The following is a 53,639-nucleotide window of genomic DNA, read 5'->3' as shown; positions in this document are numbered from 1 at the left end:
GGTCAGGCCGATGCGGCGCTCGGGCGGCGGCAGGCCCAGCCGGGCGCGCATGGGCCGTGACAGGAACGGGTCGATCGGCGCGCCGCGCGGCCAGATTCCTTCCTCGAGGCCGGCCAGGATCAGCCGGTCGGCCCGCACCATCCGCGCCTCGATGGCCCCGAAGATCCGCAGGCGTGGGTGGGTGGCGCCGCCGGTGCGCAGGGTCTCCTCGTTGACCAGCCGGTCCAGCAGGTCGGCGAAGCCCTGGGCCGAGGCCGGCGGCAGGGCGACCCCGTCGGTGATCAGCGACGATAAGAGGCCCGCCAGGCTCTCGCCGGCCGAGCCGGCCCACAGGTCGGCCGGATCGGCCAGGGCCTCCAGCGCCTCGACCAGGGCGCGAGCGGCGGCGGCCGGCTGGCCCGCCCTGGGGTCGGCGACATAGGGCGCGGCCACGCGATGGGCGGCGGCCAGCACGCGCTCGACCAGCGTCTTGGCGTCGGGATGGTCCGCGAGCCGCTCCAGCAACTGGGCGGCGTCGCGCGGAGCCGGGCCGCGCAGGCCCTTCAGCTCCAGGTCGCGCGCGGCCTGGGCGTCGGCCCGCAGCAGCGGATGCTTGGCCACGGCCAGCAGGCGCACGGGGGCCAGCGGATCCACGGCCAGGCCGGCCACGTGCTGGGCCAGGATCGCCGCGGCGCTGGCGGCCAGGGGCGCGCCGGCCGAGCTGTCGGGGACCACGCCCCAGCGCATGAGGCGGGCGCCGACCCGCCGGGCCAGCTCCTGGTCGGGCGTGACCAGGGCGGCGGTCAGGCCGGGGGTCTCCAGGGCCTCGCGCAGCAGCAGGGCGCAGGCCACGGCGGCCTCCTCCTCGGTGCGGGCGCTGACCAGGGACAGGCCCTTCAGCCCCTCCTCGATCGGGTCCAGGCCCGGCGCCTCGGCGCGCAGCCGGTCGATCTGGGCCAGCCAGTCGGCGGTGGCCTCGGCCGGGCGCAGGGCCTCGTTGATCAGGCGACGGCGCCAGCGGCCCCGGCTGTCGGCCTCGGGCCACCAGGGCCGGACGTCGGCGCGGGTCGCCCCGGCCCCGACCAGCAGGCGCTTCATCGCTCCCTGCGGATGCTGCTCGCCCGGCAGGCCCTCGATCTTGTCCCAGGCGTCGTCGGCCAGGCCGTCGTCCAGGCCGGGCAGCACCACCGCGCCCCGCGGCAGGCCGGCGATCACCCGCAGCAGGCGGGCCGTGGCCGGCGCCGTGCCGGTCGAGCCGGCGGCGACCAGCACCCCTTGGGGCGGGCTTTGCTCCCATTGGTCCGAAAGCGCGTTCAGCAGCCGCACCCGCCGATCGCTGACGTCGATCAGCCCCATCTCGTCCAGGCGCTTCGGCCAGGCCGTCAGCACCGCCTTCAGGAACCGCGCCGAGACCTGCCAGTGCTGGGCGAGGTCGCCCTCGGCCAGGCCGTCCAGCCGACCGTCGTCGGCGACGACCTCCTCGATCTGGCAGCTGTCGAGGAACTCGGCCAGGGCCTTGGCCATCTCCAAGGCCTGGCCCGCTTGCGGCTGGAACGACAGCAGATGGGCGTGCTCGGCCACCAGCCGGGCCAGCTCGAACCGGCGGCGGCGCGAGGAGACGGCGGGGGGCAGGTCCAGGCTCAGGTCGCCGGGCTCGAACGGCGGCTCGCCCTCGTCCAGGTCGCCCAGCGGGCGGATCTGCGGCAGCAGCAGGGCCTTGCCGCCGCCCGCCGCCACAAAGGCGTCGGCCAGGGCGCGGGCCCCGCGCCGGGTGGGGGTCAGGACGGTGGCGGCGGCCAGGGCCTCAGGGCCTAGCGGCGAGAGGGCGTCCAGCAGCCCGCGCGCCAGGTCCTCGACGAAGGGCCGGTGGGCGGGGATCGAGAACCAGCGCGGCCCCGGGCTGTCGAAGGGGCCGGCCATGGTCAGGGGCGTCCCGCCAGCCGGGCCTCGGCGATGTCCCGCGCTGCGGGATCGCCGACGTGCATCCACACTCCGGACGGCGCGACGCCGTGCACCCGGCCCTCCGCGGCCAGGGCCTTCCAGATCGGCGTCAGCGAGAACGGGCCCTCGGGACCGTCGGCCACCACCTGGGGCTTGCAGATGTGGACGCCGACATAGACCAGGGGCGCGATCTCGCCGGGGGCCTTGAAGCGCACCACGCCGTCGTCGCCGAGGAACACGTCGCCGGAGTCATGGAAGCCCAGGGATCCGGTGGTCGAGGCCAGCATCAGGCAGACATCCATCCGCTCCGGATCCCAGGCCCGGGCCACCGCCTCGATGGCCGAGGCGTCCTCGATCCACACGGAGTCGATATTGGCCACCCAGATCGGGTCGTCGCCTAGCAGCGGCAGGGCGTGCTTGACGCCGCCGCCGGTCTCCAGGGCCTGGGGCCGCTCGTCGGAAATCACGATGCGGGGCAGCGGATGGGTCTCGGCGCGGCGGACCAGATGGGCCTCCAGCCGGTCGGCGAAATAGTGGACATTGACCACGGCGGTCTCGACCCCGGCGGCGGCCAGGCGGTCCAGCATGTGGTCGATCAGGGCCCGGCCGCCCACCTCGACCAGGGCCTTGGGCCGGTCGTCGGTCAGGGGGCGCATGCGGGTGCCCAGGCCCGCGGCGAGGACCATGGCGACTTTGGGAGCTTGTCGGGGCGCGGCGCTCATCGGCGTGTCTCCACCGGCACGTGGGCGTCGAACCAGGCTTTCAGCCCGGCCAGGGCTGGATTGGCGAAGCAGACGTCGAGATAGGTCCAGAGCCGGGGGATGAAGTCGGCGTAGCGGGGCTTGCCGTCGCGGGTGACCAGGCGGGCGAAGATGCCCAGGATGCGCACGATATTGAGCGCGCCCAGGGCATGGTAATCGGCCAGGAAGGCGGTGCGGTCGAGGTCCGCCCGGCCGGCGAGATAACGTTCCAGGCTGGCGGCCTCGCGCTCGGGCGAGACGGTGCGGCGGGCGTCGTGCAGCAGCATCGACAGGTCCCAGGCCGGATGGGCCACCACCGCGTCCTGAAAGTCCAGCAGCCCGACCCGGGCCGCGCCGTCGCGGTCGGGCAGCCAGATCAGGTTCTCGGCATGATAGTCGCGATGACAGAAGACGGTGGCCCCGGCCTCGCCCCGGGCACGGATCGGCGCCCACAGGACTTCCCATTCGGCCAGGGCGGCGGCGTCGAAGGTCAAGGCGCGGAACTTCGGCTGCCATTCGACGAAGATGTCGTGAGACGTCTTCAGCGCCAGGTCGTCATAGGTCAGCAGCGGCCAGGTCGAGCCGTCGAAATCGAGGACGCCCGGCGTCGGCGCGGCATGGATCGCCAGCAGGCCGTCGATGGCGGCGTCGTACAGCGGGGTCTCGTCGGTCCCGCTCTCGATCAGCCGGGCATAGAGGTCATCGCCCAGGTCTTCCAGCACCGCCAGGCCCGCGCCCGGATCCGCGGCCAGCACCTTGGGCGCCGACAGGCCTTGGGCCCTCAGCCAGCCGGCGCAGGCCACGAAGGCGTCGACCCGGCCGGCGGCCAGGCGGGCCAGGGCGTTGTAGCCCAGGGCGACGCGCTCCTCCGGCGTCGCATCCGGCGGACAGGGCGCGGTCTCCGCCGATGGCGGCTGATCCATGAAGATGAAGCTTGAGTCGCCCCGGTGCAGGCGCTCGTAGGCGCGGGTCGAGGCGTCGCCGCCCAGCGGTTCGCGGCGGGCGTCGCCGAAACCGGTCCGGGCCAGGAAGGCCGCCTTGAGGGTTTCGCGATCAGAGCTCAAGCGTTCGTCCTTCGAAGGTTCCGTGCGGCGTGAGGACGGCGCGGCGCGCCGATCCGTCTTCGCCCACGGGGGTGATGTCTATAGCGAGTCGGTCGGCCGGCAGGCGGCCTTGCAGGCGCTGGGGCCACTCGATCAGCACCGCGCCGTCCTCCAGCGCCTCCTCCAGCCCGATCTCGTAGGCCTCGTCCGGGTCGGTCAGGCGGTAGAGGTCGAAATGGGCGACCGGGAAGTCGGGGCCGTCATAGAACTGCACCAGGGTGAAGGTCGGGCTGGGCACCTCCTCGTCGGGCGAGGTCAGGGCGCGGACCAGGGCCCGGGCCAGGGTCGACTTGCCCGCCCCCAGGGGACCGGTCAGGCAGACGGCGTCGCCGGGCCGCAGGGCCAAGGCCAGCTTTTCGCCCAGGCGCTGCGTGGCGGCCTCGTCGGACAGGAAAATTTCGGTCATCGCAACACCGCGTCGGGATGGGTGGGCAGAACGCGTTCGACGAAGTGCTTCAGCGCGCCGGCGGCCATGGCCGCGTCGGGGTCCAGCGCCCGGGCGGGGATCGGCTTGCCGACGATCAGCGAGAATCGCCGCCCGCGCTTGTTGAGCATCTCGTGGAACAGGGTGATGTCGCGCAGCTCCTGGAACCGGCCGTCGAACAGGTGGAACAGGGTGGACCAGGGGCCGGTCAGGTGCATGGGCACGATCGGGGCGCCGCTCCAGCGGGCGATCGACACGGCCGAGGCCTGCCAGGGCTTGTCCGTGAGCCGGCCCCGGACCTTGGTCGCCAAACGCCCGGCGGGAAAGATCACCAGGGCCTGCCCGGCCTTGAGCGCCGCGCGGGTGCGCTCCAGCACGCCGCGCGTCTGGGCCAGGGTGCGCTTGGCTTCGACCCACTCGACCGGGATCAGCGCCTCGCCCAGGCGCGGGCAGACCCGCAGGGCGTCGGCGTTGGCATAGAAGGTGATGTCGGGCCGCCGCGCCTTCAGGGCGTCGTAGACCGCCACCCCGTCGGCGATGCCGGTGGGGTGGTTGCAGACGGCCAGGGCCGCGCCCCTGGCCGGCAGGTTGTCCAGGCCCTGGACGTCGACGGACAGGCCGAGCAGGCCGGACACGTAGTCCAGCGCCTCGCGGCCGCCCATCGGGGCGACGGCCTCGGCCAGGGCGCGGGCCTTGCCGTAGCTGAGCAGGGCGTGCAGCGGCCCGCGCGCCAGCGGCCAGGCCGGCGAGCCGCACAGCTTCGGCGCCCGCTCGGCGATCAGGGTGTCGATGATGTGGGGGCCGGCCGGGATCGCGGCCTGCGGCGTGGTCATCCGCCGAGTCTAGAGAAGCCGCCGCGCGGTTCCAAGGGAGGGCGGACATTTGACGGATCGGCCGCTACATCGGAGGTTGGGCCGGAAGAGGGGAGTTTCCTGGCATGAAGCGTTTTGGTCGCTGGCTCGTCGCCATCGTCGTGATCGCCGCCGTCGCGGCGGGAGCGTGGACCTACTGGAACGTCGAGCTGCGCTGGCGGCCCAAGACCATCACCAGGAACCAGGCCGAGATCGCCAGGATCCTGGAGACCGCCGGCTGGGTGTCGCCAGGGCTGAAGGGAAAGAAGCTCTACATGGTCAGCTTCCGCACCTGCCCCGACTGCGTGCGGTTCAAGCATGAGGAGTATCCGGGCCTGCACAAGGCGGGGGTCGACACCCGGCTGATCGAGATCGCCCGCGCCGACCGCAACGGCGTGCCCAAGTCCACCCCGGCCGAGCGGGCGACCGTGGCCGAGCTGTGGGTCAACCGCAGCTGGGCCCTGTCGGAGACGTGGGACGCCACCCCGGTCGAGGCCTGGACGGCCAAGGGGATCGCCCCCGCCGACGGCGACGTCGCCCGCACCGCCGTGATCGAGGCCGGCCGCAAGACCGTCGAGGACCTGCGGCCGCTGCTCAAGGCCAATGGCGTCGACTTCGCCTATCCGCTGCTGGTCTGGTGGACCCCGGACGGCAAGATGAAGGCCTGCGCCTGCGAGCGGCGCGAGACGTACCGGTTCGTGCGGAAGGACCTGGGAGTCTAGAGGTTCGACTCAAAGTTGTCATCCCGGAAGCCTCGCAGAGGCTGTCCGGGACCCAGGGGACTGGGTAAAGGCCTTGCGGTTCACCTGGGTCCCGGACAAGCGCTGCGCGCTTTCCGGGATGACAACGCGAACAGGTATCGAAAGAGGGTGAACCCTAGACCGGCCGGTTGCTGATCTCGGCCTTGCGGGCCTGGCGGGTCTTGGTTCCGTGCTGGTGGTCGAGGTCGCCGTCGCGGGGCGCGGCGCCGGTGTCGAGCTCCAGGTTGTCGTCGGCGTCGTACAGCGCCGCCGTCGCGCCTTCGGGCGCGAGGTCCGAGGGAATCGCGCGGTCTTCGGGCTGGGCCATGTCGGTCTCCTTCTGACGTGTCAGGGAAGCTAACGGCCTCGCCCCCGGCCACGTTTCATGACCGGTTCGTGACCTTCGCGCGCCTGTTGGGCCTTTCCCCGCCGCCGCCGCCGCGCTAACCGGATCGGCGATGCCCACGTCCGTCCGCACCGCCTACCGAGAACGCCTGGCCCAGGGCGAGATCAAGCCCGACGTCGCCCAGGCCGCCGCGGTCGACGCCCTGTCGCGGCTGGAGGCCGACCTCGACAACGCCGGCGAGCCCGGCTTCTCGCTGTTCGGCCGCAAGCCCAAGGGCCAGAAGGGCGTCTATCTGTGGGGGCCGGTCGGGCGCGGCAAGTCCATGCTGATGGACCTGTTCTTCGACAGCGCCCCGGTGACCAGAAAGCGCCGGGTGCACTTCCACGTGTTCATGGCGCAGGTGCACGAGCACATCAACGCCTGGCGCAAGGGCGACGCGGGCGAGCGCAAGGCGCGCTTCGGCCAGCACAAGGGCGACGATCCGATCGCCCCGACCGCCGACCTGATCGCCGCCGACGCCCGCCTGCTGTGCTTCGACGAGCTGCAGGTCACCGATATCGCGGACGCGATGATCCTGGGCCGGCTGTTCGAGGCCCTGTTCGCCCAGGGCGTGACCCTGGTGGCCACCTCCAACCGCCCGCCCGACGACCTCTACAAGGACGGCCTCAACCGCCAGCTCTTCACGCCGTTCATCGAGATGCTGAAGGAGAGGCTGGAGGTCGTGGCGGTGCGCGGGCCGGTGGACTTCCGGCTGGACCGCCTGCGCGCCGCCCGCACCTGGCTGGCGCCCGACGACAAGGCCAACGCCGTCGCGTTCGACGCTCTGTGGACCGACATGCTGGACGGGGCCGAGGAGACCGGCGCCAAGCTGGAGGTGCTGGGCCGCAAGATGCACTTCCCCCGGGCCGCCGGCGGCCTGCTGCGCGCCTCGTTCGCCAGCCTGTGCCAGCAGGCCCTGGGGCCGCAGGACTATCTGGCGATCGCCGAGCGCTTCCACACCCTGTTCCTCGAGGACGTGCCGTTGCTGACCCCCGAGCGGCGCGACGCGGCCAAGCGGTTCAACACCCTGGTCGACGCCCTCTACGAGGCCGACGCCAAGCTGGTGGCCCTGGCCCGCGGCGAGCCGGAGGCGCTGTATCCGGCCGGCGACGGGGCGTTCGAGTTCGAGCGGACGGTGTCGCGCCTGCAGGAGATGCGCTCGGCCGACTATGTGGCCCGGGTGCGGGACTAGGAGAGGCCAATGAGCGTCAAGGATCGCGTCCGCGTCCACGAGACCCGGCTGCTGTCGGACAACTGGTACGTCCTGAAGACGACCACCTTCGACTGGAAGCGCCGCGACGGGACCTGGCAGACCCAGTCCCGGGAGGTCTACGACCGCGGCAACGGGGCGGTGCTGCTGCCCTACGACCTGGCCCGTCGCACCGTGCTGCTGGTCAAGCAGTTCCGCTATCCGGCCTTCGTCAACGGCCACGACGACCTGCTGATCGAGGCCGCCGCCGGCCTGCTGGACGACGCCGAGCCGGAGGTGCGCATCCGCGCCGAGGTCGAGGAGGAGCTGGGCTATCGCCTCGGCGCGGTGACGCCGGTGTTCCAGGCCTTCATGAGCCCGGGCTCGGTGACCGAGATCCTGCACTTCTTCGTCGCCCCGTACGACGCGACGATGCGCATCGGCGACGGCGGCGGCCATCCGGACGAGGGGGAGGACATCGAGGTGCTGGAGCTGGATATCGACGAGGCCCTGGCCATGATCGCCGACGGCCGCATCCGCGACGCCAAGACCATCATGCTGCTGCAGCACGTGGCGCTGAATCTGTTTCGGCCCTAGGTCCGGAGTCCGTAATCGTCCAAAGGCGGTTGTCCGGGATGACAATGTCAAAGAGAGCGTGGATTTTCTCGAGGGCCATGGACCGTCGGACAACGCCCTGCCGATGAAGCGCTGAGAACGTTTCTCAACAAGGGCGGCCGCGTTGACACCCCCGGCGTCGCGCTTAAAAGCATCCCGCAACGCACAAAGCCAAAGGTTGGACGCAACCATGACCGACACCCGCGGGGGACTTCCCGACCGCCCCCTGTCGCCACACCTGCAAGTCTGGCGCTGGCACATCACCATGGCCTGCTCGATCCTGCACCGGGCCTGCGTGTTCGCGCTGTATGTCGGCGTCCTGCTGCTGGCCGGCTGGGCCGTCGCCCTGGCCTCGGGTCCCGAGGCCTACGCCTGTTACGCCGGGGCCCTGGGCTCGCCGCTCGGCAAGCTGGTGCTGTTCGGCCTGACCGTCGCCCTGCTCTACAACGTCGCCTACACCGTTCGGCAGTCCTTCTGGGACATGGGCAAGGGCTTCACGCCGAAGACCGCCGACATGACCGGCGCCGGCGCCATCGCCTTCGCGGTGGTCGGCGCGATCGTCGTCTGGGTCATCGCCGCCCAAACCGGAGCGCTCTGATCATGGCTGGTCCTTCTTCTTCCGCTCGCTTCCGCACGCCGATGTCCCGGGCCCGCGGCCTGGGCGCCTCGCACCACGGCGTCGGCCATTTCGTCACCGAGCGCGTGTCCGGCCTCGCCCTGATCCCGCTGGCCCTGTGGGGCCTGTTCGCCGGCCTCCGCCTGGCGGGCCTGGGCTTCGACGGCGCCGCCGAATGGGTGGCCATCCCGCACAACACCGTCCTGCTCAGCCTGCTGATCGTCGTCGCCCTGATCCACCTGAAGGGCGCGGTGCAGGTGGTGATCGAGGACTACATCCCGGACTTCACGACCAAGACCGTCCTGGTCCTCGCCAATCTTTTCGTCTGCGTCCTCGGCGGCGCTCTTGGGGTCGTGGCGATCCTCAAGGTCGCCTTCACCGGAGCCTTCTGATGTCGGCCTACAAGTTCATCGACCACAAGTTCGACGTCGTCGTCGTCGGCGCCGGCGGCTCGGGCCTGCGCGCCGCGCTGGGCTGCGCCCAGGCCGGGCTGAAGACCGCCTGCGTGACCAAGGTGTTCCCGACCCGCAGCCACACGGTCGCCGCCCAGGGCGGGATCTCGGCCTCGCTGGGCAACATGGGCCAGGACGACTGGCGCTGGCACATGTTCGACACCGTCAAGGGCTCGGACTGGCTGGGCGACCAGGACGCCATCGAGTACCTGACCCGCAACGCCCCGGCCGCGGTCTACGAGCTGGAGCACTGGGGCGTGCCGTTCTCGCGCACCGTGGACGGCAAGATCTATCAGCGCGCCTTCGGCGGCATGACCAAGAACTTCGGCGAAGGCCCGATCCAGCGCACCTGCGCGGCGGCCGACCGCACCGGTCACGCCATGCTGCACACGATGTACGGCCAGTCCCTGGCCCACGACACTGAGTTCTTCATCGAGTACTTCGCCCTCGACCTGATCATGGAAGACGGCGTCTGCCGGGGCGTCACCGCCTGGAAGCTGGACGACGGCACCCTGCACCGGTTCCAGGCCCAGATGGTCATCCTGGCCACCGGCGGCTACGGCCGCGCCTATTTCTCGGCCACCTCGGCCCACACCTGCACGGGCGACGGCAACGCCATGGCCCTGCGCGCCGGCCTGCCGCTGCAGGACATGGAATTCGTCCAGTTCCACCCCACGGGGATCTACGGCGCCGGCTGCCTGATCACCGAGGGCGCCCGCGGCGAAGGCGGCTACCTGACCAATTCCGAGGGCGAGCGCTTCATGGAGCGCTACGCCCCGTCGGTGAAGGACCTGGCCCCGCGCGACATGGTCAGCCGGGCCATGACCATCGAGATCCGCGAAGGTCGCGGCGTGGGCCCCAACAAGGACCACATCTTCCTGCACCTGGACCACCTGGACCCGAAGATCCTGCACGAGCGCCTGCCCGGCATCTCCGAGACCGCCAAGGTCTTCGCCGGCGTCGACGTGACCAAGGCCCCGATCCCGGTCCTGCCGACCGTCCACTACAACATGGGCGGCATCCCGACGAACTACCACGGCGAGGTCGTCACCAAGTCGGGCGACAATCCCGACCAGGTGATCCCCGGCCTGATGGCCGTGGGCGAGGCGGCCTGCGTCTCGGTGCACGGCGCCAACCGCCTGGGCTCCAACAGCCTGATCGACCTGGTGGTGTTCGGCCGCGCCGCGGCCCTGCGCTGCGCCGAGATCCTCAAGCCGATGGCCACCCAGCCCGAGCTGAAGGACAGCATGACCGACGCCCACGTGGCGCGCTTCGACCGCTTCCGCAACGCCAACGGCGGCACGCCGACGGCGGCCCTGCGCCTGGAGATGCAGAAGGCCATGCAGGAGGACGCCGCGGTGTTCCGCACCGGCGAAAGCCTGGAAAGCGGCGTCAAGCGCCTGCAGGCGGTCTGGGACAAGGCCAGGGACATCAAGGTCAGCGACCGCGGGCTGGTGTGGAACACCGACCTGATGGAGACCCTGGAGTTCGACAACCTGATCGGCCAAGCCGTCGTCACCGTGGCCGGGGCGGTCAACCGCACCGAAAGCCGCGGCGCCCACGCCCGCGAGGACTTCTCCACGCGCGACGACGCCAACTGGATGAAGCACACCCTGGCCTGGCTCGACCAGTCGACCGGCAAGGTGAACATCGATTTCCGGCCGGTGCACAGCTACACCATGTCGAAAGACATCGACTACATCCCGCCCAAGCAGCGCGTGTACTGAGGGTACGATCGATGGTTCAGCTCACCCTCCCGAAGAACTCCACCGTCCAGAACGGCAAGCACTGGCCCGCCCCGGCCGGCGCCAAGAACACGCGGTCGTTCAAGATCTACCGCTACGACCCGGAAGACGGCCGCAACCCGCGCTGGGACACCTACGAGGTGGACGTCGACGCCTGCGGCCCGATGGTCCTGGACGCCCTGCTCTACATCAAGAACACCATCGACCCGACGCTGGCCTTCCGCCGTTCGTGCCGCGAGGGCGTCTGCGGCTCGTGCGCGATGAACATCGGCGGCCGCAACACCCTGGCCTGCACCCACGGCCACGCCGACACCCCCGGCAAGGCCGTGCAGATCAGCCCGCTGCCTTCGCAGCCGGTGGTCAAGGACCTGATCCCGGACCTGACGCTGTTCTACGCCCAGTACGCCTCGATCGAGCCCTGGCTGCACACCGTCACGCCCGAGCCGCAGACCGAGTGGAAGCAGTCGCCGGAAGACCGCTCCAAGCTGGACGGCCTGTACGAGTGCATCCTCTGCGCCTGCTGCTCGACCTCGTGCCCCAGCTACTGGTGGAACGGCGACAAGTATCTGGGCCCGGCGACCCTGCTGCACGCCTATCGCTGGCTGATCGACAGCCGTGACGAAGCCACGGGCGACCGCCTCGACAATCTCGAGGACCCCTTCAAGCTCTATCGCTGCCACACGATCATGAACTGCGCCCAGGTCTGCCCCAAGGGGCTGAACCCGGCCAAGGCGATCGCCGAGATCAAGAAGATGCTGGTCGAGCGCGTCGTCTAGCCCGGCGCGCTTTTCGCCTCGTCCTTCGACGGGCTCGGGACGAGGCTCATCCAATCGCCGTAGAAGGCGGGTCCGCCACGCGCTAGGACCGGCCTTCGAGCCCAAGGCCGGTCGGCTTGCAAAAAGGTGACGCTGTCGTCATCTTTGCTCGAACGGGAGGACGATGGCGTTGAGTGAAGCGGGTTCCGGCGATCTGAACAGCCGTGTCGTCATCGTCGGAGCCGGCCATGCCGGCGGCTCGGCGGCGGCGTTTCTTCGCCAGTACGGCCACACCGGCCCGATCGTGCTGATCGGCGACGAACCCCTGCTGCCCTACCAGCGCCCGCCGCTCAGCAAGGCCTGGCTGAAGGGCGAGGCCGACGCCGACAGCCTGCAGCTCAAGCCCAGCAGCTGGTACGAGGAGGCGGGGGTCTCCCTGCGCCTGGGCGGGGTGGCGGTGTCGATCAACCGCGGCGCCAAGACCGTGACCCTGGCCTCGGGCGAGCACCTTCCCTACGACTACCTGATCCTGGCGACCGGCGCCCGCGCCCGCGCTCTGCCCCTCCCCGGCGCCGACCTGACCGGCGTCCTGGCCCTGCGCACGGCGGCCGACGCCGAGGCCCTGAAGGGCGCCCTGGGTCCCGGCAAGCGGCTAGCCGTGGTCGGCGGCGGCTATGTGGGCCTGGAGGCGGCGGCCTCGGCCATGGCCCTGGGCGGCCACGCCACGATCCTCGAGCGCGAGCCGCGCGTCCTGGCCCGGGTGGCCTGCGAGACCCTGTCGACCTTCTTCCAGACCTATCACGGCGCGCGCGGGGTGACCTTCGTGCTCGACGCCAAGGTGGCGGGCTTCGACGGCCAGGATGGCCACGTGACCGGCGTGCGGCTGGCGGACGGCTCGGTGATCGCCTGCGACGTCGCCCTGGTCGGGGTGGGGGCGATCCCCAACGAGGAACTGGCCCGCGACGCCGGGCTGGACTGCACCAACGGCGTGGTGGTCGACATCGAGTCCCGTACGGCCGACCCGTTCGTGTTCGCGATCGGTGACCTGACCCACCGGCCGCTGCCGATCTACGAGCGCCAGTTCCGGCTGGAGAGCGTGCCCAACGCCCTGGAACAGGCCAAGCAGGCCGCCGCCGCCATCGCCGGCCGGCCGATGCCGCCGCACGAGATCCCGTGGTTCTGGTCCGACCAGTACGACCTGAAACTGCAGATCGCCGGCCTGCCGTTCGACGCCGACCGCCAGGTGGTGCGTGGCGACGTGGCCGCCGCCAAGTTCGCCGTCTTCCACCTGAAGGGCGATCTCGTCCAGGCCGTCGAGGCGGTCAACGCGCCGCCCGAGTTCATGGCCGGCAAGCAATTGATCGCCCGCCGCACGCCCGTCGATATCGCCAGGTTGATGGATCCGGCGATTTCCATGAAAGACGTTGCGGCGTAAAACGACCGTTCAAACCAGTCCAGGGGACCCATGGCCAAGATCACCTATATCGAGCACGACGGCACGGACCACGTCATCGACGTCAAGCCGGGCCTGACGGTCATGGAAGGCGCGGTGAAGAACAACGTGCCGGGCATCGACGCCGACTGCGGCGGCGCCTGCGCCTGCGCCACCTGCCACGTCTATGTGGACGACGCCTGGCTGTCCAAGACCGGCGACAAGTCGGCCATGGAGGAGTCGATGCTGGACTTCGCCGAGAACGTCGAGCCGAACAGCCGCCTGTCGTGCCAGATCAAGGTCAGCGACGCCCTGGATGGGCTGGTCGTGCGCCTGCCGGAAAGCCAGCACTGACGCCTTTTCCCTCTCCCCTTGCGGGAGAGGGTGGCCTCGCGGAGCGAGGTCGGGTGAGGGGTTGAAGACCAGAAACGCCGCGACAGCCGGGAGGCTGTTCGCGGCGTTTCGCGTCTGTGCGACCCCTCATCCGTCGGCTTCGCCGACACCTTCTCCCGCAAGGGGAGAAGGATTCTAAAACCCGAACTCCGGCTGGGCTGCGCCCGGCTGCTGCGTCTCGGGCAGGTGGCAGGTGAAGGTCGAGCCCGCGCCCGGCTCGCTCTCCAGCGCCACCCAGCCGCCGTGCAGCTCGACCAGCGCCTTGACCAGGGCCAGGCCAAGGCCCGGGCCGCCGCGGTCGCGGCCCACGAAGCGGTCGAAGATGTGGGCCTGGACGTGGAACGGCACGCCGCGGCCGGTGTCCGACACGTCCAGCCGCACCTCGCCCAGGGCCCGCCGCGCCGACAGGGTGACCACGCCGTCGGGCGGGGTCTGGCGCAGGGCGTTCTCGATCAGGTGGTCCAGGATCTGCGACAGCCGCTTGTGGTCGCCGCGGATCAGGCCGACGTCCTTGTCGCATTCCACCGACAGCGTCACCCCGCCCAGCTGGGCGACCTTCAGCGAGCGCTCCTGGGCGTCGGCCAGCAGGCCGGCCACGCGGATGTCCTCGATCTCCAGCGCCATCTCGCCGGCGTCGATCTGGGCCATGTCCAGCACGTCGTCGATCGAGCGGGCCAGCTGGGTGGCGGCGGCGCGCACCGAGACCACGTGGCCCCGGCTGCGTTCCGAGAGGCCGTCGGCGCGCTCCAGCAGTTCCGAATAGCCGATGATCGTCGTCAGCGGGGTGCGCAGCTCGTAGGAGACGTTGCCGACGAAGTCGCGCTTGAGCCGCTCGGCCTCGGTCAGGGCGGCCGAGCGGTCGTCCAGGGCGTTCTGCAGGGCGCGGGTGTCGGTGACGTCGGCGAAGGCGATCAGCGTGGCGCCGTCGGGCAGCGGGCGGCTCTGGTAGACGATGATCCGGTTGTCGGAGGTGCGGGTCTCGCCCGAGGTCGGGGCGCGCATCTGCGGGTCGGGATCGGCGACCCGGCCTTTCAGCTCGCGCCAGAAGCTGAGATCGTGCAGGCGCGGCACGCACAGCTCGACCACGCCCTCGAAGTCGACCGCCGCCTCCAGGGCCTGGGCCGAGACGTTCCAGAAGGTCTCGAAGGCCTCGTTGTGCAGGCGCAGGCGGCCGTCCGAGCCGAACACCGCCACCGCGTCGTTCAGCTTGTCCAGCGTGGCCTGCTGCACCTGGATCAGGGCGTTGTACTGGGCCTTCAGCCGCAGCTCGCCGGTGATGTCGGAATAGAGCAGCAGCATGCCGCCCAGCGGATGGGGCTGGCGCACGACGCGCAGGGTGCGGCCGTCGGGCAGGTCCCACATCTCGTCGGCCTGGGGGCCCAGGTCCTCGTAGCGCGCCAGCTCGGCGGCCTTCCATTTGGCGTAGTCGACCGTCTCGGGCAGGCGGCGGCGCTGGCGCAGGCGGTCCAGCACCTCGCCATGGGTCGGGCGCTCGGCCAGCCAGGCCGGCTCCAGGCCCCACAGCTCGGCGAAGGCGGTGTTGTGGAAGGCCAGGCGGCGGCCGGCGCTGAAGATCGCCACGCCGTCGGCGATGTGGTTCAGCGTCTCGTCGTGGGCGGCGACGTGCTTCTTCAGCGCGTCGCGCATGTCCTCGACCTCGGTGACGTCGCTGCTGAACACCCCGACCCCGCCGCCGTCCAGCGGCTGGGCCGAGAAGCGCAGGGCCCGGCGGCGGCCGTCCAGCGGCACCCAGCGGACCAGCTCGCGCAGCTCGCCGGCCTTGGCGGCCTCGACGGCCAGGGCGTCGGCGGCCCGGTCGAGCGACTTGTTGTCGCGCGCCGCGTCGGCGGCCGTCTCGACCCCGACCACGCGCAGATAGGCCGCGTTGCCCCAGACCGGCGCGCCGTCGGCGCCGGAGATCCAGGCCGGCTCGACCAGGCCGTCCATGAAGGCGGCGAAGCGGCGGGCGTCGGGCAGGCCGGTCTCGTCGGCGGCGGCCGCGGCCAGCCGCAGCCAGGCGCGGGTCCCGGCCGCCCGGCCCTCGACCAGCACCCCGCCCCGCGCCCCGCGCGCCTCGAAGGCGCAGGCCTCGCCCTGCTCGAACAGGCCCTTCAGCTTGTGGGCGTGGGAAGGATCGGCTTCGGTCAGGGCCACGACCACGGCCTGGGCGTCGGCGGCGACGTCGAGGATCGCGGCGCAGGCGGCCAGGGCGTCCTGGCCGGAGACCAGGTCGACGCCCTGGTCGTGCAGGACGACCACCGCGGTCTCGAAGGCCTCGGCCGCGCCCTGGGCGTCCATCAGCCGCGTCTCCAGCGCCGTGGCGCGGACGTTCAGGCGGGCGAGGCGATCCTCGAACCGCCGACGCTGCGACATGGCCCACAGAGTGGCGCATAGGGCCAGGCAGACCGCGCCGGCCGTCGCGGCCAGGATCAAGTCGGACGAGGTCATCAGGCTTGTCGTCGGCCCCCGGGCTGCGGACGTGGTTCGCGAATCAGATTCACAGATTAGGCCGCGCGTGGCCAGAGCGCGATGAGCGCCGCCGTCATGGCCCGTCGCGCCTCGTCGGCCCGGCCTTTCCCGCGCGGTCGCGCCGGCCTATGTACCGACCATGACCTGGACCGACCGCCTCGCCCCGTCGCTGGACGACTTCGCCGCCCTGGCGCGCCAGGCGTTCGACGACCTGCCCGCCGATTTCCGACGCCAGACCGGCGACGTGGTGTTCCGCATCGACGATTTCGCCGCCGACGAGGTGCTGGACGACCTGGGCATCGGGGATCCGTTCGAGCTGACCGGCCTCTACCAGGGCGTCGACCTGGGCCGCCGCTCGATCCTCGACCCCTCGCCGCAGCCGTCGATGGTGTTCCTGTACCGCCGGCCGATCCTGGACGAATGGTGCGAGCGCGGCGACGTCACCCTGGGCGAACTGATCGCCCACGTGCTGGTCCATGAGATCGGCCACCATTTCGGCCTGTCGGACGACGACATCCACCGCATCGAGGACGACACATGAGCCCTTCCGACCGCCTGTTCGACGCCGACGCCTGGCGCGGTCGGATGGACGAGCGCTGGTTCGAGAGCGGCGCGGCCATGGCCGAGGCCGGGGCCGTCGACTTGGTGGCGATCGAGGACGACGCCGTCACGGGCCACGTGACCGGCAGCGCCGGCGACCTCTATGTCGTCGTTCTGCGCGCGCCGGACGGCGAGGGCGCCTGCACCTGTCCCGGCTTCGACAAGTTCGGAGCCTGCAAGCACCAGGCGGCCGTGGTGACGGCGGCCAACCTGCTGGACGCGACGGGCCGGGGCTATGTCCGCGACCGCCTGGCCCGGCTGCGCGACGGCCTGGCGCTGGAGGGCAAGGACGCGCTGATCGAACGGATCGTCGAGCTGGCGAAGAAGGACCCCAAGGTGCTGGCGGGACTGGAGGGGTAGGCGCGCCCTAGCCGCCCAGCACCTCGTCCACCCAGGCCGGCACGACCTCCGTCGCCGGGCCGTAGCGGCGCTCATCGAAGATGCGGGCGTTGTCGGAGGGCTCCAGGTTCAGTTCGCAGGTCCGGATCCCCAGCCGCCGGGCCTGGGCCACGAGGCCCGCGGCTGGATAGACCGCGCCCGAGGTGCCGATGGCGACGAACAGGTCGCTCTCTTCCAGGGCGACGTCGATACCGTGCATGAACAGCGGCGTCTCGCCGAACCACACCACGTGCGGCCGGGCCGTTCCGGTCGCCTGGCAGCGCGGGCAGGCGGTGTCCGCGCTCAACGGTTCCAGGTCCGGCCAGGTCGCCTGGCAGGCGTGGCACCGCGTGGCCCGCAGCTGGCCGTGCATGTGGACCACGTCGGCGCAGCCGCCCTGCTCGTGCAGGTCGTCGACGTTCTGGGTGCACAGGAACAGTCGCCCGCCGCGGGCCGCCAGGCCCTTCTGCAGCCGGGCCAGGGCCACGTGCGCCGCGTTGGGCGCCGCGCTCGCCAGATTGGCCCGACGGGCGTTGTAGAAGGCCCGCACCTTGGCCGGATCGCGCGCGAAACCCTCTGGAGTGGCCACCTCCGACAGGTCGTATTGCGTCCAGATCCCGCTGGCGTCGCGGAACGTGCCCAGGCCGCTCTCGGCGGAGATCCCGGCGCCGGTCAGGACGAAGACGTTCAGGCCCATGGTTGATTTTCTCCCGCCGCGATGCTGCTTTGCAAACCTGACGCGTCCGTCATTTTTAATTTGACCCCGCCGGTTCTTTGAGTTGACAGTGTTTAGATAGGCAAGAGACCCGCGCTAGACGGATCCTGTCCAGACCCATTGGCGAGGAACTTCCCGTGACGGACAAGAACATCACCAAGGACGCCATGTACGACGCGGTGGCGCCGGACGACTTCGAGTCGATGCTCGAACTGGACCGCTACAACAACCGCTCGACCGCCTTCGACAAGATCATCTCCGCGACCCATGACCACTTCTGGGACCCGCTGGACAAGGCCTATATCGACTATGACGAGCCGTTCGACATGGAGAACCAGGCCCTGGTTCCCGAGGACCTCGTCATCGCCCTGTCGACCGACTACGTCTCCGACCACCTCAGCGACCCCAAGCAGCGCATCCGCTTCATCAACCAGTCGGTGCTGCGCAGCTTCTCGTCGATCCTGCACGGCGAGCAGGGGGCGCTGAACCTGTCGGCCTCGCTCTGCCACGTGCTCAAGGACCAGGGCGCGCAGGAATACGCCGCCAACCAGACCCGCGAGGAGGCCCGGCACGTCACGGCCTTCGCCAAGTACATCAAGGCCCGCTGGGGCAAGCCGGTCGCGTGCGGCCCGGCCCTGAAGGCGCTGCTGGTCGAGATCATCGCCGCGCCGGAGGTCTACAAGAAGATCATCGGCATGCAGATGCTGGTCGAGGGCCTGGCCATGGGCGCCTTCGCCACCTTCTATACCAAGATCAACGACCCGCTGGGCAAGAAGATGCTGCAGCTTGTCATGACCGACGAGGCCTTCCACCACAAGTTCGGGAAGATCTGGGCCGACCGCACGGTGCCCAAGCTGACCCCCGAGGAGCACGCCATCATCGAGGACTGGGCGGCGCACTGCTTCCAGACCCTGCTGTTCAACCTGGTCTCGCCGCACCAGCAGATGGACCTCTACGCCGAGTTCGGCCTGGATCCCGACAAGGTGGTCGAGGAGTACGGGAAGATCATGACCGACGACCTGCGTCGGGAGAACATGAAGGAGCAGACCAACATCTTCCGGGTGCTGGTCAAGACCCTGCTGAACGCCGGCATCATCACCGAGCGCACCAAGGCCTTCTACGCCATGTATGTCGACCTCGACGAACTGCGGGGCGAGGGCGAGCGGATGGTCGGCGACGACATCGCCGAGGAGGGCATCCGCCACCTGCAGGCCATCAACTTCAGGGACCGCGCCACGCCGGCGACCATCGCCGCCGAGTAGGCCTGGCCGCACGGCCTCCGAGCGCCTCGTCGGAACTTCGGCGGGGCGCTTTGCGTTTCTGGCGTCCCTTGGGGCAAGATGGGCGTCATGCGCAGACTTACGATCCTGATCGCCGCGAGCCTGCTCGCGCTACCGATGTTCGCCACCCAGGCCTTCGCCGCCGCCAAGCCGCCGGCCAGGCCGATCGCGGCCAGCTTCTATACGGGCAAGTGGTACGAGATCGCCCGCACGCCCAACGCCGGCCAGCGCGACTGCGAAGCCCCGACCACCGAGTTCACCGGCAAGGGCGCCGACGGCTTTTCCGTGCACCAGGTCTGCCGCAAGGGCTCGGCCAGCGGCGCGGCCAAGGCGTTCGACACCACCGGCAAGATCATCGCCAATTCCCAGAACACCCGCTTCACCATGAGCTTCCTGGGTGGGCTGAAGAAGCAGGAATACTGGGTGCTGGACTGCGCCGACGACCATTCCTGGGCGATCATGGCCACCCCTGGCGGCAACTTCGTCTGGCTGCTGTCGCGCAAGGCGGTGATGGATCCGGCCGCCAAGGCGCGGGCCCTGGAACGGGTGAAGGCCCTGGGCTACGCCAAGCTCGAATATCCGCAGCAGCCGCCGGCCTAAGCGTCCTGCCGCGCTTCCAACGCGATGGCGATCCGCTCGAGCGTCTGGTTCATCCGGCGCGTCTCCTCGAGCTGCGCGGTCATGCAGGCCAACTGGGTTTCGACCGCCGGCGTGGCCTTCCGCATCCGGCCCATGAAGAAGATCCACACGCCGATCAGCAGGACTATGGGCAGGAAGTTGATGATCATCGCGGTGACGGACATGAGAGCAGAATCGACCTGTTGTGACGCTTAGTCTTCAGCCTGGCGGGGCCGGTGGAGGTTTGTCAGCAGGCTTGAATATGTACGAAAATACGTACATATTTGCGAGCTCCACGGAGGGTCCACAATGGACGTGCTGAGCTATTCGGACACCCGCGCCAATCTCAAGGAAGTGATGGACCGGGTGGTCGAGGACCGCGCGCCCGTGGTGATCACCCGGCAAAAGGCGGAATCGGTGGTCATGGTCTCGCTGTCGGACTGGCATGCGATGGAGGAGACGCTGCACCTCCTCTCCTCGCCGGCCAACGCAGATCGCCTGCGGACCTCGATCGCGCAGCTTGACGCCGGACAGGGCGCCGAGCGAACGCTGATCGAGCCGTGAAACTCGTCTTTTCGGAGCAAGCCTGGGAAGACTATCTGCATTGGCAGGCCGGGGAGCCGAACACGCTCGAACGCGTCAACGCCCTGATCCGGGAATGCTTGCGGACACCCTTCAAGGGCACGGGCAAGCCCGAGCCCCTCAAGGGGGATCTGAAAGGCTGGTGGTCGCGAAGGATCACGTTGGAGGATCGCCTAGTCTACCGCATGGCCGGCTCCGGCGACGACCAGCGGCTGGAAGTGGCGCAATGCCGCTATCATTACTGACCCCTTGATCCCCGAACAAAGCTGGAACAAGCTTTCAGCATGGACGTCGTCATCGACCTTCGGCCCTCGCGGCCCGAGACCACCGATCTGGTGACCCGCGGCGCGGCGCGGTTCCTGGTGTCGCTGGGCTACGCGCCCTTGGCCGAGGTGACGCTGCCCAACGGCCGGCGGGCCGACCTGATGGCCTTGGGCCCCAAGGGCGACGTGCTGATCGTCGAGGTCAAGTCGGGGCTGGAGGACTTCCGGATCGATCGCAAGTGGCCGCAATATGCGCCCTATTGCGACGCCTTCTACTTCGCGGTCGCGCCGCACTTCCCCGAGGGCGTCCTGCCCGAGGACCCCGGCCTGATCGTCGCCGACGGCTTCGGCGGGGCGGTGGTGCGCGAGGCGCCGGTCGCGCCGCTGGCCCCGGCGCGACGCAAGGCGCTGACCCTGGCCTTCGCCCGGATGGCCGCCTTGCGCGCCGCCGGCGTCAACGCCGAGCGGCTGTCCCTCTAGACTTGGCGCTCCAGGCCTACCGGTCGAAGTTGCGAGCCAGCAGGAAGCCGAACACCAAACCGGCCACGAAGGTCCCGACCGCCAGGGCGACGGGATGCTCCTCGGCCTGCTGGTGGGCGACCTGGGCCTTTTCGGCCGTCCAGGCCTTGCCCACGTCGGCCTTCTCGGCGGCGTAGGCGCGGGCGACCTCGGTCTTTTCGGCCACGGTCTCCACCGCCTTCTCGACGGCGGCCTTGGCGCGCTTGACGCCGGCCTGGGCCTTCGTCTTGGCGGAGGCCTTGGGGGCCGGAGTCTTGATCGTGAAGTCAGTCATGCGAAATCCCGTGGAATGAGGCGCCAACAGCCTAACACGTCGCGCCGCGAAACGTTTCCCTCGTCGGCGCGACTTAGTTGTCGCGCACCACCTTCAGCACCGCCTCGCCATAGCGGTCCAGCTTGCCCTGGCCGACGCCGCCGGCCTTGGCCAGGGCGCCCGCCGTGGCCGGACGCGCCGCGGCGATCTCGGCCAGGGTGGCGTCGTGGAAGATCACATAGGGCGGCACGTGCTGCAGCGCCGCCTCCTCGCGCCGCCAGCTCCGCAGGGCCTCGAACAGGGCCTGGTCCTCCAGCGGGACGGTCAGGGCCTGGCGCTTGCGGGCGGTCTTGCCGGCCCCCGCCCCTCCTCCATTTGGACGGCCCGGGCTGTCGGCGGTCGCCGGCTGCTGGCGCAGCGAGACCAGCCGCTCGCCGCGATAGACCTGGCGCACGCCCTCGCCGTCGCCCAGGCCGATCAGCGGCCGGCCGTCGTTGGGGTCCTCGCGCAGCAGGCCCTCGAACACCAGGGTGTCGATCAGGTCGCGCCAGCCCTGGGGGCTGAACTCCTTGCCGATGCCGAAGGTCGACATGGTCGCCTCGGCCGGGGTGACGTCCTTGGTCTTGCCCAGCAGATGGTCGACCAGACGGCCGCGCCCGAACCGGCCGCCCATCCGGTGGGCGGCCGACAGAGCCTTCTGGGCGGCCTGGGTGGCGTCGACCCCGGTGGGCGGCGAGACGCAGATGTCGCAGACCCCGCAGCGCTCGACCGCTTCCTCGCCGAAATAGCGGCGGACGGCGGCGGCGCGGCAGGTGACGCCCTCCAGCATGGCGTAGAACTGCCGCAGCTTGCGCAACTGCACGGCCTTGACCTCGTCGGGCGCGCTCTGGGCCTCGATGCGGCGCACGGCCCAGGCCAGGTCGGCGGAGCTGTAGAGCGTGATGCCCTCGGCCGGCTGGCGGTCGCGGCCGGCCCGGCCGATCTCCTGCCAATAGGCCTCGATGGCGGCCGGCGGGTCGGCATGGATCACGAAGCGGACGTCGGGCTTGTCGACCCCCATGCCGAAGGCGATGGTCGCGACCATCACCGCCTCGTCGGCCTCCAGGAACTCCTCCAGCCGCCGGGCCCGCACGGCCTTGTCCAGGCCCGCGTGGTAGGCCAGGGCCGGGATCCCCTCGGCGATCAGCTTCTCGGCCAGCTTCTCGGTGGAGTCGCGGCTGCCGGCATAGACGACGCCGGCCCGGTTGGGGCGCTCGGTGACCAGCTCGATGACCCGGTCGTGGCCCTTGCCCTTCTTGCGCTCGGCGTTCAGGGCCAGCTCGTGGCGGGCGAAGCTGTCGACGAACTCGGCCGCGCCCTGCAGGCGCAGTTCGGACCGGATGTCGTCGCGGGTGCGGGCGTCGGCGGTGGCGGTGACGGCCAGGCGCGGGGCGTGGGGGAACACCTCGGCCAGCCGTCCCAGCATCCGGTATTCGGGCCGGAAGTCGTGGCCCCACTGGCTGACGCAGTGGGCCTCGTCGACGGCGACCAGCGACAGGGGAAGGCGCGACAGCCGCTCCAGCATCGACGGCTGCATCAGGCCTTCGGGCGACAGGTAGAGCAGGTCCAGCATCCCGGCGTCGATCCGCCGCCAGATCTCGGCCCGCTCGCCCGGCAGGGTGTTGCTGTCCAGCCGCTCGGCCGCCACCCCGGCCTGCTGCAGGCCCGCCACCTGGTCGGCCATCAGGGCGATCAGCGGCGAGACCACCAGGCCCAGGCCGGGGCGGACCAGGGCGGGAATCTGGTAGCACAGGCTCTTGCCGCCGCCGGTGGGCAGCACGGCCAGGGCGCTGCGCCCGGCCAGCAGTTCGCCGATCACCCCGGCCTGCAGGCCCCGGAAGTCCGAGTGGCCGAAGGTGCGGCGCAACACCTCGCGCGCCGCCTCGAGCGAGGCGGGCGGCCCCGACGGGCGGGACTCGAAGGCGGAATCAGGATGGTCGTACACGGGCGTCTTTTGACAGCGTGGAGAGGCCAGGCCAAGCGCGGCGCCATGATCCGGCCCCCAAAATCGGCTTGAAAGCGGACATCGGCTTCAACGGCCCTGCACGGAAGGTCGCCAGCGTCCTCGCGCCGCGACCGGAAGGCGAAACGAACCATGAACACGCCCGAGGTGCAAGGGGGCGCGCGAGGCGGGTTAAGATGCGTTCATCTCTCGTCAATCTTGTCGCGCCTTCTGTGAGCTTCGGCTAAACGAAGTGCGGCGCGACCCCCGGGGCGACCGCGCGTTTGCGGGATTAAGGACGACATGGCCAACGGTACCTTCGGCGGGAACAAGCCGGCGAAGCCGCAGCGCACGCCCCTGCAGGCGCTGTTCTACTGGACGGTCGTGCTGGGCGTCTGGGGCCTGATCTTCGTCGTCGCCTTCTTCGCGGTGTTCGCCAGCGACCTGCCCGACACCTCCAAGCTGTACGACGTCAAGCGCCAGCCCTCGATCAACTATCTCGACCGCTCGGGGGCCCTGCTGGCCGTGCGCGGCAGCCAGTACGCGCCGCCGGTCGACCTGGACGCCCTGCCCGACTACGTGCCGGCCGCCTTCGTCGCCATCGAGGACCGCCAGTTCTACCACCATATCGGCTTCAACCCCTGGGGCATCGCCCGCTCGCTGATCTGGAATCTGAGCCACGAGGGCGGCCCCCAGCGCGGCGGCTCGACCATCACCCAGCAGCTGGCCAAGAACCTGTTCCTGAGCCCGGCCCAGAACTATCGCCGCAAGGCCCAGGAGCTGATCCTGGCCGTCTGGCTGGAGCTGAAGTTCAGCAAGAAGCAGATCCTGGCCCTCTACATGAACCGGGTCTATTTCGGCGCGGGGGCCTATGGCATCGAGGCCGCCTCGCAGCGCTATTTCAACAAGCCCGCCTCGCAGCTGACCGTCGGCGAGGCCGCCCTGCTGGCCGGGCTGATGAAGGCCCCGGCCCGCTATTCGCCGGTCTCGGCCAGCGACCGCGCCGCCCGCCGCGCCACCATCGTGCTGGACGAGATGGTGCGGATGAAGGCCATCACCCCCGCGCAGCGCGATCAGGCCTTCGCCGAGCCGGTCCGTGTCTCGGCCACCCTGGCCAACCAGCGCGCCCAGTACTTCACCGACTATGTCGACGCCCAGGTGCGCTCGCTCGTGGGCGAACCCACGGAAGACCTTGTCGTCGAGACCACCCTGGACCTGCCGATCCAGGTGGCCGCCGAGCGCTCGGTGCAGACCGGGGTCGAGGGCCACAAGGGCCAGGGCGTGCAGCAGGCGGCCCTGGTGGCCATCGACGGCGAGGGCCGCATCCGCGCCTATGTCGGCGGCGCCGACTACAGCGACAGCCAGTTCGACCGCGCCACCAGCGCCCGCCGCCAGGCCGGCTCGGCCTTCAAGCCGTTCGTCTACCTGACCGCCATGGACCAGGGCCGCAATCCCAGCGTCATGGTCGTCGACGAGCCGGTGAAGATCGGCAACTGGGAGCCCAAGAACTACACCAACAAATATCTGGGCCCGATGACCCTGCAGACGGCGCTGGCCCAATCGATCAACACGGTCGCCGCGCGCCTGGCCAGCGAGGTCGGCACCAGCAACGTCGCCGCCACCGCCCGCCGCCTGGGGATCACCAGCAAGATCCAGCTGGACCCGTCGATGGCCCTGGGCGCGGTCGAGGTCTCGCCGATGGAGATGGCCCAGGCCTACGCCCCGTTCTCGAACGGCGGCTTCCTGGCCAAGGGCTACGGCATCGAGCGGATCCGCACCACCAGCGGCAAGGTCCTGTACGATCACGGCGTCGACAAGGGCCCGCGCGCCCAGGTGATCGCCTCGCCCTCGCTGCAATACATGAACCAGATGATGCGCCAGGTCGTGGACGGCGGCACCGGCACGCGGGCCAAGGTCGCGGGCTACGACATCGCCGGCAAGACCGGCACCACCAGCGACTACCGCGACGCCTGGTTCGTCGGCTACACGGGCGGCTTCGTCACCGCGGTGTGGACCGGCAAGGACGACAACACCTCGATGAAGCGGGTCACCGGCGGCGGCGCCCCGGCCGAGGTCTGGCGCAACTTCATGGCCGCGGCCCTGCCGCGCCTGAAGGCCACCCCCATCCCCGGCGGGGTGATCGAGCCGCCGGCCCCGGCCACGGACGATCCGATCGGCGCCCTGCTGGACCCGGCCGCCGCGCCCGAAGGTCCCGCCGCCGAAACCCCGCCGGCCGGAACGCCGGCGCCCGAGCAACTGCCCTACTGACATCGATCCTCCCGCCACGCGGCCCCCTCCGGAAGCGGGAGGGACGGTGTGTTGACGCCCCGCCGTGCAGGCGTCCTCGGCGTCCTACGCCGAGATCGCGTGCAGTTCCGCCGCATGGGCGCGCAGCCAGCGGCGGTGGGGGGCGGGGTCGCCGGCCAGCTGTTCGCACAGGGCCCAGAACCGCGGGCCGTGATTGGCCTCGACCAGGTGGGCGCATTCGTGGGCGACGACATAGTCGGCCACCGCGAACGGCGCCAGCACCAGCCGCCAGCTGTAGCGGATCGCCGCCGGGTGGCCGGGCCGCGCGGGACGGCACGAGCCCCAGCGGGCCTTGGGGTCGGCGATGGCCACCGAGGGCATGGGACGGCCCAGGGCGGCGGCGTGTTGGGCGGTGCGCTCGGTCAGGCGGACCAGGGCCTCGCGCTTGGCCAGGCGCAGGATGCGCAGGCCCCAGGCGCTGTCGTCGGGCGCGATCAGGGCCTCGTCGGTCATCCTCGGCCGGCCGGGGCCGACCTCCAGCCGATAGGGCTGGCCCAACAGGCGCAGGATCCCGCCGGGCGCGATGACCTGGCGGTTGGGCAGGGCGGCCAGCTGGCCGGCGATCCAGTCGGCCTTCTCGTGGGCGAAGGCCACGGCCTCGGACAACCGGCGGGGGGTCGGGGCCAGGGCCACCACCTCGGACTTGGCCCGGTCGACCCGCAGCGAGATCCGCCGCGCCCGGCCGTCGACCTTCAGCCGCACCGCGCAGCCGCGCACCTCCAGCTGGTCACCGTCGGCGTAGCGCTGCGGGCGGAAAAGATTCATGGTTCCTAGATCGCCCCTGGCGGTGCGTCGCGCAAGAGTCGGGGCGCCTTGGCGACCGCCTGCCGATATCCCCAATCCGTTGTCATCCCGGACAAGCGCTGCGCGCTTTCCGGGATGACAACGGAAGGACGTGTCTAAACCTAGTCCCCGAAGTTCGGGTCGCTCTTGAGGATGAAGTCGCGCACCCGCGGATAGATCTCCTCGCGGAATCGGCGGCCGTTGAACACCCCGTAGTGGCCGACGCCCGGCTGGACATAGTCCTCCTTCAGGGCCTCGGGCAGGGACGAGCACAGGCCGTGGGCGGCCTGGGTCTGGCCGATGCCGGAGATGTCGTCGTTCTCGCCCTCGACCGTCATCAGGCCGATGTCGGTGATCGCCGTGGGGTTCACCAGGCGGCCGCGATGGGTCAGCTGGCCCTTGGGCAGCAGGTGCTGCTGGAAGACGATGTCGATGGTCTGGAGGTAGAACTCCTCGGTCAGGTCCAGCACCGACAGGTACTCGTCGTAGAACTCCAGGTGCTTTTCGGCGCTGTCGCCGTCGCCCTTGACCAGGTCCTGGAAGTAGCGCTGGTGCGCGGCCTGGTGCTTCTCGGCGTTCATGCTCATGAAGCTGGCCAGCTGGACGAAGCCCGGATAGACGCGCCGGCCCATGCCCGGATAGGGCGCGGGCACGGTGTAGATCATGTTCGACTGGAACCAGGTGAACGGTTTTTCCTCGGCCAACTGGTTGGTCACGGTCGGCGACAGCCGCGCGTCGATCGGCGAGCCCATGAAGGTCATGCTGGCGGGGCGCGAGGGATCGTCGTCCTCGGCCATCAGGGCGGCGGCGGCCAGGACCGGCGGGCCGGGCTGGCAGACGGCCACGACATTGGGGCGCGGTCCCAGGGCCGTCAGCATCTGGCGGATGTGGTCGATATAGTCGTGGAAGTCGAAGCGGCCCTGCAGGACCGAGACCTCGCGGGCGTTGATCCAGTCGACGATGAACACCGCGTGGTCGGGCAGGAAGGCCTCGACCGTGCCGCGCAACAGCGTCGCGTAGTGGCCCGAGAGGGGCGCGACGATCAGCACGGCGGGGTCCAGCTGGAACTTGCCGGCCCGGCGCATGTCGGCCATGTCGCGGTCGAACTGGATCAGCCGCGCCCAGGGGCTCTCCCAGACCACGGTGGGACGCACGCGCACGTCGACCTGGCCGACCTTGACCGTGTCGATGCGCCAGTCCGGCTTGCCGTAGCGGCGGGTGACGTTCGAGAACAGGTCGGCGCCCGCGTGGATCCGGCGGCCAAGATCGCTCTCGGCCGCCGGATTCAGGGGCGAACCCCAGAAGTCGCGGGCCGCGCGGGCCGCGAGTCGCAGGGGCGTGGAGGCGTAGAAACTGGCCTCGTGCAGGGCGTAGAGCATGGCGCATCCAGAATGTTGCGATGCAACATAACACGCCAGGGCGGGGGAAAGTACAGCCTTCCGGTAGCGGTACAGCGTCGCGGAAGCGCCAGGCGCTAGCTGCGCCCGTCCATGGCGTCCTTGATCTGCCGCGCGATCTCCTCGGGCGGCAGGTTGTAAGGGATCACTTTGACGAACCGGCCCTTGGGATCCATCAGATAGACCGCCGTGGAATGGTCGACGCTGTAGTCGGGCCCGTCGCCGGCCTTCTTGTAGTAGACGCGATAGGCCTTGGCGGCGGCGGCCGTCTGCTCGGGCGTGCCGGTCAGGCCGAGAATATTTTTCGGCAGGGTCGGACCCGACAGGAAGTCCTTGATCGCCTGCGGCTGGTCGCGGTCCGGGTCGACCGAGATGAAGACGATCTTCAGGTCCTTGGCCTTGGGGCCCAGCTGGTCACTGGCGGCGGCCAGGGCCTGCAGGGTGCCGGGGCAGACGTCCGGGCAGTAGGTGAAGCCGAAGAACACCGCGTTCCACTGGCCCTTCAGGGTCGCTTCGGTGGTCGGTTTGCCGTTCTGGTCGACCAGCTGGAACGGTCCGCCCACCAGGGACGGGGGCGGGGCCTTGTCCAGGACGCCCGACCTGAGGATCAGCCCGCCGGCCAGCAGGACGGCCAGGAGACCCGCCAGAATCGCAAGCAACCGATGACGGGGCATGGGCTTTGAACCTTTCGCTCTCGCCAGGGGAGAATTTCTGGCCTTATGGTGCGACATGGCAGACGCGTCTCTCAAGAATGCGCCGCATAGTTCGCCTCGGTCGGGGCTCGATAAGCCCGACGTCGAGGCGGCGCAAGACGAGGACTGGTCCTGGGCGGGGCCAGGGCTGCGTCGCGGACGCCTGAGGGTCCGCACCCTGATCGCCCAGCGCTGGCTGATGGTGGTCGGCCAGGCGACCGCGGTGCTGGTGGCCGGCCTGGTCCTGGACCTGAAGATTCCCTACGCCCTGTGCTTTTCCCTGATCGCCATGTCGGCCTGGCTGAACGTGCTGATCGGCCTGGCGTTCGGTGGCCAGCGGATGGCGCGCGAGGGCGAGGCCACGGCCCAGATCGCCTTCGACACCCTGCAGCTGGCGGGGATGCTTTACCTGACCGGCGGGATCGTCAATCCGTTCTCCCTGCTGCTGATCGCCCCCGTCACCCTGGCCGCCGCCACCCTGCCGGCCCGGTTCGCCGTGGCGATCGGAGCCCTGGCGGTGGCGGCCTGCCTGGTCCTGACCTTCTTCTACCTGCCCACGCCCTATCCGCCGTCGGCGGGACCGGGACCCGTGCCCGGCGGCCTGACCCTGATGACCATCGTGCTGGCGCGGATCCTGGGGATCGCCCTGACCGGGGCCTACGCCTGGCAGGCGGCGACGGAGTCGGCGCGGATGGAGCTGGCGCTGAACGTCACCGAGACGGTGCTGGCCCGCGAACAGCGGCTCTCGGCCCTGGGCGCCCTGGCCGCCGCCGCCGCCCACGAACTGGGCACGCCCCTGGCCACCATCTCGGTCGTGGCCCGCGAGATGGTCCGCAACGCCCCGGACGAGCAGACCCGCGAGGACGCCGAGCTGATGATCGGCCAGGCGGCGCGCTGCCGCGAGATCCTGGCCCGCCTGACCGAGATGCCCGAGGCCAAGGACGCCGTCCACGAGCGCATCAGCCTCACCCAGCTGGTGCACGAGGTGATCGAGCCGCACATGATCCACGGCATTCGGGTCGAGGCGGTGGTCAACGGCCCGCCGGGCGATTCGGCGCCCGACATCTGGCGGCGGGCCGAGATCCTCCACGCCCTGACGACCATCGTCGAGAACGCCGTCGACTTCGCCCGGGCCGAGGTCATCGTCGTGGCCCGCTTCGACGCCCGCGCGGTGGTGATCGAGGTGCGCGACGACGGGCCGGGCTTCTCGCCCGAGATCCTGGCCAAGCTGGGCGAGCCCTACGTCACGTCTCGTCCGGGGGCGGAGGGCTCCAGGACCGGCCACATCGGCATGGGCCTGGGCTTCTTCATCGCCAAGACGCTGCTGGAACGAACCGGGGCGAGCGTGGATTTCAAGAACGGTCGGCGCGGCGGCGCGGTGGTCGCCGCGCGCTGGCCCAGGTCGGCGCTGGAGGCGCCGGCGATCATCGGGGCGAGCGAGCTGTAAATGAAACACTTGCGACACTCGCGAAATGGGCAACAAGATGGCTCGCTCATGGCCTGGTTGAGTGTCGGCGTGGGAGGCGCTGAAGTTCATGGCGGATATCGGTGAAATGGTCGCGGCTTTGCCCGACAAGTCCCTGCTGCTTCTCGACGACGACGCGCCCTTGCGGACGCGACTGGGTCGCGCCCTCGAACAGCGCGGCTTCGCGGTGACGCTCTGCGCCTCGGTGGCCGAGGCGATGAGCGCCCTGCGAAGTCAGGCGCCCGCTCATGCCGTGCTCGACATGCGCCTGGAGGACGGCACGGGCCTGAAGGTCGTGGAAGCCGTGCGCGACGTGCGTCCCGACGCCAAGGTCATCATGCTGACCGGCTACGGCAACATCGCCACCGCCGTGGCGGCCGTGAAGGCCGGGGTGATCGACTATCTCTCCAAGCCGGCCGACGCCGACGACGTGGCCCGCGCCCTGCTGGCCGCCAAGGACGCCGCCCCGGCCCCGCCCGAAAACCCGATGAGCGCCGACCGCGTCCGCTGGGAGCACATCCAGCGGGTCTACGAGATGTGCGGCCATAACGTTTCGGAGACCGCCCGGCGGCTGAACATGCACCGGCGGACCCTGCAGCGGATCCTGGCCAAGCGGGCGCCGCGGTAGGCTTTACAAGGGCCCTCCCCACCAGGGGGAGGGCTGTCGCCTATGCCCAGGACGGCTGTCATCCCGGACGAGCGCGCAGCGCGAAGATCCGGGACCGGGGCGTGAGCTCAGCGCTTGCGGCGGTCCCGGATCGGCGCCCGGCTTCGCCGAGCTTGTCCGGGATGACAGGTCCTTTCAGAGCAGGTCCATGGGCGAGGGCCCTGCCCACAAGGGAAGGTCGGCGGGTCTCACATCGCCGAAATGCCGCCGTCCAGCTTCAGCTCGGCGCCGGTCATGAACTTGCTCTCGTCGCTGGCCAGGTAGAGCACGGCGTTGGCGATGTCGTCGGGCTCGCCGATATGGCCCAGCGGGATCTGCCGGCCCAGCTTGGCGTGGGCCTCCTCCTTGCCCAGGCGCTGGCTGAGCGGGTCGAGGATCGGCGTGTCGATGAAGGTCGGGTGGATCGAGTTGGAGCGGATATCCAGCCCCATCTTGGCGCAGTAGAGGGCGATGTTCTTGCTCAGCAGCCAGACCCCCGCCTTGGAGGCGTTGTAGGCCGGCGAATTGTGGTTGGCGATCAGGCCGGCGATCGAGCTGATGTTGATGATCGAGCCCGGCTGATGGGCGCGCATGTATTTCAGGGCGTGCTTGGCCCCCAGGAAGACGCTGTCGACATTGATCGACATGATCTTCTTCCAGAGGTCGAACTCCATCTGCTCCAGCGGCTTGTCGCCCGCGACGCCGGCGTTGTTGAGCAGCACCGAGATGCCGCCCATGGCGTCATTGGCCTTTTCCAGCGCCTCGACCCACTGGTCTTCCCGGGTGACGTCCAGTTCGAAGGCGAAGGCCACGCCCGCGCCGTGGGCGGCGTTGATCTCGTCCGCCACGGCCTGGGCGCCGGCGAAGTTGATGTCGGCGAGGCTGACCTTGGCGCCTTCCCGCGCCAGGCGCCGGGCGGCCGCGGCGCCGAGTCCCTGGGCTCCGCCGGTGATGAAGGCCTTCTTGCCGGCGACCCGGCCCGTGCTCTGCGCCATTCTTGGCGTCCTCCCGATTATAATTCAAACAATAGTTTGAACCGGAAGCGGGGCGGGTGAAAGGGGGAAACGATCGATCCGCGAAAGGCCTCCCCCTGCCCCTGTGGGGGAGGTGTCGGCGAAGCCGACGGAGGGGGGAGTGATCGGCAGGCGCCACAGACCGGGTCGACGATCCTAAAACTCCCCCCACCGATCGCTGCGCGATCGCCTCCCCCTGTGGGGCAGGGGTATCGCATATGCCTCAAAACGGTTGTCATCCCGGACGAGCGCGCAGCGCGAAGATCCGGGACCGGGGCGTGAACTCAGAGCTTGCGGCGGTCCCGGATCGGCGCTCGGCTCTGCCGAGCTTGTCCGGGATGACAGGTTTTTTCAGAGCAAATCCATATGCGACAGCCCTGCCCACCGGGGGAGGGCCCGGGCGTCAGGCGCTCGCCGCCGAATCCATGAACCGCGCCATGGTCACGTCCAGGTCGCTGACCCCGTCGGCGTCGTGGGTGGTCAGCACCACCTCGACCCGATTGTAGACATTGAACCATTCGGGATGGTGGTCCAGCTTGTCGGCCATCAGAGCCACGCGGGTCATGAAGCCGAAGGCGGCGTTGAAGTCGGCGAACTTGAAGGTCTTGCCGATCGCATCCTTGCCGGACACGGCGGCCCAGCCCTCGAGCTGGGAAAGGGCGGCGGCGGCGCCGATCTTGGCGGGACGGGACATGGCGGCTCCTGCGCGGATTCCAGAAGGGGATTTCCGCCAGTCAGAACGCCAAACCGGTCGCCGCCGCAAGGTCCTCCAGCGCCTGGTCCTCGGTCGTGACCTTGATGGCGGTCATGCCCAGGGCCGCGGCCGGCTTGCAGTTGACCCCCAGGTCGTCGAGATAGACGCACCGCTCGGGCGCCACGGCCAACCGCTCGCACATCATCCGGTAGATGCGCGGATCGGGCTTGCGCACCCCGGCCTTGGAGCTTTCGATCACCGCGTCGAACCGGGCGAAGATCGCGGCGACGGCCTGGGCCTTTTCCGACGTGTCGGCCATGCCGGTCCCGTGCCCGGTCACGACGTTGTTGGTGATGCAGCCGACCTTGAACCGCGCCTTGCAGGCCTCCAGCGCCGCCACCACCCGGGGCCGCACCTCGCCCGACAGCAGCGGCAGCACCTCGGCCCCGCGCAGCGGATGCCCCAGGCGCGTCGCCTCCTCCAGGAACATCGCGTCGAAGGCCGCCGCGTCGATCGCGTTGCGCTCGAACAGCGCCCAGGCGTTGGCGTCGGGATCGGCGGCGTTGACCCGGCGGATGAAGTCCGCGGGCAGGCCGCGCTCGGCCTCGAACCGCCGGAAGGCCTCGAACGGCGAGGTGGTGAACACCCCGCCGAAATCCCAGATCACCGCCTCGATCGCCATGCGCGCCTCAAACATCTGTTTGACCCGACGCTAGGGGGCCGAGGCGGTCCTGGCAATCGTCCCAGAATCTTCATGGCCACGCTCGCGTCGAAGGCGAAAGCGGGCGAAACCTGACGTCGGCTCTGGTTTGTTAACCTTCTGGAGTTCTCGCCATGATCCGCCGCCTGCTTCCGTTGCTCGCGCTCGCCGCCGCCCTCTGCGGCGTCTCGACCGCCGCCTCGGCCCAGGCCTGGCCGGGCGAGTGCGTCACGCGGCGGGTCACCGGCCCGGGCGGCGCCTACCGCTGGGATCGCGTCGAGTGCGAGGCCCACGCCGGCGCGAGCGACTTCGATCGCTGGGGTGGCCGGCCGCTGAACGTGGTGGTCGGCCCGCCGGAAGGCCCGCTGCTGGGCGACCGGTATGGCGGCTGGCGCCCGGCTCCCGGCTATCCGGCCTACGACAGCGGGCCCTACCGGGATCGTCCCGTCCCCTATCCGGCCTACCGGGTCGCGGGCCGGGACGTGGACGGTTTCCTGGTCTGGCCCGGCAAGCTGCCGTAGCGACTCAGGTCCTGGCCCGGGGCTTGCGGGGGCGGGGGCCGCACGCCTCAATCCGGGACGGGGGATCCTCCACTATGCGCAGGCCGAGCAAACCGCTCTTCGAGATTTACGAGATCGTCGCGATCGCCGCCTTCGTGCTGGCCGCGATCGGCGTCGGCGGCCTGAGGCTGATCCACTAGGCCCCCCGGGGGCGACTTCGGGACACAAGGACCCGGTCCGCGCGTTGTGGACGGGTATCTGGAGGTTCCGCCCTGACGACGCTCGCTCCCGACCCGCCGCCCAGCCTGACCGCGCGCCTGCGCGGCCTGCCGCCGCGCGCCCGCTGGGGGATGATCGGCGCGATCCTGCTGACCGCCGCGATCGTCGTCTTCCTGGTCGTCTTCGACTGGAACTGGTTTCGCGGCCCCGTGGGGCGCTTCGCCTCGGCGCGGCTGAACCGCGAGGTGGTGATCACCGGCGACCTGCGGGTCCATCCCTGGTCGCTCTCGCCCAAGGCCGAGGCCCTGGGCGTCCGCATCGCCCAGCCCGACTGGGCGGCCAAGGCCGATCCCAAGGGCTCGCCGCCCGGAACCCCCATGGCCAAGGTCGACCGCATCGCGGTGCAGATCAAGCTGCTGCCCCTGCTGAAGGGCGACGTGATCCTGCCGCTGCTGGCCGTCGATCGCCCCGACGTGCGCCTGCTGCGCGAGGCCTCGGGCCGCGCCAACTGGACGTTCGGCGATCCCAACGCCCCCCGAAAGCCGCTCAAGCTGCCGGCCATCCAGCACTTCATCATCAACGACGGTCAGCTGCGCTACGAGGACCAGCAGCGCGACATTCTCTTCCTGGGCACGGTCAGCTCCAACGAGCAGGCCAGCGACGACGGGCGCGGCCGGTTCGTGCTGGAGGGCAAGGGCCAGCTGAACCGCTCGCCATTCACCGCCATGGTCACCGGCGGGCCCCTGCTGAACATCTCGCCCAACCGCCCCTATCCGTTCGACGCGCGGGTCGACGCCGGCTCGACCCACGTCACGGCCAAGGGCGACATCACCAAGCCGTTCGACCTGGGCCGGTTCGAGACCCAGCTGACCGTGTCGGGCGCCGACCTGAACCGCCTCTACGCCCTGACCGGCCTGGCCCTGCCCAACACCCCGCCCTACCGGATCAGCGGGCGCCTGACCCGCAAGGGCGAGCGGTTCGACTTCAACGGGTTGAGCGGCCGGGTCGGCGACAGCGACGTCTCGGGCGACCTGTTCGTGCTGATGGGGCGCGAGCGGCCCTATCTGGAGGCCGAGCTGCAATCGCGCCGCCTGGACTTCGACGACCTGGGCAGCCTGGTCGGCGCGGCGCCGGCCACGGGCCGGGGCGAGACCGCCTCGGCGGGCCAGAAGGTCGAGGCCGCCCAGCGCGAGGCCACCCGGCGCCTGCTGCCGGACGCCACCCTGCAGGTGGAGCGCGTCAAGGCCATGGACGCCAAGGTCAAGTACCGCGCCCTGGCGGTCAACGCGCCGAACCTGCCGCTGAAGAAGGTGCGGGTCGACCTGACCCTGGAGAAGGGGGTGCTGACCCTGGACCCGCTGGCTTTCACCTTCTCGCGCGGCGACCTGGCCGGGAAGGTGCGGCTGGACGCCAATCCCAAGACGCCGCGCACCGATCTCGACATGCGGCTGACCAACGCCAAGCTGGAGGACTTCATCCCGATCCAGAGCGGCGGCAAGCCGGCCATCGAGGGCGGGGTGATGGCGCGGGCCAAGCTGACCGGCTACGGCAATTCGGTGCATCGCGCCGCCTCGACGGCCAATGGCCAGGTGACGGTGGTGTCGCCCCGGGGCGAGATCCGCCAGGCCTTCGCCGAACTGCTGGGCGTCAACGCCTCCAAGGGCCTGATCCTGCTGCTGAGCAAGGACAACCGCGAGACCAGCGTCCGCTGCGCCGTGGCCGACTTCGGCGTCAAGGACGGGATCATGACCTCCAACCGGATCGTCGCCGACACCGGCGTGGTGCTGGCCAAGGGCAAGGGGACGATCGACCTCCGGAACGAGCGCTTGGACCTGAAGATCAACGGCGACAGCAAGAAGCCGCGCCTGGTGCGGCTGTTCATCCCGATCACCATCAAGGGTCCGCTCATGGCGCCGAAGGTCGGCCTGGAGACCGGCGGCGCGGTGGCCCAGGGCGGCGTCGCCGTCGCGCTCGGCAGCCTGCTTTCCCCCCTGGCCGCCATCCTGCCGTTCGTCACCGGCGGCGAGGCCAAGGACGCCGACTGCGCCAGCCTGGTCGCCGAGGCCCGCAGCGACGGCGCTCCGGTCAAGGTGGCCCAGACCACACCGGCCAAGCCCAAGAAGAAATAGGACGGGTCGCGGTCGGGGCCAAAGTGCGTTGCAGAAGAGACACGCGCCGACACGGTCGGGGTTTCCGGAACATGTCAGGGGATGACGGGTTTCGAGGATGCGGTAGGATCAACCACCACTCCACCATCGGCGGTTTTATGTCCGAGATTGTGTTCGAGGCGCGGGCCTAAGGCTCCGAACCTCCGCCTCACCAGATGAGGTTCGTCAGCTGATCAGGCCCCGATCCGTCCGCGTGTCCCGCCCGGACGTGACTTCGTCACGTCCAAATCTTTGAGGGCGAGCCTCCGAAGGAGGCTCTGGCGCGCGTTCCCACGCCTCGATCCCGGACAGCTTTCCTTGAACATCTCCAAGCCGCAGCAACGCACGCTGCACGCGCTGGCGCAGGGCGCCCGCATCGAACTCCTGCGCGACGACAGGGGCCGCGTCGTCGGCGCCGACTGCATCACCGGCGAGGGCTGGCGCCTGAGCGACTGCACCCTGGCGGTCTTCAAGGCCCTCAAGCGGCGGCGCTTCATCGCCAGCACCGGCGGCGGGCCCTACCGCATCACGCGGGAAGGCGCGGCGAACCTGCGCGCGCAGGTCGACAACCGGGTGACCGCGCGGGGCTGGTGACGCGGGACCGGCCCTATCGGGGCGCGCGGAAGAAGAACACCTTCGCCGCCCCGTAGTCGCGGGCGTCGAGCCGCTCGAAGCCGGCGGGCGCGGGGTCGGGCTCGTCGCGGCCGCGCTCGAACATCACGATCGCGCCTGGGGCCAGCCAGTCGCCGGCGACCAGTCCGGCCAGGGCCTTCTCGCCCAGGCCCTTGGCGTAGGGCGGGTCGAGAAAGGCCACGTCGAACGGCGCGCCGACGCTGCCGGGGCGCGGGCCCAGGTCCGTGGCGTCGCGCCGGTGCACGCGCGCCTGGCCGAACAGGCCGAAGGCTTCCATGTTCTCGCGGATCGCGCCGCGCGCGGCGTCGTCGGTCTCGACGAACAGGCAGAAGCCCGCCCCGCGTGACATCGCCTCCAGGCCCAGGGCCCCGGAGCCGGCGAACAGGTCGATCACCCGCGCGTCCCGCAGCTCCGGCGCCCAGGTGGCGTGCTCGAGGATGTTGAACACCGCCTGCCGGGCCCGGTCCGAGGTGGGGCGGGTGGTGTCGCCCGCCGGGGTGGCGATGGCCTTGCCGCGGTACCGGCCGGAGACGACGCGCACGATCAGGCTTCCGCCGTCTGGACGGCCGGGGTCTCGACCTTCCGGGCCACCAGGCGGTTGACGACCGAAAGCCCGGCCACGACCAGGGCCATGCCCAGCCAGCCCCATGGCGTGCCGGTGATGATGCCGAGGAAGGTCAGGCTGCACATCAGTCCGGGCAACAGGGCCACGCGCAGCAGCACGTAGATCTTCTCGATCGCAGGCATGGGTTCCGACAGGTTCCCGAAGAAGGCGGCGTAGCCCCAGGCCACGGCGTGGGCCAGGCCGATGGCGGTCACCAGTCCGACATAGACGAGCGCCGCCGACGCCGAACCGCTCTCCCACAGCAGTTCGGTGGCCAGGGGCAGCAGGGCCAGCAGGCCCAGCATCATCAGGTTCAGCACGTCCAGGACGCCGTCGGCCCGGCGCAGGCGCGAATAGGTGCGGCGATGGCTGATCCAGTAGATGCCCACGACGGCGAAGCTGACGGCGTAGGCCATCAGCTTGTGCTGCATCCGCCCGAACAGGTCGGCCACGCCATGCCAGTGCTCCGGCGGATGGATCTCGATGGCCAGCAGGGTGATGGCGATCGCGAACACCGCGTCCGAGAACAGGATCAGGCGGTGCAGGTGCTGTGCTTCCTTGTGGGTGTTGTCGATCATGCGCGCCCCGCTTCCTGCCCCGATGTGTGCCGCGCGCCGGCGATCGCGGCAAGTCGCGTGTCGCGCCGCTTGCGTCGCGCGCGCCGAACGCCTAGCGATGAAGCGGGGCCAGGATCGGAAACAGTGGTGCTAGCAGAGCTTCGACGGTCGCCGTTCCTGGACGATCTGACGCCGGCCGACCGGCGCGTCGTTCCCCTGCTGCTGACCCTGCTCATCGGGGTGGTCGCGGCCCTCCTGGCGGCGGTGATCTGCGGCATCGTGGTGTTCGTGGCCTTCGCGATCGCCGGCGGCGGGGTCGAATCCACCGAGCGGCTGATGACCGCCCTGGGCCAAGGCCAGGCGCCGGCCGGCCTGACCCAGGTGAGCTTCGTCCTGACCCTGGTGGCGGCCACCAATGGCGGCATGGCCCTGGCCTTCGTCGGCGTGGCGGCCCTGCTGCACCACCGGCGGCTGCTGTCCTATTTCAGCGCCGCGCCTCGCTTCCGCTGGCGGCTGACCTTGCTGGGCCTGGCGCTGTTCGTCGCGGTGATCGGCCCCATGGTCCTGGTCTCGGCGGCGCTGGACCCCAAGGCGGCGGGCGCGCCGATCCTGGCGATCAGCCCCGGCCTGTCCGGCCGGTTGACCTACGCGGTCATGGTGGTGGTCCTGTTCCTGGTCGCCGCCGCCGCAGAGGAACTGGTCTTCCGGGGCTGGCTGGCCAAGATCGTCGGCGCCTGGTTCCCCGACCCACGCGTGGTGCTGGTGCTGAGCGGCCTGCTGTTCTCGGCGATCCACTTCGATCCCAATCTCGACGCCTTCCTGATGCGGCTGGCCATGGGCGTCGGCCTGGCCTGGATGACCCTGCGCCTGGGCGGGATCGAGTTCGCCGTCGGGGCCCACGCGGCCAACAACATCCTGATCCTGCTGTTCGTCCAGCCCATGGCGCTGAAGCCCGAGCCACCGCACGCCTTCCCGCCCGAGACCCTGGTCATCGCACCGCTGATGCTGGCCGGCTATGTGGCCCTGGCCGAGATCGTGGCGCGGTGGGCGCCGCTGCGCCGCTGGACCCGGCTGGCCGCGACCTGACGCTCAGGACCACCGCAGCGGCGGCGCCTGGTCCTTCAGGGCCAGCAGGGCCGCGCGCAGCCGGGCCATGAAGGCGGCGCGGTCGCCGTCCCAGCCCAGCGGCTGGCCGACCAGCACCGCGCAGTTCAGCGGGGCCGGGATCGCTTCTCCCTTGGGCAGGACGCGGCCCGCGCCCTGGATCCAGACCGGCGTCACCGGCGCCTCGGGAAAGGCCTGGGCCAGGCGCGCCACGCCGCCCTTCAGCTGGCCCAGGTCGTCGCCGTCGCCGCGCGTGCCCTCGGGAAACACCACCACGATGTCGCCGGCCGCCAGGGCCGCGCGGGCCGGGGCCAGGACGTCTTCCCCCGCGCCCGCCTTCAGCCGGGCCACCGGCACGATGCCGATCACATGGCGCGAGAACCAGCCGATCACCGGGTCGCGCAGGAAATAGTCGGCCGCCGCCACGGGCCGCACCCGGGCCACGGCCCGCGACGGGAAGATCGCCAGCAGCAGCAGGGTGTCGACATGGCTGGAATGGTTGGCCGCGACGATGGCCGGCCCCTTCAGCGGCAGGCGCTCGCGGCCGGTGACGTCGGCCCCGGTCAGGAACAGGGCCAGGGGACGGGCCACCAGCACCAGCAGCAGGAAGCGCAGCCAGCCCACGGATCAGAACCTGTCGAGCGCGAACAGCGCCAGCAGGTGGAAATAGAGCGGGGCGGTGAAGGTCAGGCTGTCGGCGCGGTCCAGCACTCCGCCGTGGCCGGGAATGGCGTGCGAGGTGTCCTTGACCCCGATGTCGCGCTTGACCGCGCTCATGGTCACGTCGCCGGCGAAGCCCGCCAGCGGCAGGGCGATGGCGACCACCAGCAGGCCGTGGCCGGCCAGGGGGGTGAACACCGGTCCGGCGAACCCGATCAGCAGGCCCGTCGCCAGCCAGCCGCCCAGGAAGCCCTCCCAGGTCTTGTTGGGGCTGACGGCGGGCGCGATCTTGCGGCGGCCCAGCAGCTTGCCGAACACGTACTGGGCCACGTCGTTGAACTCGGTGACCAGCAGCAGGAAGAACACCAGCCCCGCCGGCCCGGCCGGCAGGCGGTCGGTGTCGGGCGTCCGCATCAGGAAGGCCGCGAAGCCCAGGTTGTAGACGCAGGTCACCAGGCCCCAGTGGAAGGTGGCGGCGGTGGTCAGGAAACCCCGCGTCTGGCCCAGCATGGCCATCAGGAACGGCAGGCCCAGGAACGTCCAGACCGGGATGAACACCAGGTAGAACATGTACTTGTCGGCGACGATGAAGCCGTAGGCGGCGACCAGGGCCAGGTAGGCGGCCAGGATCGCGGGGCGGTCCTCCTTGCGGATCGGGGCCAGGGACAGGAACTCGCGCAGGGCCATGAACGAGATCAGGGCGAAGACCAGGACGGTCGCCCGCCAGCCCAGCAGCAGGGCCCCGGCCAGCAGGGCGACCATCACCCACCAGCTGGCGATGCGCTGGCGAAGCTCGCGATAGTCCTTGTCCGGCTTCAGCGCGGTCAGCAGGGTGGCGATCGCCCCGGCCACGCTCAGCAGGGCCACGACGCCGGCCAGGCCGATCAGCAGGACCGGCGGCTGGGCGGCGAAGAAGGCCCGAACGGTGGCGGCGATGTCCATGCGGCTCCTGCCGGCGCGCCCCTGGCGGCGATTGGGTTTAGCTATAGCCTAGTTCTCGCCCCGAGGAGACGCCATGACCCAGGACCTGGACAACCGCCGCCCGCTGAAGGTCCGCGACGCCGCCTTCGCGCGCCGTCTGGCCCAGGGCCTGGCGACGGCCAAGGTCGATCCGGACGTCATCTCGGCCACTGGCGTCGCCTTCGCGGCCCTGGGCGGGGCGCTGATCCTGACGGCTGGCGCGCTGGACGACCGGCTCCTCCGGGCCGCGGCGTTCGGACTGGCGGCGGCGTGCATCCAGGCGCGGCTGCTGTGCAACCTGCTGGACGGCCTGGTGGCGGTCGAGCATGGCCGGGCCGGGCCGGCGGGGCCGATCTGGAACGAGCTGCCGGACCGCGTCGCCGACGTCCTGCTGCTGGCCGGGGCCGGCTACGGCGTGCAGTCGGCCGGGATCGGCGGCGGGGCGGCCGCCGGCTGGATCGCGGCGGTGCTGGCGGTGCTGACCGCCTATGTCCGCGAGCTGGGCCGGGGCCTGGGCCAGCCCGCCGATTTCTCCGGGCCGATGGCCAAGCAACAGCGGATGGCGACGCTGACGGGGGTCTGCCTGGTCTCGATGCTCGAGCCGCTCTGGCGCGGCCAGGGGCAGGTGCTGCTGGGCGGGCTGGTGGTGATCGCGGCGGGAAGCCTGGTCACGGTGGTGAGGCGGACCCGAAACCTGGCTGTCGGTTTGCGGACACGGGGCTAGCCTTCACATTCACACCGTCATCCCGGGCCGATAAGGGTGAGCGCTAGCGCTAGCGCTAGCGCTTGCCGCGCGGAGCGCCCGGCCCGCCCGGACGCGACCCGCTCGGCTTGCCGCCCGTGCGGGGCGGGCCCTTGGGACCGTCCGGTCGAGCACCGGTCTTGGCCATCCCTGGCTTGGACCAGACCTTGCCGGGCTCGCCAGGCTTGCCCGCTCCCGCCGCCTTGACCGTGCTGGGCTTGCCGCCCGGACGCGCGCCGCCCGGCTTTCCACCGGTCTTGCCCTCCTTCTGGACCGGACCGTCGCCCAGCGGCTTGTAGCCGTTGGCCCGCAGCGCGCCCGGCTTGGGCTTGGCGGCCGCCTTCGAAGGGCGCGCGTCCTTGCCCTGGGCGGCGCGCTTGTCGGCCGCGTTCTTCTCGGCCATCTCCTTGTCGCGGATCCGCTTGGCGGCGGCGTCGCGATAGGACAGCGGCTTGGGGCCGATCATCTTGCTTTCGATCGACTTCTTGGCCGGGCGCACGGGGTCGCGGCCGGCGATCGCCGGCTTTTTCTTCGGCTTGGCCCAGCCCGGCTTGCGGACGAACTTCTCTTCCTCGACCTTTTCCTCGGGCGCGAGGATGGCCACCTGGGTCATCTTGCCGGCCCGGGGCACGCCCCGGCGCTGCATGTCGCCGCCGCCCGCCTGGCCCGGGGCCTTCGCCGGATCGGCCACGCCGACGAACCGCGGCTTGTCGCCCGTCGGCATGTTCTCGGGCGGGATGATGCCCTCCAGCAGCTCCCGGATCACCCGGGGGCCGACCTCCTCGACCTGGCCCGGCAGCAGGGTTCCCAGGGCGAACGGACCATAGGACAGGCGGATCAGGCGGTTGACCTTCAGGCCGATCGCCTCGAGCACCTTGCGGACCTCGCGGTTCTTGCCTTCGCTGAGGGTGAGGGTGATCCAGATGTTCTTGCCGCCGCCGGCCTTGTCCTGGGCCTTGTCGAGCCGGGCCTCGATCGGGCCGTAGCGGACGCCCTCGACCGTGATCCCGTCCTTCAGGCGGTCCAGCTTGGCCTGGGTGGTGTCGCCGAAGGCCCGGGCCCGGTAGCGGCGTACCCAGGCGTTCTGCGGCATCTCCAGCGCCCGCGACAGCTCGCCGTCGTTGGTCAGCAGCAGCAGGCCCTCGGAATTGAGGTCCAGGCGGCCCACCGAGATGACGCGCGGCAGGTCGCGCGGCAGCGCCTGGAACACCGTCGGGCGGCTCTTGGGGTCGTTGTGCGAGGTCAGCAGGCCGGTGGGCTTGTGGTAGCGGAAGATCCGGGTCGGCTCGGGCTCGTCGATCATCTTGCCGTCGACGGTCAGGATGTCGCCGGGGCGGACCTTGACGGCCGGGGTGGTCAGCACCGTGCCGTTCAGCGCCACCTTGCCCGCCTCGATCAGCCGCTCGACCTCGCGCCGCGAGGCCACGCCCGAACGGGCCAGCATCTTGGCGACGCGCTCGCCCTCGCCGCCTTCGCCGTCCGCCTCGTCGACCGGGTCGAGCAGGGCGTTGTCATGCAGGTGCGGCTGATATTTCTCGGTCATGGCGTGGTCCTTCGAGGGCGGGGCGCATCTCACGATGGGCGAGGTTCGTGATGGCGCCGATCCGGCCGGGGATCAAGGTTGACGGGGCTTCAGTGGTGATAGTATATACTAAGTATATTGGATTTCCGAAAGGCGGTGTCGTGAAATACGAGCCTTTGAAGCGCCACTTGGAGAGTTTGTCTTCGCGCGGCGAGGTGCGCCTCGGATTCGCGGAAATCGAACGTATCCTGCGCTTTTCCTTGCCGCGTTCGGCCTATACCCATCAGGCTTGGTGGTCGAACACGAGAGCCGGCCACTCGCACGCGGCCGCTTGGCTTGACGCCGGCTGGAAGACCGCCGCCCTCGACCTCGCCGCGCAGAAGATCAGCTTTGTCAAGGAAGGCGCCGGGTCCGGCCTCGCCGAGCAGGGCGCGCCCTTCCGGCATCAGAACGCGGAGATCATCGTCTTGCCTGTGAACGCGCTTGGCGAACGCGCCCTGCGGATGCTCGACGAGCACGTCAGGACTCACGGTGGTGATAGGGCCAGCGCCTGTATCACCCTGCTTGACCAACTGGCCAATGATCGGCTGGCGGCGATGGTTGAGTGGTTCCAGAACGCCTCGCCGCGTTCAACGGTCGACGCCGTCGATCTGATCCGTGAGGATCGGGACAGCGATGAGCGATGAGGTCGTTCTGGACGCCTCGGTCGTCGTGGACTGGTTTCTTCCGGGGCCACGGTCGGCGGTGGCCTTGGCGTTCCTGCAAGGGCGCGCGCGGCGGATCGCGCCGGAGCTGATCTTCGCTGAATTTGTGTCGGTGACGGCCAAGTTCGCGCGGCGGGGCTTGACGCCAGAAGCGGATGCACGTGCGGCCGTTGAACGGCTTCCGCAGTTGATTGACGAAGTGGCCCCCTTGAGTGAGCTGGCGGCGCCCGCCTATGACCTAGCGACGCGATACAGCTTTTCGGCCTATGACGCCGTCTATCTGGCCCTGGCGTTGCGGCGTGGTCTTCGATTGGTCACCGCCGACGCGAAGCTGGCCAGACGGGCGGTGGACGCCGGGTTCGCCGCGTCTGTTTGTCACTTGACCCCGGAGTCCCGACCATAGCCGCCGCCCCGCTCACCGACGAAGCCGCCATGGCCCTGGCCCTGGACGAAGCCCGCGCCGCCGCCGAGGCGGGCGAGACGCCCGTGGGCGCGGTGATCCTCGATCCGGCGACGGGCGCGGTGATCGCCCGGGCCGGCAACGGTCCGATCGGCGCCCACGACCCCACGGCCCACGCCGAGATCGCGGCCCTGCGCATCGCCGCCGCCAAGCTCGGCAACTATCGCCTGACGGACCTGACCCTGGTGGTGACGCTGGAGCCTTGCGCCATGTGCGCCGGGGCGATCAGCCACGCGCGGATTGGCCGGGTGGTGTTCGGGGCCGAGGATCCCAAGGGCGGGGCGGTGGTCCACGGCCCGAAGTTCTTCGCCCAGCCCACCTGCCACTGGCGGCCCGAGGTCACGGGCGGGGTGATGGCCCAGGAGAGCGCCGACCTGCTGCGGGGGTTCTTTCGCGAGCGGCGGAAGAAGTAGACGTCCTGTGTCCCTCGAGGCCCGTCAATTCACCATCGCCGAACCCAGCAGCACCTTGGAGCCCTTGCGGCCCAGCACCTTGTCGGCGGCTTCCTGCATCCGCGAGCCCAGATAGGTCAGGTCGGGGGCCGCGCCGCGCGGCATGCCGGCGGTGTAGGTCATCAGCACCTGGGCGAAGGCGGCGCGCAGGCGGGGTTCCGACTGCTGGGCGCGCTCCATCAGGGCCGGGTCCAGCGCCTGCACGCCCGTCTCCAGGGTCATGACCCCGCGACGGCCGTCGCGGCGGATGGTGGTTGCGGTCAGGGGCTGCAGGGCGAAATAGGTGGCGGGCGCCTTCTTCTCCTCCTTGCCCTGGCTGGCGAAGGCGGGCGGGGCGGCCAGGCTGGCGGCGGCCAGCAGCGACAGGAGGGGCAGGGCGAGGGCGCGGCGCATGAGCCCTTGTGACACGACCGGGTTGACGTCCTCTTTACGTCTGGCGGGCACAAAGGGACGTTAACCATGACTCGTCTCGCGCGCCCCTGCGGCGGCGAAGGCTCAGGAGGCTGAAATTGGGGCGCTTTTCACCGAACACCCTCGATCTGGATGGCAAGGTCATCCTGGTGACCGGCGGAACCGGGTCGTTCGGCCGCCGATTCATCGAGACCGTGCTGCGACGCTCGGACCCGCGGAAGGTGATCGTCTATTCCCGCGACGAATTGAAGCAGAGCGACATGCAGCTGGAACTGCGCGAGCAGTTCGGCGAGGCGGTCTACGGGAAACTCCGGTTCTTCCTGGGGGACGTGCGCGACCGCGAGCGGCTGACCCTGGCCCTGCGCGGCGTCGACATCGTCATCCACGCGGCCGCGCTGAAGCAGGTGCCGGCCGCCGAATACAATCCGTCGGAATGCATCCACACCAACGTGCTGGGCGCCGAGAACGTGGTCTGGGCCAGCCTGACCAACCATGTGAAGCAGGTGGTGGCCCTGTCGACCGACAAGGCCTGCAACCCGATCAACCTCTATGGCGCGACCAAGTTGGCCTCGGACAAGACCTTCGTGGCCGCCAACAACCTGTCGGGCGACATCGGCACCCGCTTCGCGGTGGTCCGCTACGGCAACGTGGTCGGCTCGCGCGGCAGCGTGGTGCCGCTCTACAAGCGCCTGCTGGCCCAGGGTGCGACCGAGCTGCCGGTCACCGACGCGCGGATGACGCGCTTCTGGATCACCCTGAACCAGGGCGTGGAGTTCGTGCTGTCGTCGCTGGAGCTCATGCGCGGCGGCGAGATCTTCGTGCCGAAGATCCCGTCCATGACCATGCCCGACCTGGTCAAGGCCATGTCGCCGACCGCCGGCCTGCGGATCGTCGGCATCCGCCCGGGCGAGAAGCTGCACGAGATGATGATCAGCGCCGACGACGCCCGCGCCACGGTCGAGCTCTCCGACCGCTACGTGATCGAGCCGACGTTCGTGGAGTATCCGCGCCAGCCGTTCCGCGGCGAGGCCGAGGCCAGGGACGTGGCCGAGGGCTTCAGCTACAGCAGCGACAGCAACGACGACTGGCTCAGCGAGGACGGCCTCAACGCCATGCTGGCCGAGAAGGCTTGATGAGCGCCGCGCCGCCCTTCCTGCCCTACGGCCGTCAGACCATCGAGGACGACGACGTGGCGGCGGTGGCGGCGGCCCTGCGCGCCGACTTCCTGACCACCGGCCCGGCCGTGGAGGCCTTCGAGGCCGCGTTCAGGCGAAAGGTCGGGGCCGAGCACGCCGTCGCCGTCGCCAACGGCACCGCCACCCTGCACCTGGCCATGCTGGCCCTGGGCGTCGGCGAGGGCGACGTCTGCGTCGCCCCGTCGGTCACCTTCCTGGCCACCGCCAACTGCGCCCGCTATGTCGGGGCCGAGGTGGTGTTCGCCGACGTCGATCCCGACAGCGGCCTGATGACGCCGGACACCTTGGCCCAGGCCCTGAAGCGCGCGTCCGGCCGACGGGTGAAAGCCGTGCTGCCGGTGCACCTGCGCGGCGACGTCTGCGACCTGCCCGGCCTGAAGGCCCTGGCCGCCGGCGTCGGCGCGGCGCTGGTCGAGGACGCGCCCCACGCCCTGGGCTCGGTCGGGACCTTCGACGGCGTCGCGCATCCGGTCGGCGACGGCGCCTTTTCCAGTTTCGCCAGCTTCTCGTTCCATCCGGTCAAGACCCTGGCCACCGGCGAGGGCGGCATGCTGACCACCAACGACGCCACGCTGGCGGCGCGGGCGAGGTCCCTGCGCGGCCACGGCATGGTCCGCCCGCCCGGGGCCGAGCCCTGGGTCTACGAGATGCCCGAGCTGGGCTTCAACTACCGCATCCCGGACGTGCTCTGCGCCCTGGGCCTTTCGCAGCTGGCCAAGCTGGACCGGTTCGTGGCGCGGCGGCGGACCCTGGCCGCGCTTTACGCCGAGAAGCTGGCGGCCCTGGCCCCGGTCGTGCGCCTGGCGGAAAGCCCGGCCTGGTCCGACCCGGCCCTGCACCTGCTGACCGTGCTGATCGACTTCGAGGCCCTGGGCGTGACCCGCCGGGCGGTGGTCGAGGCGCTGAAGGCCCAGGGCGTCGGCAGTCAGGTCCACTACATCCCGATCCACCACCAGCCCTACTACCAGGCCCGCTACGGCGCCCTGGACCTGCCTGGCGCCGACGCCTGGTACGCCCGCTGCCTGACCCTGCCGCTGTATCCGGGCATGGCGGACGCGGACGTGGACCGAGTGGTCGGGGCGCTGGCGGGGGCGTTGGGGCGGTAGGGCTTCGCGCCATCGCGCGCGATGAGGCTTGCGCGGCGCCCAGAACGCCGATCTCTTCCCGATACTAACCAGGACGGGCAAGGCGGCGATGAACGAAGAGTACGGCGGAGTCTTTCGGGACCTCCTGTCCCGGATCATCAGCCCCAAGACGGAGCCACCTGCCTACGAACCCTATACGCGCCAGTTCGATGTCGTGGCGGAGGCCCTCGCATTGGATGCGGCGATTGGGGCGTTGACCGGTGAAGAGGCGGCGCTCCTGCGGCAAGCGTCCCAGGAATTCGACACGGGATTGCTTCCGTGGAAGACCCGTCTCCATATCGCCGCCGCCGAAGCCTCGGTTCGCCTGCGTGAGGTCCTGTCGGCCGAACAAAGGGCGTCGACGGTCGTCAGTCTGCTGTTCGACCAGTCCGGCTCGATGCGCGGCCAGAAAATGCTGTTCGCCGCCGCGTCCGCCGACCTCTGTCAGGAGTTCCTGACCTCTCTGGGCGTGAGAACCGAGGTGTTGGGTTTCACGACCGTTCGCTGGCGCGGCGGCAAGGCCCGCAACCGCTGGATCCGCCACGGCAAGCCCAGGAATCCCGGTCGGCTCAACGACCTTCTGCATGTGATCTATCGGTCGGCCGACGACAACAGGGTGAGCACCGGAGGACATGCCTTGCGTCAGATGCTCCGCCCGGATCTTCCCAAGGAAAACCTCGACGGAGAAGCATTGGAATGGGCGGTCGCCCGCCTCCGTGACCGTCCCGAGCCTCGGAAGCTTCTCGTCGTGATCTCGGACGGCGCGCCGGTCGATGATTTAACGCTGCACGAAAACGGCCCCGACTATCTGTACAGCCATCTGAAGCAGGTCATCGCCGCGACGCAAGAAAGCGCCGACATCGAACTCGGCGCGGTCGGCCTGGGTTTTGATGTTGGACCGCTCTATGCCCGGTCAGTCTTCACCGAAGCACCTGACGCTCTTGGGGCGACGCTGCTCGGCTTCCTTGAGGCGATGCTTGCGCCTTGTGGCGAGGCGTCGACCTAAGCCGCCGCCTTCTGCTGAACCATGCCCTTGAGCAGATCCATGGTCTCGGGCGAGTTGGCCAGTTCTTCGCGGGCCTCGGGCGCGCGGGCCAGCTTCATCGCCTCGGCCTTGGCCTTGTCGGCGACCGGACCGGTGGGACCGGCCTCGCCCATGGCCAGCTTGATCAGCACGGCCAGTTTCTGGGGCAGGGGCGCGGGGGCGCGGACCAGCATGGCGACCAGGCGGGCGTCGGCCTCGATCATGCCGCCCACCTCGCCCAGGCGCGTGCACAGGGGGCCGTAGTCCTCGACCACCAGGCCCGAGCGGACCAGGGAACGCTGCAGGGCGGCCAGGGCGGCCAGCTTGGCGGCCGGCGAATCCGGGCCCTGGCGCAGCTCGCGCTCAAAGCGCAGGGCCAGGACGTTGGCCGACAGCCAGCGGGCGGCCATGCGCTTGTTGACGGCGCCCATGACGTTCTCGGCCAGGCGGATCAGCATCTGGATTTCCTCGCGCGAGGAGCGTTCTCGGCCGAGCAGGGCTTCGATGAACTCGCCGTTCAGCAGGGTCTTGGACCGGGTGGTGAAGGCGCTGGTGATGTCCTCCGGCGGCAGGATGCGGCCCGCCGCGGCGGTCAGGCTCATGGCCAGGGCGCGCAGGTGTTCGATCTCGGATTCGGCGTCGGCGGGCTTGAGGCGACGCACGCCGTTCAGCTCCTTGAGCACCCGGTGGGCGATCGACGAGCGGACGACGGGGAAGTCGTCGCCGCTCAGCCACTGGCTCAACCGCTTGGCCGTGCCCGACAGCTCGGGCATGCAGTTGCGCACCCCGGCCTCGATGCGGATTAGCCCCTCGACCTGGGCGCCGCCCGCCAGGCGGGTCATGGCCGCCAGGGTCGTGCCGAGGTCGGCGTCGTTGGCCCCGAGCAGGTCGGCCATGCCGGCCTTGGAGCCGATGATCTCGGCCAGGGGCGTCTCGATGGCCGCCAGGGCGGCGGCGCGGGCCCTGGGATCGCTGGGCGCGGCGTCGGCCAGATCCAGCAGGCGGGCGATCTTCTCTGACCAGTTCTTGCCGGGCGCGATCGAGGCGGCGACGCCGGCCCCCAGCAGGAAGGCGCGGTCGGGATCGGTGGACAGCCGCTCGGCGGCCCGGGCGAAGCCTTCCTTGTCCAGGTCGGGCAGGGCGCCCTTCTTGAACGCCTTCATCAGGTTGGCGACGGTGCGCTCGACCAGGCCCTGAAAGGTGCGGATCAGCTCGTGGACCGACATGCCCCGGGCCTCGGCTTCGGGGATGGCGATCTTCTGCAGGGCGTGCTGCAGGTCGGTGCCGGAGGCTTCCAGCTGCTCGACCAGGTCGGGACGGTGCAGCAGTTCGAACGGGGTGGCGTTGTGACGGTCCAGCCAGGCTTCCAGCAGCCGGCCGATCCGGTCGCGCGCATGGGCGGTGTAGAGGTCGGCGGGCTGGACACAGAGCGGATCCAGGTCCTCCTGCACCTTCTTGGGCTTACCGCCGTCGACCTGGCCCTTGGTGAAGATCGAGATCGACTTGTATTCGCGGGTCTCGGGGTCGAGGGTCTCCTTGCTGACCCGCACGGCGATCGCCCGCCCCTGCTCCAGCGCCTCCTCGGCGGTCTGCAGGGCGTGGGCGCGGATTTCGGTCGCCATGTCGAGCGTCCACTGCGCGCCGGGCTTGCGGCGCACGAACAGCTCATAATGGACTTGGTCGCTCATCGGCAAAGGGCTCCCCGGACCTCCCTTATGGGATACAAGACCTTAAGGTGAGGTTGCCGCCCGCCGTCCCGCGGATGGGATGGACCGCCGCGGGGGCGCGCCGCAATCGCGCCACGCTGGAGCCGCAAAAGGCAGGGAAAGCTTGGCCGCCTTCATGCGTTGTAGGGGGCGCGTTGTGGCGGGCGACGCCGATCGATAGTATCGGCGGGAAAATCGCGAAAGGACCCATAGGGCTCGATGGCCGATATTACTCTCATCGACGACGACGAGAACATCGTCGCTTCGGTTTCGCTGGCGCTGGAAAGCCACGGTCACGTGGTGAAGGCCTATTACGACGGCGCGTCAGGGCTCGACGCTGTCGAGAGCCAGGCGCCCGACCTGGTGATCCTGGACGTCAAGATGCCGCGCATGGACGGCATGGAGGTGCTGCGCCGCCTGCGCCAGACCACCGAGATCCCGGTGATCATGCTGACCTCCAAGGACGACGAGATCGACGAGATCCTCGGCTTCAACCTCGGGGCCGACGACTACATCCACAAGCCGTTCAGCCAGCGCCTGCTGCTGGAGCGGGTCAAGGCCGTGCTGCGCCGCGCCCGTCCGGAGGAGGAGGACGCCGCCAGCGTCGCGCCGGGCTCGGCCAATTCCAAGATCATGAAGCGCGGCAAGCTGACGCTCGATTCGGCCCGCCACGACAGCCTGTGGGACGGCAAGCCGGTGCGCCTGACGGTCACCGAGTTCCTGCTGCTGCAATCGCTGGCCCAGCGCCCGGGCTTCGTGAAGAGCCGCGACAACCTGATGGACGCCGCCTACGACGATCAGGTCTATGTCGACGACCGCACCATCGACAGCCACATCAAGCGCATGCGCAAGAAGTTCCGCCAAGTCGATCCGGAGTTCGATTCCATCGAAACCCTCTATGGCGTCGGCTACCGATATCGCGAATCCTGATCGCAAGATGGCCGGGGAACCCGGGCCGGAGGCCAAGCCGAAGCCGGGTTTGACCTGGCTCTCCCTTGGCTGGCCCTGGCCCAGGCCCGGCTGGTTCAAGCTGGCCTGGCCCAGGGGGTCGCGCCTGGGCCGGCTGATCATCGGCCTGAACCTGCTGGCCCTGGCCGTGCTGCTGGGCGGGGCGCTGGTGCTCAACGAGCTGCGCAGCGGCCTGATCAACACGCGCATCGACAGCCTGACCACCCAGGGCGAGCTGATCGCCAACGTGATCGACCTGGCCGCCACGGTCGGCGATCCCGAGCCGCGCCTGGTGCCCGACCAGGCCAGCGACATCCTGCAGAGCCTGTTCATCCCGCGCTCGCAGCGAGCGCGGCTGTTCGACGCCCAGGGCGTCCAGCTGGCCGATTCCTATGTCGTCGCCGACCGGGTGGAGTCCAAGGCGCTGCCGCCGGCCCGCAAGCCGGGCCAGCCGGCCTTCGGCCTGCCGACCCATAGTCCCGACACCAAGCCCAAGGTCGCCCAGGCGGCGCGCGAGGCCCTGGCCGCCGAGATCGCCCAGGCCAAGCTGGGCGAGCCCGTGGCCGGCACCCGCATCGACGAGACGGGCGAGCGGGTGGTGTCGGTGTCGATTCCCATCCAGCACGTGCGGGCGGTGCTCGGCGTCCTGACCCTGGAAGCGGGCGACGTCGACCAGATCATCGCCGCCGAGCGCAAGGCCCTGCTGCCGTTCGCCCTGATCGCCATCGCCACCACCCTGATCTCGTCGTTCCTGCTCAACCGCCTGATCGCCCAGCCGGTGCTGCGCATGGCCAGCGCCGCCGACCGCGTGCGGCTGGACGGCGCCCGGGCCATCTCCCTGCCCGACATCTCCGACCGCAAGGACGAGCTGGGCGACCTGTCGCGGGCCCTCGAGGAGATGACCGACTCGATGTCGGAGCGGATGGACGCCATCGAACGCTTCGCCGCCGACGTCGCCCACGAGATCAAGAACCCCCTGACCTCGATCCGCTCGGCGATCGAGACCCTGGACCTGGTGACCGATCCCGCCGCCCGGGCCCGGCTGCTGGGCATCCTGCAGCAGGACGTCACGCGTCTGGACCGGCTGGTCACCGACATTTCCAATGCGTCCAGGCTGGACGCCGAGCTGTCGCGCGAGGCGCCGCGGGCCTTCGAGCTGAACGGCCTGCTGACCGAGGTCATCCATCTCTACGAGGCCCAGCTGCGCCCGGGCGAGGCCCCGGGCAGCGTGCGGGTGACCTTCGACGCCAAGGGCGCGCCGCAGCACGCCCGGATCGTGGCGCGCGAGACCCCGGTGGGCCAGGTGTTCCGCAACCTGATCGACAACGCCCGCTCGTTCAGCGCCGCCGACGGCGAGGTTCGTGTCACGCTCAAGCGCGATCCGGGCCTGCGCGACCATCACAATCGCCTGATCGTCACGGTCGACGACGACGGCCCCGGCATCCCGCCCGACAATCTGGAGACGATCTTCGAGCGGTTCTACACCTCGCGGCCCAAGGGCAAGGCGTTCGGCGGCAATTCGGGCCTGGGCCTGTCGATCGCCCGCCAGATCGTCGAGGCGCACGGCGGGACCATGCGGGCCGAGAACCGCAAGGACGCCGAGGGCAAGGTGATCGGCGCGCGGTTCGTGGTCGACCTGCCCGAGGCCGGCGCCCACAACGGTCACCACCATCACGGCGGCCAACGCGACGGGAGCGCGCGCGAATGATCCGCCACGCGGGACTGATCGCCCGCCGGGTGGCCGGGACCTGGCGCGGCGCCCTGATCGAGGGGCCGTCCGGCGTCGGCAAGAGCGACCTGACGCTGCGGGCCCTCGACCAGGGCTTCGTCCTGGTCGCCGACGACCGCACCCTGGTGTTCGTCTCCGGCGGCCGGCTCTATGGCCGGGCGCCGGACGCCCTGACGGGGCTGGTCGAGGTCCGCGGCGTGGGCGTGCTGCCCCGGCCGCATCTCCCGTTCTGCCGAATCGATCTTCTGGTACGCTGCGTGGATCGGCCGCAGGCGATCGAACGGTTTCCGGACCCTATGTTCCAGGTCATCGAAGGCGTTTCGACGCGCGTGCTGGACCTGTGGCCTCTGGAACCCGGCGCGCCGGGGAAAATCAGACGGGTGTTTGAGCATCTTGGAGTCGCCGACTAACAAGCGTATCAAGGCGGCCCGCGCGGCCCTCCCTGGTCGCCACGGGTTATGGGGATCCCGTTTGAGAGATCAGGCATGATCGGGCTCGTGATAGTCACGCACGGGCGGCTGGCCGAGGAATTCGTCTCCGCCATGGAGCACGTGGTCGGACCGCAGGGCGCGGTGAAGGCCATCTGCATCGGTCCGGAGGACGACATGGAACGTCGCCGGTCCGATATCCTGAAGGCGTGCGCCGCGGTCGACCAGGACGGCGACGGCGTGATCTTGCTGACCGACATGTTCGGCGGCACGCCCTCGAACCTGGCCATTTCGGTGATGGAGCAGACCAAGGCCGAGGTGATCGCCGGCCTGAACCTGCCGATGCTGATCAAGCTGGCCAGCGTGCGCCAGCGCGAAAACCTGCAGGCCTGCGTCGCCCACGCCCAGGAGGCTGGACGCAAATATATCTCCGTGGCCTCCTACGTGCTGGCGGGAGAAAAATGAATCGCATGGCGGCCCGAACGGTCGAGATCGTCAACGAGCGGGGGCTGCACGCCCGCGCGTCGGCCAAGTTCGTCAAGCTGGCCTCGGGCTTCGACGCCGAGGTGACGGTCGCCCGCGAAGGGACCAGCGTCGACGCTCGCTCGATCATGGGCCTGATGATGCTGGCCGCCGGCATCGGCTCGACCATCGACATCGCCGCCGAGGGGCCGGAAGCCGACGCCGCGGTCGAGGCGTTGACCGAGCTGGTGTCGAACAGGTTCGACGAGGAAAGATAGCGTCTTCCCTCTCCCCTTGCGGGAGAGGGTGGCCTCGCGGAGCGAGGTCGGGTGAGGGGTTGAAGATTGCAAAAGCCGCGACAAGCCAAAAGGCCGGTCGCGGCTTTTGTCGTATGTGCAACCCCTCATCCGTCGGCTTCGCCGACACCTTCTCCCGCAAGGGGAGAAGGAAAGTTCCTACTCCGCCGCCACCGCTTCCGGCGCCGTGGCCTTCACGCCCATCGGCCGCAGGTCCAGGGCCTGGAACAGGGCGCTGTCCTCGTCCTGGCCGGGCAGGGGGGTGGTCAGGAGCTTGCCGCCGACGAAGATGGAGTTGGCGCCGGCCAGGAAGCACAGGGCCTGCAGCTCGCGGCT

59 protein-coding genes and 1 pseudogene (1 of these 60 running past the window's edge) are annotated in these 53,639 nt (G+C 70.1%); 35 read left to right on the top strand and 25 right to left on the bottom strand.

Annotated features, from left to right (window positions below):
- The 5 genes in view from addB to AC07NX_RS21110 are tightly spaced (at most 2 nt apart) and all read right to left on the bottom strand, a layout consistent with a single transcriptional unit that may run on beyond the window.
- On the bottom strand, positions 1-1,899 hold the 5' portion of the coding sequence (gene addB / locus AC07NX_RS21130; protein ID WP_494644499.1) for a double-strand break repair protein AddB. 1,086 nt of this gene lie to the left of the window's left edge; 1,899 of the gene's 2,985 nt are visible here — the first part of the coding sequence; it begins with the start codon at positions 1,897-1,899; its stop codon lies off the left edge, out of view.
- A 2-nt stretch (positions 1,900-1,901) separates the two neighbouring features.
- Entirely contained in the window at positions 1,902-2,642 is a 741-nt protein-coding gene (gene murU / locus AC07NX_RS21125; protein ID WP_494644498.1) for an N-acetylmuramate alpha-1-phosphate uridylyltransferase MurU, read from the bottom strand.
- Positions 2,639-3,724 carry an N-acetylmuramate/N-acetylglucosamine kinase AmgK gene (amgK, locus tag AC07NX_RS21120; protein ID WP_494644496.1) on the bottom strand — a complete coding sequence of 362 codons (1,086 nt, stop codon included), beginning with the start codon at positions 3,722-3,724 and terminating at the stop codon, positions 2,639-2,641. Before amgK ends, murU begins: the two co-directional genes overlap by 4 nt.
- Positions 3,714-4,169 carry a tRNA (adenosine(37)-N6)-threonylcarbamoyltransferase complex ATPase subunit type 1 TsaE gene (tsaE, locus tag AC07NX_RS21115; protein WP_494644495.1) on the bottom strand — a complete coding sequence of 152 codons (456 nt, stop codon included), beginning with the start codon at positions 4,167-4,169 and terminating at the stop codon, positions 3,714-3,716. The genes amgK and tsaE overlap by 11 nt, the downstream gene beginning before the upstream one ends.
- Entirely contained in the window at positions 4,166-5,020 is an 855-nt protein-coding gene (locus tag AC07NX_RS21110) for a 1-acyl-sn-glycerol-3-phosphate acyltransferase (protein ID WP_494644494.1), read from the bottom strand. Before AC07NX_RS21110 ends, tsaE begins: the two co-directional genes overlap by 4 nt.
- Positions 5,021-5,124: 104 nt before the next feature.
- Between AC07NX_RS21110 and AC07NX_RS21105 the strand changes: the two genes are divergently transcribed.
- Complete coding sequence (locus AC07NX_RS21105) at positions 5,125-5,760, top strand: hypothetical protein (RefSeq protein WP_494644493.1); 636 nt, start codon at positions 5,125-5,127, stop codon at positions 5,758-5,760.
- A 154-nt stretch (positions 5,761-5,914) separates the two neighbouring features.
- On the opposite strand, the gene AC07NX_RS21100 is transcribed toward AC07NX_RS21105, so the two are convergent.
- Positions 5,915-6,106: a hypothetical protein gene (locus tag AC07NX_RS21100; RefSeq protein WP_494644491.1), complete on the bottom strand. Its 192-nt coding sequence runs from the start codon at positions 6,104-6,106 to the stop codon at positions 5,915-5,917.
- Between the two features lie 130 nt (positions 6,107-6,236).
- Here AC07NX_RS21100 and zapE point away from each other — a divergent pair, with 130 nt between their 5' ends.
- The 8 genes from zapE to AC07NX_RS21060 all read left to right on the top strand — a co-directional run bounded on the left by zapE (position 6,237) and on the right by AC07NX_RS21060 (position 13,321).
- A complete protein-coding gene (gene zapE / locus AC07NX_RS21095) occupies positions 6,237-7,355 on the top strand; it encodes a cell division protein ZapE (RefSeq protein ID WP_494644489.1) in 1,119 nt (372 codons plus the stop codon).
- A 9-nt stretch (positions 7,356-7,364) separates the two neighbouring features.
- Entirely contained in the window at positions 7,365-7,949 is a 585-nt protein-coding gene (locus AC07NX_RS21090) for a GDP-mannose pyrophosphatase (RefSeq protein WP_494644487.1), read from the top strand.
- Between the two features lie 208 nt (positions 7,950-8,157).
- Complete coding sequence (gene sdhC, locus AC07NX_RS21085) at positions 8,158-8,565, top strand: succinate dehydrogenase, cytochrome b556 subunit (RefSeq protein WP_494644486.1); 408 nt, start codon at positions 8,158-8,160, stop codon at positions 8,563-8,565.
- A 2-nt stretch (positions 8,566-8,567) separates the two neighbouring features.
- A complete protein-coding gene (gene sdhD / locus AC07NX_RS21080; RefSeq protein ID WP_494644484.1) occupies positions 8,568-8,975 on the top strand; it encodes a succinate dehydrogenase, hydrophobic membrane anchor protein in 408 nt (135 codons plus the stop codon).
- Positions 8,975-10,762, top strand: coding sequence for a succinate dehydrogenase flavoprotein subunit (gene sdhA / locus AC07NX_RS21075; protein WP_494644482.1), 1,788 nt, complete (start codon positions 8,975-8,977; stop codon positions 10,760-10,762). The genes sdhD and sdhA overlap by 1 nt, the downstream gene beginning before the upstream one ends.
- A gap of 11 nt (positions 10,763-10,773) precedes the next feature.
- Positions 10,774-11,556, top strand: a complete 783-nt coding sequence (locus AC07NX_RS21070; RefSeq protein WP_018062150.1) for a succinate dehydrogenase iron-sulfur subunit — start codon at positions 10,774-10,776, stop codon at positions 11,554-11,556.
- 163 nt (positions 11,557-11,719) lie between these two features.
- Positions 11,720-12,970, top strand: a complete 1,251-nt coding sequence (locus AC07NX_RS21065; protein WP_494644480.1) for an NAD(P)/FAD-dependent oxidoreductase — start codon at positions 11,720-11,722, stop codon at positions 12,968-12,970.
- 30 nt (positions 12,971-13,000) lie between these two features.
- Positions 13,001-13,321: a 2Fe-2S iron-sulfur cluster-binding protein gene (locus AC07NX_RS21060; RefSeq protein WP_028039434.1), complete on the top strand. Its 321-nt coding sequence runs from the start codon at positions 13,001-13,003 to the stop codon at positions 13,319-13,321.
- A gap of 174 nt (positions 13,322-13,495) precedes the next feature.
- Here the strand turns inward: AC07NX_RS21060 and divL are convergent, their stop codons facing one another.
- Positions 13,496-15,808 carry a cell cycle protein kinase DivL gene (divL, locus tag AC07NX_RS21055; RefSeq protein WP_494644478.1) on the bottom strand — a complete coding sequence of 771 codons (2,313 nt, stop codon included), beginning with the start codon at positions 15,806-15,808 and terminating at the stop codon, positions 13,496-13,498.
- 160 nt (positions 15,809-15,968) lie between these two features.
- Here divL and AC07NX_RS21050 point away from each other — a divergent pair, with 160 nt between their 5' ends.
- Positions 15,969-16,370: a metallopeptidase family protein gene (locus AC07NX_RS21050; RefSeq protein WP_494644477.1), complete on the top strand. Its 402-nt coding sequence runs from the start codon at positions 15,969-15,971 to the stop codon at positions 16,368-16,370.
- Positions 16,367-16,789, top strand: a complete 423-nt coding sequence (locus AC07NX_RS21045) for an SWIM zinc finger family protein (RefSeq protein ID WP_494644475.1) — start codon at positions 16,367-16,369, stop codon at positions 16,787-16,789. The genes AC07NX_RS21050 and AC07NX_RS21045 overlap by 4 nt, the downstream gene beginning before the upstream one ends.
- A gap of 7 nt (positions 16,790-16,796) precedes the next feature.
- On the opposite strand, the gene AC07NX_RS21040 is transcribed toward AC07NX_RS21045, so the two are convergent.
- The gene (locus AC07NX_RS21040; RefSeq protein WP_494644474.1) at positions 16,797-17,504 is read right to left on the bottom strand and encodes an NAD-dependent deacylase; all 708 of its coding nucleotides are present in this window, start codon (positions 17,502-17,504) and stop codon (positions 16,797-16,799) included.
- Between the two features lie 155 nt (positions 17,505-17,659).
- On the opposite strand from AC07NX_RS21040, the gene AC07NX_RS21035 reads away from it, so the two are divergent.
- Positions 17,660-18,784, top strand: a complete 1,125-nt coding sequence (locus AC07NX_RS21035) for a ferritin-like domain-containing protein (protein WP_494644473.1) — start codon at positions 17,660-17,662, stop codon at positions 18,782-18,784.
- Between the two features lie 87 nt (positions 18,785-18,871).
- Positions 18,872-19,402 carry a lipocalin family protein gene (locus AC07NX_RS21030; protein WP_494644472.1) on the top strand — a complete coding sequence of 177 codons (531 nt, stop codon included), beginning with the start codon at positions 18,872-18,874 and terminating at the stop codon, positions 19,400-19,402.
- Here the strand turns inward: AC07NX_RS21030 and AC07NX_RS21025 are convergent.
- Complete coding sequence (locus tag AC07NX_RS21025) at positions 19,399-19,605, bottom strand: hypothetical protein (RefSeq protein ID WP_494644470.1); 207 nt, start codon at positions 19,603-19,605, stop codon at positions 19,399-19,401. The two genes, AC07NX_RS21030 and AC07NX_RS21025, sit on opposite strands and share 4 nt — an antisense overlap.
- A gap of 124 nt (positions 19,606-19,729) precedes the next feature.
- Between AC07NX_RS21025 and AC07NX_RS21020 the strand changes: the two genes are divergently transcribed.
- From AC07NX_RS21020 to mmcB, 3 genes are read left to right on the top strand one after another with little or no spacing between them, the layout of a single operon-like run.
- On the top strand, positions 19,730-19,984 hold the full coding sequence (locus AC07NX_RS21020) for a type II toxin-antitoxin system Phd/YefM family antitoxin (protein WP_494644469.1): 255 nt from the start codon (positions 19,730-19,732) through the stop codon (positions 19,982-19,984).
- The gene (locus AC07NX_RS21015; RefSeq protein WP_494644467.1) at positions 19,981-20,247 is read left to right on the top strand and encodes a Txe/YoeB family addiction module toxin; all 267 of its coding nucleotides are present in this window, start codon (positions 19,981-19,983) and stop codon (positions 20,245-20,247) included. Before AC07NX_RS21020 ends, AC07NX_RS21015 begins: the two co-directional genes overlap by 4 nt.
- A gap of 39 nt (positions 20,248-20,286) precedes the next feature.
- Positions 20,287-20,745, top strand: coding sequence for a DNA repair putative endonuclease MmcB (gene mmcB, locus AC07NX_RS21010; RefSeq protein WP_494644466.1), 459 nt, complete (start codon positions 20,287-20,289; stop codon positions 20,743-20,745).
- A gap of 16 nt (positions 20,746-20,761) precedes the next feature.
- Here the strand turns inward: mmcB and AC07NX_RS21005 are convergent, their stop codons facing one another.
- Complete coding sequence (locus AC07NX_RS21005; protein ID WP_145686471.1) at positions 20,762-21,058, bottom strand: hypothetical protein; 297 nt, start codon at positions 21,056-21,058, stop codon at positions 20,762-20,764.
- 73 nt (positions 21,059-21,131) lie between these two features.
- Entirely contained in the window at positions 21,132-23,021 is a 1,890-nt protein-coding gene (gene recQ / locus AC07NX_RS21000) for a DNA helicase RecQ (RefSeq protein WP_494644465.1), read from the bottom strand.
- 300 nt (positions 23,022-23,321) lie between these two features.
- Between recQ and AC07NX_RS20995 the strand changes: the two genes are divergently transcribed.
- Positions 23,322-25,286: a transglycosylase domain-containing protein gene (locus AC07NX_RS20995; protein ID WP_494644463.1), complete on the top strand. Its 1,965-nt coding sequence runs from the start codon at positions 23,322-23,324 to the stop codon at positions 25,284-25,286.
- 84 nt (positions 25,287-25,370) lie between these two features.
- On the opposite strand, the gene AC07NX_RS20990 is transcribed toward AC07NX_RS20995, so the two are convergent.
- From AC07NX_RS20990 to AC07NX_RS20980, 3 genes are all read right to left on the bottom strand, one after another.
- Complete coding sequence (locus tag AC07NX_RS20990; protein ID WP_494644462.1) at positions 25,371-26,090, bottom strand: YgjP family zinc-dependent metalloprotease; 720 nt, start codon at positions 26,088-26,090, stop codon at positions 25,371-25,373.
- 140 nt (positions 26,091-26,230) lie between these two features.
- On the bottom strand, positions 26,231-27,487 hold the full coding sequence (locus AC07NX_RS20985) for a polyhydroxyalkanoate depolymerase (RefSeq protein ID WP_494644460.1): 1,257 nt from the start codon (positions 27,485-27,487) through the stop codon (positions 26,231-26,233).
- 95 nt (positions 27,488-27,582) lie between these two features.
- A complete protein-coding gene (locus tag AC07NX_RS20980; RefSeq protein WP_494644458.1) occupies positions 27,583-28,179 on the bottom strand; it encodes an SCO family protein in 597 nt (198 codons plus the stop codon).
- A gap of 55 nt (positions 28,180-28,234) precedes the next feature.
- On the opposite strand from AC07NX_RS20980, the gene AC07NX_RS20975 reads away from it, so the two are divergent.
- A complete protein-coding gene (locus tag AC07NX_RS20975; RefSeq protein WP_494644457.1) occupies positions 28,235-29,644 on the top strand; it encodes an ActS/PrrB/RegB family redox-sensitive histidine kinase in 1,410 nt (469 codons plus the stop codon).
- A gap of 88 nt (positions 29,645-29,732) precedes the next feature.
- On the top strand, positions 29,733-30,290 hold the full coding sequence (spdR, locus tag AC07NX_RS20970; protein WP_018061492.1) for a stationary phase response regulator transcription factor SpdR: 558 nt from the start codon (positions 29,733-29,735) through the stop codon (positions 30,288-30,290).
- Between the two features lie 227 nt (positions 30,291-30,517).
- On the opposite strand, the gene AC07NX_RS20965 is transcribed toward spdR, so the two are convergent.
- The 3 genes from AC07NX_RS20965 to AC07NX_RS20955 form a co-directional block, all read right to left on the bottom strand.
- Complete coding sequence (locus AC07NX_RS20965; RefSeq protein ID WP_494644455.1) at positions 30,518-31,303, bottom strand: SDR family oxidoreductase; 786 nt, start codon at positions 31,301-31,303, stop codon at positions 30,518-30,520.
- A 421-nt stretch (positions 31,304-31,724) separates the two neighbouring features.
- Positions 31,725-32,015: a 4a-hydroxytetrahydrobiopterin dehydratase gene (locus tag AC07NX_RS20960; RefSeq protein WP_494644453.1), complete on the bottom strand. Its 291-nt coding sequence runs from the start codon at positions 32,013-32,015 to the stop codon at positions 31,725-31,727.
- Positions 32,016-32,055: 40 nt separating this feature from the next.
- Positions 32,056-32,697, bottom strand: coding sequence for an HAD-IA family hydrolase (locus AC07NX_RS20955; RefSeq protein ID WP_494644452.1), 642 nt, complete (start codon positions 32,695-32,697; stop codon positions 32,056-32,058).
- A gap of 152 nt (positions 32,698-32,849) precedes the next feature.
- Here AC07NX_RS20955 and AC07NX_RS20950 point away from each other — a divergent pair, with 152 nt between their 5' ends.
- The 3 genes from AC07NX_RS20950 (at position 32,850) to AC07NX_RS20940 (ending at position 36,175) form a co-directional block, all read left to right on the top strand.
- On the top strand, positions 32,850-33,236 hold the full coding sequence (locus AC07NX_RS20950) for a hypothetical protein (RefSeq protein ID WP_494644450.1): 387 nt from the start codon (positions 32,850-32,852) through the stop codon (positions 33,234-33,236).
- 329 nt (positions 33,237-33,565) lie between these two features.
- Positions 33,566-35,563: an AsmA family protein gene (locus AC07NX_RS20945; RefSeq protein WP_494644448.1), complete on the top strand. Its 1,998-nt coding sequence runs from the start codon at positions 33,566-33,568 to the stop codon at positions 35,561-35,563.
- Positions 35,564-35,899: 336 nt separating this feature from the next.
- Complete coding sequence (locus AC07NX_RS20940; protein WP_494644447.1) at positions 35,900-36,175, top strand: YjhX family toxin; 276 nt, start codon at positions 35,900-35,902, stop codon at positions 36,173-36,175.
- 13 nt (positions 36,176-36,188) lie between these two features.
- Here AC07NX_RS20940 and rsmD read toward each other — a convergent pair whose 3' ends face one another.
- Both rsmD and AC07NX_RS20930 read right to left on the bottom strand, forming a co-directional pair.
- Entirely contained in the window at positions 36,189-36,755 is a 567-nt protein-coding gene (gene rsmD / locus AC07NX_RS20935) for a 16S rRNA (guanine(966)-N(2))-methyltransferase RsmD (protein WP_494644445.1), read from the bottom strand.
- 2 nt (positions 36,756-36,757) lie between these two features.
- Positions 36,758-37,396 (bottom strand): TMEM175 family protein, encoded by a 639-nt coding sequence (locus AC07NX_RS20930; RefSeq protein ID WP_494644443.1) that lies wholly within the window; start codon positions 37,394-37,396, stop codon positions 36,758-36,760.
- Positions 37,397-37,522: 126 nt separating this feature from the next.
- Between AC07NX_RS20930 and AC07NX_RS20925 the strand changes: the two genes are divergently transcribed.
- On the top strand, positions 37,523-38,461 hold the full coding sequence (locus tag AC07NX_RS20925) for a CPBP family intramembrane glutamic endopeptidase (RefSeq protein WP_494644441.1): 939 nt from the start codon (positions 37,523-37,525) through the stop codon (positions 38,459-38,461).
- A gap of 3 nt (positions 38,462-38,464) precedes the next feature.
- On the opposite strand, the gene AC07NX_RS20920 is transcribed toward AC07NX_RS20925, so the two are convergent.
- Together AC07NX_RS20920 and AC07NX_RS20915 are read right to left on the bottom strand one after the other, a co-directional pair.
- On the bottom strand, positions 38,465-39,103 hold the full coding sequence (locus tag AC07NX_RS20920) for a lysophospholipid acyltransferase family protein (RefSeq protein ID WP_494644440.1): 639 nt from the start codon (positions 39,101-39,103) through the stop codon (positions 38,465-38,467).
- Positions 39,104-39,106: 3 nt separating this feature from the next.
- Entirely contained in the window at positions 39,107-40,081 is a 975-nt protein-coding gene (locus tag AC07NX_RS20915; protein WP_494644438.1) for a phosphatidate cytidylyltransferase, read from the bottom strand.
- 73 nt (positions 40,082-40,154) lie between these two features.
- Between AC07NX_RS20915 and AC07NX_RS20910 the strand changes: the two genes are divergently transcribed.
- Positions 40,155-40,823: a CDP-alcohol phosphatidyltransferase family protein gene (locus tag AC07NX_RS20910; RefSeq protein ID WP_494644436.1), complete on the top strand. Its 669-nt coding sequence runs from the start codon at positions 40,155-40,157 to the stop codon at positions 40,821-40,823.
- Positions 40,824-40,878: 55 nt separating this feature from the next.
- Here AC07NX_RS20910 and AC07NX_RS20905 read toward each other — a convergent pair whose 3' ends face one another.
- On the bottom strand, positions 40,879-42,384 hold the full coding sequence (locus AC07NX_RS20905) for a pseudouridine synthase (RefSeq protein WP_494644435.1): 1,506 nt from the start codon (positions 42,382-42,384) through the stop codon (positions 40,879-40,881).
- A 50-nt stretch (positions 42,385-42,434) separates the two neighbouring features.
- Here AC07NX_RS20905 and AC07NX_RS20900 point away from each other — a divergent pair, with 50 nt between their 5' ends.
- From AC07NX_RS20900 to tadA, 3 genes are read left to right on the top strand one after another with little or no spacing between them, the layout of a single operon-like run.
- Positions 42,435-43,049, top strand: a complete 615-nt coding sequence (locus AC07NX_RS20900) for a DUF7662 domain-containing protein (protein ID WP_494644434.1) — start codon at positions 42,435-42,437, stop codon at positions 43,047-43,049.
- The gene (locus AC07NX_RS20895; RefSeq protein ID WP_494644433.1) at positions 43,039-43,470 is read left to right on the top strand and encodes a type II toxin-antitoxin system VapC family toxin; all 432 of its coding nucleotides are present in this window, start codon (positions 43,039-43,041) and stop codon (positions 43,468-43,470) included. The genes AC07NX_RS20900 and AC07NX_RS20895 overlap by 11 nt, the downstream gene beginning before the upstream one ends.
- Positions 43,467-43,940, top strand: coding sequence for a tRNA adenosine(34) deaminase TadA (gene tadA / locus AC07NX_RS20890; protein ID WP_494644505.1), 474 nt, complete (start codon positions 43,467-43,469; stop codon positions 43,938-43,940). The genes AC07NX_RS20895 and tadA overlap by 4 nt, the downstream gene beginning before the upstream one ends.
- Before the next feature lie 24 nt (positions 43,941-43,964).
- Here tadA and AC07NX_RS20885 read toward each other — a convergent pair whose 3' ends face one another.
- Positions 43,965-44,372, bottom strand: a complete 408-nt coding sequence (locus tag AC07NX_RS20885) for a hypothetical protein (RefSeq protein WP_494644432.1) — start codon at positions 44,370-44,372, stop codon at positions 43,965-43,967.
- Positions 44,373-44,488: 116 nt separating this feature from the next.
- On the opposite strand from AC07NX_RS20885, the gene pseB reads away from it, so the two are divergent.
- From pseB to AC07NX_RS20870, 3 genes are read left to right on the top strand one after another with little or no spacing between them, the layout of a single operon-like run.
- A complete protein-coding gene (gene pseB, locus AC07NX_RS20880) occupies positions 44,489-45,523 on the top strand; it encodes a UDP-N-acetylglucosamine 4,6-dehydratase (inverting) (protein ID WP_494644430.1) in 1,035 nt (344 codons plus the stop codon).
- Positions 45,523-46,692 (top strand): UDP-4-amino-4,6-dideoxy-N-acetyl-beta-L-altrosamine transaminase, encoded by a 1,170-nt coding sequence (gene pseC / locus AC07NX_RS20875; RefSeq protein ID WP_494644428.1) that lies wholly within the window; start codon positions 45,523-45,525, stop codon positions 46,690-46,692. The genes pseB and pseC overlap by 1 nt, the downstream gene beginning before the upstream one ends.
- A 28-nt stretch (positions 46,693-46,720) precedes the next feature.
- Complete coding sequence (locus AC07NX_RS20870) at positions 46,721-47,716, top strand: cobaltochelatase CobT-related protein (protein WP_494644427.1); 996 nt, start codon at positions 46,721-46,723, stop codon at positions 47,714-47,716.
- On the opposite strand, the gene AC07NX_RS20865 is transcribed toward AC07NX_RS20870, so the two are convergent.
- Complete coding sequence (locus AC07NX_RS20865) at positions 47,713-49,422, bottom strand: hypothetical protein (protein WP_494644425.1); 1,710 nt, start codon at positions 49,420-49,422, stop codon at positions 47,713-47,715. The genes AC07NX_RS20870 and AC07NX_RS20865 overlap by 4 nt on opposite strands.
- A 237-nt stretch (positions 49,423-49,659) precedes the next feature.
- On the opposite strand from AC07NX_RS20865, the gene chvI reads away from it, so the two are divergent.
- The 5 genes from chvI to AC07NX_RS20840 all read left to right on the top strand — a co-directional run bounded on the left by chvI (position 49,660) and on the right by AC07NX_RS20840 (position 53,285).
- Complete coding sequence (gene chvI, locus AC07NX_RS20860) at positions 49,660-50,370, top strand: two-component response regulator ChvI (protein WP_494644423.1); 711 nt, start codon at positions 49,660-49,662, stop codon at positions 50,368-50,370.
- 7 nt (positions 50,371-50,377) lie between these two features.
- Positions 50,378-52,096, top strand: coding sequence for a two-component sensor histidine kinase ChvG (gene chvG / locus AC07NX_RS20855; protein WP_494644421.1), 1,719 nt, complete (start codon positions 50,378-50,380; stop codon positions 52,094-52,096).
- Positions 52,093-52,527 carry an HPr kinase/phosphorylase gene (locus tag AC07NX_RS20850; RefSeq protein WP_494644420.1) on the top strand — a complete coding sequence of 145 codons (435 nt, stop codon included), beginning with the start codon at positions 52,093-52,095 and terminating at the stop codon, positions 52,525-52,527. The genes chvG and AC07NX_RS20850 overlap by 4 nt, the downstream gene beginning before the upstream one ends.
- A gap of 75 nt (positions 52,528-52,602) precedes the next feature.
- Positions 52,603-53,010 carry a PTS sugar transporter subunit IIA gene (locus AC07NX_RS20845; protein WP_035080717.1) on the top strand — a complete coding sequence of 136 codons (408 nt, stop codon included), beginning with the start codon at positions 52,603-52,605 and terminating at the stop codon, positions 53,008-53,010.
- Positions 53,007-53,285, top strand: a complete 279-nt coding sequence (locus tag AC07NX_RS20840) for an HPr family phosphocarrier protein (RefSeq protein ID WP_494644417.1) — start codon at positions 53,007-53,009, stop codon at positions 53,283-53,285. Before AC07NX_RS20845 ends, AC07NX_RS20840 begins: the two co-directional genes overlap by 4 nt.
- A gap of 177 nt (positions 53,286-53,462) precedes the next feature.
- Here AC07NX_RS20840 and AC07NX_RS20835 read toward each other — a convergent pair.
- Positions 53,463-53,639, bottom strand: a pseudogene (locus AC07NX_RS20835) (biotin synthase BioB); the annotation flags it as partial.

It is taken from the genome of Caulobacter sp. GW821-FHT09A05 (genome assembly GCF_059418465.1).
The sequence above is the reverse complement of the archived record's forward strand: the minus strand, read 5'-3'. Positions and strand labels throughout refer to the sequence as shown.

Excerpts from the sequence above, each read along its gene's own strand:
- AC07NX_RS21100 (WP_494644491.1), bottom strand. The coding sequence starts at position 6,106 with ATGGCCCAGCCCGAAGACCGCGCGATTCCCTCGGACCTCGCGCCCGAA.
- AC07NX_RS20915 (WP_494644438.1), bottom strand. The coding sequence starts at position 40,081 with ATGGACATCGCCGCCACCGTTCGGGCCTTCTTCGCCGCCCAGCCGCCG.
- AC07NX_RS21060 (WP_028039434.1), top strand. The coding sequence starts at position 13,001 with ATGGCCAAGATCACCTATATCGAGCACGACGGCACGGACCACGTCATC.
- AC07NX_RS21070 (WP_018062150.1), top strand. The coding sequence starts at position 10,774 with ATGGTTCAGCTCACCCTCCCGAAGAACTCCACCGTCCAGAACGGCAAG.
- AC07NX_RS20865 (WP_494644425.1), bottom strand. The coding sequence starts at position 49,422 with ATGAGCGACCAAGTCCATTATGAGCTGTTCGTGCGCCGCAAGCCCGGC.
- AC07NX_RS20840 (WP_494644417.1), top strand. The coding sequence starts at position 53,007 with ATGAATCGCATGGCGGCCCGAACGGTCGAGATCGTCAACGAGCGGGGG.
- AC07NX_RS20950 (WP_494644450.1), top strand. The coding sequence starts at position 32,850 with ATGATCCGCCGCCTGCTTCCGTTGCTCGCGCTCGCCGCCGCCCTCTGC.
- AC07NX_RS21020 (WP_494644469.1), top strand. The coding sequence starts at position 19,730 with ATGGACGTGCTGAGCTATTCGGACACCCGCGCCAATCTCAAGGAAGTG.
- AC07NX_RS20930 (WP_494644443.1), bottom strand. The coding sequence starts at position 37,396 with ATGATCGACAACACCCACAAGGAAGCACAGCACCTGCACCGCCTGATC.
- AC07NX_RS20905 (WP_494644435.1), bottom strand. The coding sequence starts at position 42,384 with ATGACCGAGAAATATCAGCCGCACCTGCATGACAACGCCCTGCTCGAC.
- divL (WP_494644478.1), bottom strand. The coding sequence starts at position 15,808 with ATGACCTCGTCCGACTTGATCCTGGCCGCGACGGCCGGCGCGGTCTGC.
- AC07NX_RS20985 (WP_494644460.1), bottom strand. The coding sequence starts at position 27,487 with ATGCTCTACGCCCTGCACGAGGCCAGTTTCTACGCCTCCACGCCCCTG.
- AC07NX_RS20895 (WP_494644433.1), top strand. The coding sequence starts at position 43,039 with ATGAGCGATGAGGTCGTTCTGGACGCCTCGGTCGTCGTGGACTGGTTT.
- AC07NX_RS20975 (WP_494644457.1), top strand. The coding sequence starts at position 28,235 with ATGGCAGACGCGTCTCTCAAGAATGCGCCGCATAGTTCGCCTCGGTCG.
- AC07NX_RS20990 (WP_494644462.1), bottom strand. The coding sequence starts at position 26,090 with ATGAATCTTTTCCGCCCGCAGCGCTACGCCGACGGTGACCAGCTGGAG.
- AC07NX_RS21025 (WP_494644470.1), bottom strand. The coding sequence starts at position 19,605 with ATGTCCGTCACCGCGATGATCATCAACTTCCTGCCCATAGTCCTGCTG.
- sdhA (WP_494644482.1), top strand. The coding sequence starts at position 8,975 with ATGTCGGCCTACAAGTTCATCGACCACAAGTTCGACGTCGTCGTCGTC.
- mmcB (WP_494644466.1), top strand. The coding sequence starts at position 20,287 with ATGGACGTCGTCATCGACCTTCGGCCCTCGCGGCCCGAGACCACCGAT.
- AC07NX_RS21105 (WP_494644493.1), top strand. The coding sequence starts at position 5,125 with ATGAAGCGTTTTGGTCGCTGGCTCGTCGCCATCGTCGTGATCGCCGCC.
- AC07NX_RS21050 (WP_494644477.1), top strand. The coding sequence starts at position 15,969 with ATGACCTGGACCGACCGCCTCGCCCCGTCGCTGGACGACTTCGCCGCC.
- AC07NX_RS20955 (WP_494644452.1), bottom strand. The coding sequence starts at position 32,697 with ATGGCGATCGAGGCGGTGATCTGGGATTTCGGCGGGGTGTTCACCACC.
- AC07NX_RS20845 (WP_035080717.1), top strand. The coding sequence starts at position 52,603 with ATGATCGGGCTCGTGATAGTCACGCACGGGCGGCTGGCCGAGGAATTC.
- AC07NX_RS21065 (WP_494644480.1), top strand. The coding sequence starts at position 11,720 with ATGGCGTTGAGTGAAGCGGGTTCCGGCGATCTGAACAGCCGTGTCGTC.
- AC07NX_RS21005 (WP_145686471.1), bottom strand. The coding sequence starts at position 21,058 with ATGACTGACTTCACGATCAAGACTCCGGCCCCCAAGGCCTCCGCCAAG.
- AC07NX_RS20945 (WP_494644448.1), top strand. The coding sequence starts at position 33,566 with ATGATCGGCGCGATCCTGCTGACCGCCGCGATCGTCGTCTTCCTGGTC.
- chvG (WP_494644421.1), top strand. The coding sequence starts at position 50,378 with ATGGCCGGGGAACCCGGGCCGGAGGCCAAGCCGAAGCCGGGTTTGACC.
- AC07NX_RS21030 (WP_494644472.1), top strand. The coding sequence starts at position 18,872 with ATGCGCAGACTTACGATCCTGATCGCCGCGAGCCTGCTCGCGCTACCG.
- AC07NX_RS21045 (WP_494644475.1), top strand. The coding sequence starts at position 16,367 with ATGAGCCCTTCCGACCGCCTGTTCGACGCCGACGCCTGGCGCGGTCGG.
- AC07NX_RS20960 (WP_494644453.1), bottom strand. The coding sequence starts at position 32,015 with ATGTCCCGTCCCGCCAAGATCGGCGCCGCCGCCGCCCTTTCCCAGCTC.
- AC07NX_RS21090 (WP_494644487.1), top strand. The coding sequence starts at position 7,365 with ATGAGCGTCAAGGATCGCGTCCGCGTCCACGAGACCCGGCTGCTGTCG.
- chvI (WP_494644423.1), top strand. The coding sequence starts at position 49,660 with ATGGCCGATATTACTCTCATCGACGACGACGAGAACATCGTCGCTTCG.
- AC07NX_RS20995 (WP_494644463.1), top strand. The coding sequence starts at position 23,322 with ATGGCCAACGGTACCTTCGGCGGGAACAAGCCGGCGAAGCCGCAGCGC.
- murU (WP_494644498.1), bottom strand. The coding sequence starts at position 2,642 with ATGAGCGCCGCGCCCCGACAAGCTCCCAAAGTCGCCATGGTCCTCGCC.
- AC07NX_RS20900 (WP_494644434.1), top strand. The coding sequence starts at position 42,435 with ATGGCGCCGATCCGGCCGGGGATCAAGGTTGACGGGGCTTCAGTGGTG.
- tsaE (WP_494644495.1), bottom strand. The coding sequence starts at position 4,169 with ATGACCGAAATTTTCCTGTCCGACGAGGCCGCCACGCAGCGCCTGGGC.
- AC07NX_RS20885 (WP_494644432.1), bottom strand. The coding sequence starts at position 44,372 with ATGCGCCGCGCCCTCGCCCTGCCCCTCCTGTCGCTGCTGGCCGCCGCC.
- AC07NX_RS20850 (WP_494644420.1), top strand. The coding sequence starts at position 52,093 with ATGATCCGCCACGCGGGACTGATCGCCCGCCGGGTGGCCGGGACCTGG.
- sdhC (WP_494644486.1), top strand. The coding sequence starts at position 8,158 with ATGACCGACACCCGCGGGGGACTTCCCGACCGCCCCCTGTCGCCACAC.
- AC07NX_RS20965 (WP_494644455.1), bottom strand. The coding sequence starts at position 31,303 with ATGGCGCAGAGCACGGGCCGGGTCGCCGGCAAGAAGGCCTTCATCACC.
- AC07NX_RS21110 (WP_494644494.1), bottom strand. The coding sequence starts at position 5,020 with ATGACCACGCCGCAGGCCGCGATCCCGGCCGGCCCCCACATCATCGAC.
- sdhD (WP_494644484.1), top strand. The coding sequence starts at position 8,568 with ATGGCTGGTCCTTCTTCTTCCGCTCGCTTCCGCACGCCGATGTCCCGG.
- zapE (WP_494644489.1), top strand. The coding sequence starts at position 6,237 with ATGCCCACGTCCGTCCGCACCGCCTACCGAGAACGCCTGGCCCAGGGC.
- AC07NX_RS20910 (WP_494644436.1), top strand. The coding sequence starts at position 40,155 with ATGACCCAGGACCTGGACAACCGCCGCCCGCTGAAGGTCCGCGACGCC.
- AC07NX_RS21040 (WP_494644474.1), bottom strand. The coding sequence starts at position 17,504 with ATGGGCCTGAACGTCTTCGTCCTGACCGGCGCCGGGATCTCCGCCGAG.
- spdR (WP_018061492.1), top strand. The coding sequence starts at position 29,733 with ATGGCGGATATCGGTGAAATGGTCGCGGCTTTGCCCGACAAGTCCCTG.
- AC07NX_RS20980 (WP_494644458.1), bottom strand. The coding sequence starts at position 28,179 with ATGCCCCGTCATCGGTTGCTTGCGATTCTGGCGGGTCTCCTGGCCGTC.
- pseC (WP_494644428.1), top strand. The coding sequence starts at position 45,523 with ATGAGCGCCGCGCCGCCCTTCCTGCCCTACGGCCGTCAGACCATCGAG.